At 71.4% G+C, this 45,733-nt stretch carries 38 protein-coding genes; 25 read left to right on the top strand and 13 right to left on the bottom strand.

The genetic code is table 11. The features are described from left to right. Positions 1-85 precede the first annotated feature (85 nt). Complete coding sequence (typA, locus tag AB0A90_RS22975; RefSeq protein ID WP_357251332.1) at positions 86-1,954, bottom strand: translational GTPase TypA; 1,869 nt, start codon at positions 1,952-1,954, stop codon at positions 86-88. A 133-nt stretch (positions 1,955-2,087) separates the two neighbouring features. Between typA and AB0A90_RS22980 the strand changes: the two genes are divergently transcribed. Continuing rightward, complete coding sequence (locus tag AB0A90_RS22980) at positions 2,088-3,506, top strand: DedA family protein (protein WP_357251335.1); 1,419 nt, start codon at positions 2,088-2,090, stop codon at positions 3,504-3,506. 33 nt (positions 3,507-3,539) lie between these two features. Further along, positions 3,540-4,421 carry a transglycosylase SLT domain-containing protein gene (locus AB0A90_RS22985; RefSeq protein WP_357251338.1) on the top strand — a complete coding sequence of 294 codons (882 nt, stop codon included), beginning with the start codon at positions 3,540-3,542 and terminating at the stop codon, positions 4,419-4,421. A 46-nt stretch (positions 4,422-4,467) separates the two neighbouring features. On the opposite strand, the gene AB0A90_RS22990 is transcribed toward AB0A90_RS22985, so the two are convergent. Beyond that, the gene (locus AB0A90_RS22990) at positions 4,468-6,594 is read right to left on the bottom strand and encodes an efflux RND transporter permease subunit (protein ID WP_357251341.1); all 2,127 of its coding nucleotides are present in this window, start codon (positions 6,592-6,594) and stop codon (positions 4,468-4,470) included. Between the two features lie 124 nt (positions 6,595-6,718). On the opposite strand from AB0A90_RS22990, the gene AB0A90_RS22995 reads away from it, so the two are divergent. The 5 genes from AB0A90_RS22995 to AB0A90_RS23015 all read left to right on the top strand — a co-directional run bounded on the left by AB0A90_RS22995 (position 6,719) and on the right by AB0A90_RS23015 (position 11,920). Next, the gene (locus AB0A90_RS22995; protein WP_357251446.1) at positions 6,719-7,234 is read left to right on the top strand and encodes a MarR family transcriptional regulator; all 516 of its coding nucleotides are present in this window, start codon (positions 6,719-6,721) and stop codon (positions 7,232-7,234) included. Positions 7,235-7,237: 3 nt separating this feature from the next. Then, positions 7,238-8,920, top strand: a complete 1,683-nt coding sequence (locus AB0A90_RS23000) for a CocE/NonD family hydrolase (protein ID WP_357251344.1) — start codon at positions 7,238-7,240, stop codon at positions 8,918-8,920. Positions 8,921-9,079: 159 nt separating this feature from the next. Beyond that, the gene (locus AB0A90_RS23005) at positions 9,080-9,952 is read left to right on the top strand and encodes a hypothetical protein (protein ID WP_357251346.1); all 873 of its coding nucleotides are present in this window, start codon (positions 9,080-9,082) and stop codon (positions 9,950-9,952) included. Between the two features lie 112 nt (positions 9,953-10,064). Further along, positions 10,065-10,640 (top strand): helix-turn-helix domain-containing protein, encoded by a 576-nt coding sequence (locus AB0A90_RS23010; protein ID WP_357251349.1) that lies wholly within the window; start codon positions 10,065-10,067, stop codon positions 10,638-10,640. Then, complete coding sequence (locus AB0A90_RS23015) at positions 10,637-11,920, top strand: MFS transporter (RefSeq protein ID WP_357251352.1); 1,284 nt, start codon at positions 10,637-10,639, stop codon at positions 11,918-11,920. Before AB0A90_RS23010 ends, AB0A90_RS23015 begins: the two co-directional genes overlap by 4 nt. Positions 11,921-11,968: 48 nt before the next feature. Here AB0A90_RS23015 and AB0A90_RS23020 read toward each other — a convergent pair whose 3' ends face one another. Continuing rightward, positions 11,969-12,172: a cold-shock protein gene (locus tag AB0A90_RS23020; RefSeq protein ID WP_007462771.1), complete on the bottom strand. Its 204-nt coding sequence runs from the start codon at positions 12,170-12,172 to the stop codon at positions 11,969-11,971. Between the two features lie 181 nt (positions 12,173-12,353). On the opposite strand from AB0A90_RS23020, the gene AB0A90_RS23025 reads away from it, so the two are divergent. Next, positions 12,354-13,049: a 50S ribosomal protein L11 methyltransferase gene (locus tag AB0A90_RS23025; RefSeq protein ID WP_357251449.1), complete on the top strand. Its 696-nt coding sequence runs from the start codon at positions 12,354-12,356 to the stop codon at positions 13,047-13,049. Positions 13,050-13,151: 102 nt separating this feature from the next. Continuing rightward, positions 13,152-13,760 carry a VTT domain-containing protein gene (locus AB0A90_RS23030; RefSeq protein WP_357251355.1) on the top strand — a complete coding sequence of 203 codons (609 nt, stop codon included), beginning with the start codon at positions 13,152-13,154 and terminating at the stop codon, positions 13,758-13,760. 190 nt (positions 13,761-13,950) lie between these two features. On the opposite strand, the gene AB0A90_RS23035 is transcribed toward AB0A90_RS23030, so the two are convergent. Together AB0A90_RS23035 and AB0A90_RS23040 are read right to left on the bottom strand one after the other, a co-directional pair. Beyond that, on the bottom strand, positions 13,951-14,604 hold the full coding sequence (locus tag AB0A90_RS23035; RefSeq protein WP_357251358.1) for an MBL fold metallo-hydrolase: 654 nt from the start codon (positions 14,602-14,604) through the stop codon (positions 13,951-13,953). Between the two features lie 7 nt (positions 14,605-14,611). Further along, positions 14,612-15,328 (bottom strand): maleylpyruvate isomerase family mycothiol-dependent enzyme, encoded by a 717-nt coding sequence (locus AB0A90_RS23040; protein ID WP_357251361.1) that lies wholly within the window; start codon positions 15,326-15,328, stop codon positions 14,612-14,614. Between the two features lie 179 nt (positions 15,329-15,507). On the opposite strand from AB0A90_RS23040, the gene rsgA reads away from it, so the two are divergent. The 5 genes from rsgA (at position 15,508) to AB0A90_RS23065 (ending at position 23,998) form a co-directional block, all read left to right on the top strand. Further along, positions 15,508-16,578 carry a ribosome small subunit-dependent GTPase A gene (gene rsgA, locus AB0A90_RS23045; protein ID WP_357251363.1) on the top strand — a complete coding sequence of 357 codons (1,071 nt, stop codon included), beginning with the start codon at positions 15,508-15,510 and terminating at the stop codon, positions 16,576-16,578. A gap of 165 nt (positions 16,579-16,743) precedes the next feature. Continuing rightward, complete coding sequence (uvrA, locus tag AB0A90_RS23050; RefSeq protein ID WP_357251366.1) at positions 16,744-19,689, top strand: excinuclease ABC subunit UvrA; 2,946 nt, start codon at positions 16,744-16,746, stop codon at positions 19,687-19,689. 224 nt (positions 19,690-19,913) lie between these two features. Further along, positions 19,914-20,399 carry a Rieske (2Fe-2S) protein gene (locus AB0A90_RS23055; protein ID WP_357251369.1) on the top strand — a complete coding sequence of 162 codons (486 nt, stop codon included), beginning with the start codon at positions 19,914-19,916 and terminating at the stop codon, positions 20,397-20,399. A gap of 156 nt (positions 20,400-20,555) precedes the next feature. After that, the gene (gene uvrC / locus AB0A90_RS23060) at positions 20,556-22,565 is read left to right on the top strand and encodes an excinuclease ABC subunit UvrC (RefSeq protein ID WP_357251372.1); all 2,010 of its coding nucleotides are present in this window, start codon (positions 20,556-20,558) and stop codon (positions 22,563-22,565) included. Between the two features lie 770 nt (positions 22,566-23,335). Further along, on the top strand, positions 23,336-23,998 hold the full coding sequence (locus AB0A90_RS23065) for a C39 family peptidase (RefSeq protein ID WP_357251374.1): 663 nt from the start codon (positions 23,336-23,338) through the stop codon (positions 23,996-23,998). A gap of 121 nt (positions 23,999-24,119) precedes the next feature. Here AB0A90_RS23065 and recQ read toward each other — a convergent pair whose 3' ends face one another. Continuing rightward, the gene (gene recQ, locus AB0A90_RS23070) at positions 24,120-25,961 is read right to left on the bottom strand and encodes a DNA helicase RecQ (protein ID WP_357251377.1); all 1,842 of its coding nucleotides are present in this window, start codon (positions 25,959-25,961) and stop codon (positions 24,120-24,122) included. Between the two features lie 79 nt (positions 25,962-26,040). Beyond that, complete coding sequence (locus tag AB0A90_RS23075; RefSeq protein ID WP_357251380.1) at positions 26,041-26,385, bottom strand: hypothetical protein; 345 nt, start codon at positions 26,383-26,385, stop codon at positions 26,041-26,043. A gap of 251 nt (positions 26,386-26,636) precedes the next feature. Between AB0A90_RS23075 and rapZ the strand changes: the two genes are divergently transcribed. The 8 genes from rapZ to AB0A90_RS23115 all read left to right on the top strand — a co-directional run bounded on the left by rapZ (position 26,637) and on the right by AB0A90_RS23115 (position 33,860). Further along, positions 26,637-27,539 carry an RNase adapter RapZ gene (gene rapZ / locus AB0A90_RS23080; RefSeq protein ID WP_357251451.1) on the top strand — a complete coding sequence of 301 codons (903 nt, stop codon included), beginning with the start codon at positions 26,637-26,639 and terminating at the stop codon, positions 27,537-27,539. Then, positions 27,536-28,672: a 2-phospho-L-lactate transferase CofD family protein gene (locus tag AB0A90_RS23085; protein WP_357251383.1), complete on the top strand. Its 1,137-nt coding sequence runs from the start codon at positions 27,536-27,538 to the stop codon at positions 28,670-28,672. The genes rapZ and AB0A90_RS23085 overlap by 4 nt, the downstream gene beginning before the upstream one ends. Before the next feature lie 54 nt (positions 28,673-28,726). After that, the gene (gene whiA / locus AB0A90_RS23090; RefSeq protein WP_238681773.1) at positions 28,727-29,707 is read left to right on the top strand and encodes a DNA-binding protein WhiA; all 981 of its coding nucleotides are present in this window, start codon (positions 28,727-28,729) and stop codon (positions 29,705-29,707) included. A gap of 265 nt (positions 29,708-29,972) precedes the next feature. After that, positions 29,973-30,977, top strand: coding sequence for a type I glyceraldehyde-3-phosphate dehydrogenase (gap, locus tag AB0A90_RS23095; protein WP_357251386.1), 1,005 nt, complete (start codon positions 29,973-29,975; stop codon positions 30,975-30,977). After that, positions 30,974-32,230, top strand: a complete 1,257-nt coding sequence (locus tag AB0A90_RS23100; RefSeq protein WP_357251389.1) for a phosphoglycerate kinase — start codon at positions 30,974-30,976, stop codon at positions 32,228-32,230. The genes gap and AB0A90_RS23100 overlap by 4 nt, the downstream gene beginning before the upstream one ends. Further along, positions 32,231-33,022 (top strand): triose-phosphate isomerase, encoded by a 792-nt coding sequence (gene tpiA, locus AB0A90_RS23105; protein WP_357251392.1) that lies wholly within the window; start codon positions 32,231-32,233, stop codon positions 33,020-33,022. A gap of 95 nt (positions 33,023-33,117) precedes the next feature. Next, the gene (gene secG / locus AB0A90_RS23110; RefSeq protein ID WP_355033235.1) at positions 33,118-33,378 is read left to right on the top strand and encodes a preprotein translocase subunit SecG; all 261 of its coding nucleotides are present in this window, start codon (positions 33,118-33,120) and stop codon (positions 33,376-33,378) included. A gap of 140 nt (positions 33,379-33,518) precedes the next feature. Beyond that, positions 33,519-33,860, top strand: a complete 342-nt coding sequence (locus AB0A90_RS23115) for an RNA polymerase-binding protein RbpA (RefSeq protein ID WP_357251395.1) — start codon at positions 33,519-33,521, stop codon at positions 33,858-33,860. Between the two features lie 10 nt (positions 33,861-33,870). Here the strand turns inward: AB0A90_RS23115 and pgl are convergent, their stop codons facing one another. The 6 genes from pgl to tkt form a co-directional block, all read right to left on the bottom strand. After that, positions 33,871-34,641 (bottom strand): 6-phosphogluconolactonase, encoded by a 771-nt coding sequence (pgl, locus tag AB0A90_RS23120; protein WP_357251398.1) that lies wholly within the window; start codon positions 34,639-34,641, stop codon positions 33,871-33,873. Between the two features lie 137 nt (positions 34,642-34,778). After that, positions 34,779-35,795, bottom strand: coding sequence for a glucose-6-phosphate dehydrogenase assembly protein OpcA (locus tag AB0A90_RS23125; RefSeq protein ID WP_357251400.1), 1,017 nt, complete (start codon positions 35,793-35,795; stop codon positions 34,779-34,781). After that, complete coding sequence (zwf, locus tag AB0A90_RS23130) at positions 35,792-37,345, bottom strand: glucose-6-phosphate dehydrogenase (RefSeq protein WP_357251403.1); 1,554 nt, start codon at positions 37,343-37,345, stop codon at positions 35,792-35,794. The genes AB0A90_RS23125 and zwf overlap by 4 nt, the downstream gene beginning before the upstream one ends. A gap of 2 nt (positions 37,346-37,347) precedes the next feature. Then, a complete protein-coding gene (locus tag AB0A90_RS23135; RefSeq protein ID WP_357251405.1) occupies positions 37,348-38,997 on the bottom strand; it encodes a glucose-6-phosphate isomerase in 1,650 nt (549 codons plus the stop codon). Between the two features lie 37 nt (positions 38,998-39,034). After that, positions 39,035-40,210: a transaldolase gene (gene tal / locus AB0A90_RS23140; RefSeq protein ID WP_357251408.1), complete on the bottom strand. Its 1,176-nt coding sequence runs from the start codon at positions 40,208-40,210 to the stop codon at positions 39,035-39,037. Between the two features lie 15 nt (positions 40,211-40,225). Beyond that, positions 40,226-42,364, bottom strand: a complete 2,139-nt coding sequence (gene tkt / locus AB0A90_RS23145) for a transketolase (RefSeq protein WP_357251411.1) — start codon at positions 42,362-42,364, stop codon at positions 40,226-40,228. 266 nt (positions 42,365-42,630) lie between these two features. Between tkt and AB0A90_RS23150 the strand changes: the two genes are divergently transcribed. From AB0A90_RS23150 to AB0A90_RS23160, 3 genes are all read left to right on the top strand, one after another. Further along, on the top strand, positions 42,631-43,584 hold the full coding sequence (locus AB0A90_RS23150) for a heme o synthase (RefSeq protein ID WP_357251414.1): 954 nt from the start codon (positions 42,631-42,633) through the stop codon (positions 43,582-43,584). 279 nt (positions 43,585-43,863) lie between these two features. Further along, the gene (locus AB0A90_RS23155) at positions 43,864-44,196 is read left to right on the top strand and encodes a hypothetical protein (protein ID WP_357251416.1); all 333 of its coding nucleotides are present in this window, start codon (positions 43,864-43,866) and stop codon (positions 44,194-44,196) included. A 13-nt stretch (positions 44,197-44,209) separates the two neighbouring features. Next, positions 44,210-45,130 (top strand): hypothetical protein, encoded by a 921-nt coding sequence (locus AB0A90_RS23160; protein WP_357251419.1) that lies wholly within the window; start codon positions 44,210-44,212, stop codon positions 45,128-45,130. The last annotated feature ends 603 nt before the right edge of the window (positions 45,131-45,733 follow it).

Here is a 45,733-nt window from a genome sequence, read left to right on the forward strand (position 1 = left end):
GGGTCCTGCTTCCGGGGGGGGTCTCTCCCGGCGGGCGCCGCCCCGCGCCGCGGCCCCCCGCGCCCGGTGTCGGGTGCTGGTGCGGTCAGCCCGCGTGCTTGCGGCGGGCGGCGGCGCGGCCCCGCTGCTGCTGGTCGAGCACGACCTTGCGGATGCGCACCGCGGTCGGGGTGACCTCGACGCACTCGTCCTCGCGGCAGAACTCCAGAGCCTGCTCCAGCGAGAGCTTGCGCGGCGGGATCAGCTTCTCCGTCTCGTCGGACGTCGACGCCCGCATGTTGGTGAGCTTCTTCTCCTTGGTGATGTTGACGTCCATGTCGTCGGAGCGGGAATTCTCCCCGACGATCATGCCCTCGTAGACCTCGGTGGTGGGGTCGACGAAGAGCTGGCCGCGCTCCTGAAGGTTGATCATCGCGAAGGCGGTGACCGCGCCGGAGCGGTCGGCGACCAGCGAACCGTTGTTGCGGGTACGCAGCTCGCCGAACCACGGCTCGTACGACTCGAAGACGTGGTGCAGGATGCCGGTGCCCCGGGTGTCGGTGAGGAACTCGGTGCGGAAGCCGATCAGGCCGCGCGCCGGGACCAGCCACTCCATCCGGATCCAGCCGGTGCCATGGTTGACCAGCTGCTCCATCCGGCCCTTGCGGGTGGCGAGGAGCTGGGTGATCGCGCCCAGGTATTCCTCCGGGGCGTCGATGGTCAGCCGCTCGACCGGCTCGCAGGTCTTGCCGTCGATCTCCTTGGTCACGACCTGCGGCTTGCCGACGGTCAGCTCGTAGCTCTCCCGGCGCATCTGCTCGACCAGGATGGCCAGCGCCAGCTCACCACGGCCCTGCACCTCCCAGGCGTCCGGCCGCTCGGTGGGCAGGACCCGCAGGGACACGTTGCCGATCAGCTCCTTGTCGAGCCGGTCCTTGACCATCCGGGCGGTGACCTTGGAGCCCTTGACCCGGCCGACCAGCGGTGAGGTGTTGGTGCCGATGGTCATCGAGATGGCCGGCTCGTCGACGGTGATCAGCGGCAGCGCGACCGGGTTCTCGACGTCGGCGAGCGTCTCGCCGATCATGATCTCCGGGATGCCGGCGACGGCGATGATGTCGCCCGGGCCGGCGGTCTCGGCCGGCTTACGCTCCAGGCCCTCGGTCATCAGCATCTCGGAGATGCGGACCCGCTGGGTGCTGCCGTCGGTGCGGCACCAGGCCACCGTCTGGCCCTTGCTGATGGTGCCCTGGCGGACCCGGCACAGCGCGAGCCGGCCGAGGAACGGGGAGGCGTCGAGGTTGGTGACGTGCGCCTGCAGGGGAGCGCCATCCTCGTACGCGGGTGCCGGGATGGTGTCCAGCAGGGTGCGGAACAGCGGCTCCAGGGAGGTGCTGTCGTCCGGCACCGAACCGTCGGCGGGCTGGGTCAGCGAGGCGATGCCGTCGCGGGCGCAGGCGTAGACGATCGGGAAGTCGATCTGCTCCTCGTCGGCGTCCAGGTCGAGGAAGAGCTCGTAGGTGTCGTCCACGACCTCCTTGATCCGGGCGTCCGGACGGTCCACCTTGTTGATCACCAGGATGATCGGCATGCGGGCCCGCAGCGCCTTGCGCAGCACGAAGCGGGTCTGCGGCAGTGGGCCCTCGCTGGCGTCGACGAGCAGCACCACACCGTCGACCATGGTCAGGCCGCGCTCGACCTCGCCACCGAAGTCGGCGTGGCCGGGAGTGTCGATGATGTTGATGGTGACCGGGTCGGAGCCGTCCGCCGGCAGGTAGTGCACGCCGGTGTTCTTGGCCAGGATCGTGATGCCCTTTTCCCGCTCCAGGTCCCCGGAGTCCATCACCCGCTCGGTGTTCTCGCCGCGTGCGCCGTACGCGCCGGCCTGCCGCAACATGGCGTCGACCAGGGTGGTCTTGCCGTGGTCGACGTGAGCGATGATGGCGACGTTGCGGAGGTCGGTGCGAAGCTGCATACCCTCTATCCTTCCGCCTGCGCTCGCGCAGGCCGCGTCGGGGTCACCCCCAGGTGCCCCTGATCTATGGTGAAACTGCTGTCCGGGTGGTTCCCCCGGCTGGCATGCTGACTCCCGTGTTCCGGGGGCCTGAGTGCACGACCTGCTGACCTGGGTGCAGAGTCTGCCCGCCCTCTGGATCTACCTGGTCGCCGCGCTGATCGTGGCGGGCGAGACCGCGGTGATCTTCGGCCTGCTCGTGCCGGGTGAGGCTACCCTGCTGCTCGTCGGCTTCCTCACCTACAACGGTACCTTGCGGCTCGGACCGGCGTTGCTCGCGATGATCGTCGCGGCGGTCGTCGGTGACGGACTGGCCTTCCGCGCCGGACGGCGCTACGGGCCCCGGCTGCGCGCCGGGCTGGGCCACCGGGTCGGTCCCGAGCGGTGGGCCAGGGCCGATGCCATGCTCGCCCGGCTCGGTGGGCGGGGTGTGTTCGCGGCCCGCTGGGTGGCCTTCGCCCGCACCCTGGTGCCCCGGTTGGCCGGTGCGGCCGGCATGCCGTACCGGCGGTTCGCCCCGTGGAACCTTGCCGGGGTGGCGACCTGGGTGGGCGGCTCGGTCCTGCTCGGTCACCTCGCGGGTGAGTCGTACGACACGGTCTCCCGGCTGCTCGGCCGGGCCACCGGTGTGGCGCTGCTGCTGCTGGCCGGCCTGCTGGGCGTCGTGCTGGTCGGCCGGTGGCTGGGTCGCAATCCCGACCCGGTCCGCGCGCTGCTGTCCCGGGCCGGCGCGCTACCCCCGGTGCGGTGGCTCACCGCGCGCTACGGGGTGCTGTTCTTCCTGGTGGCCATGCGGATCGGGCCGGCCTGGACGCTGCTGCTCAATCTGGCCGCCGGGCTCCTGCTGCTCTTCGCCGCCGGGCTCGCCATCGCCGGCCTGCTCGCCGTGGTGATCCGCAACAGTGGGTTGGCCGCGCTCGACGACGCCATCGCGGGGTGGTTCGCCGCCCGGCGTACCCCGGACGCCGCCGAGGCCACGATGGTCGTGGTGTCGGCGATGCGAGGTTCGGTTCTGATCACCCTGGTGGGGTTGGTGGCGGCGGTGCTGGCGTGGCGTAGCCGACCATGGCGGGCGGACCTGCTCAGCGTGGTCGGCACGGTCGGTGCGTTCGTGCCGCTTGTGGTGCTGGCGGTGGCCGCCGAGGTGACTGGTGCGCACGGCGCCACAGCCGACGGCGGCGACGTGGCCGCGCTCTCGACCCAGAACGCCGTCGCCGCGGCGAGCTTCTGCACCCTGGCCTGGCTGGTGTCGCGCAGTGCCCGCTGGCCGGCGGCGGTGGCCGCGTGGACGACCGCCGCCGCGGGGGTGCTCGGAATCGGCGGTGCACGGCTCTACCTCGGCCTGGACACGGCGAGCGGGACCGCCGCGGCGGTGCTGCTCGGGGTCCTCTGGACCGTGGTGTTCATGGTCGCCTGGGCCACCCGGGACCGGGCCGTCGGTGATCTCGAACAGCCGGACGACCAGGTGCGCACGCCGTCGCAGGGGCATCGCCGCCCGGTGGAACCTTGTTAGGGTGCGACCACTGTCACACGGGGAGGCATGGAAATGGTTCGATGGACAAAACGGCTGGGCGCTGCCGCGCTCGCCGGGCTGCTGTTGTCGAGCGTGCTGGTCGGGTGCGCCGGCGAGGGGGAGAGCCCGCAGGACCAGACCGCTCCGGTCGCGCTCGCCGACACGCCGTTGGAGACCCCCACCGACGAGGCCAGTGCGGAGCCGAGCCCCTCGGTGAGCACCGTGGAGTCACTGGGGGCCGCGCCGAGCCGTCGCGCGTCGCCATCGCCGACCGCGAAGCCGAAGAAGAAGCCGACCCGCACGGCCCCGAAGCCGCTTGCGGTGGCGAAACCGCCCACCGAGACCGTGGTCCCGCCGGCGCCGCCGAAGCCGGCGCCCAGCTCCTGCAAGCCGACCTACCGGGGCACGGAGGTGGCCCAGGCCGAGGTGAAGGCGGCGCTGACCGAGGCGGCCGGCCGTTCCTACTGGCCGGTCTCCGCGCCGGGCATCAAGATTCCACTCGACCTGCTCAAGGCCACCGCCTGGCAGGAGAGCGGCTGGCAGTCCAACATCTACGCCTGCGACGGCGGCGTGGGGTTGATGCAGGTGATGCCGGGCACCGCGACCTGGATGAACCAGCGGTTCGAGCAGAGCTACGAGATCGACGACTACGGGGACAACGCCGCCCTGGGGGCCACCTACCTGGCCTGGGTCACGAAGTACATCGGCGACATGTACTTCGAGTCCGACTTCCGCCTCGACCCGGGACTGTGCGGTGCCGAGCTGAATTCCTGCCTGCTCAACGCGGTCATCGCCGCGTACAACGCCGGGCACGGTGCGGTGGCGCAGGAGGGCGAACCCCTGGTCATCCCCAACCCGTCGTACGTGCGCAACGTGCGGGCGCTGATGACCGAGTGCGTCTGCCTGGGCTACTGATCTCGACGGGGCCGTGCCGGTGTCGCCACGGCCCCGCGGGTGTCGGTCAGTCGCGGGCGGCGACCGGCTCCGGCGACGCCGGGCTGTCCGCCGGGTGCTCCGGGGTGATCCGTCCGGGCCACCAGAAGCGGTCTCCGAGCAGGAACGCCAGCGCCGGCACGAGGACGGTGCGCACCAGCAGGGTGTCGAGCAGCACGCCGATGCAGACGATGATGCCGATCTGGGTCAGCGTGATCAGTGGCAGCACGCCGAGCACGGCGAAGACCGCGGCGAGCAGCACACCGGCGCTGGTGATCACCCCGCCGGTGACCCGCAGGGCGGAGAGCATCCCGTCGCGGGTGCCCGCGCCGCGCGCGTCCTCCCGGGCACGGGTGACCAGGAAGATGTTGTAGTCCACCCCGAGCGCCACCAGGAACACGAAGGCGAGCAGCAGCACACCGCTGTCCAGTGCGGGGAAGCCCAGCACGTGGTCGAAGAGCAGCCACGCCGCGCCGAGGCTGGCGAAGAACGACGCGATCACGGTGAGCACCAGCAGCAGCGGGGCCAGCAGGCCGCGGAGCAGCAGCACGAGCACGGCGCCGACGAGCAGCAGGATGATCGGCAGGATCAGTCGCAGGTCGCGGTCGTTGGCCTCGTCGGAGTCGTACGTGGCGGCCACCGAGCCACCGACGATCGCCCCGGACGGCGCGTCGCCGCCGGCCGCGGCCGGAGGCGCGGAACCGGGAACGGCGGCAACCGCAGCGCGCAGCGCCTCGACGGCGCGGTCGGAGGCGGTGGTGCCGGGTTCGGCGTCCAGGACGACGTCGACCTGGGCGACGGTGTCCCCGGCGTCGCCGGGGCGTGCCGAGGCGACCCCGGGCACGGCGGTGGCGGCCTCGGTGACCGCCCGCGCCGCCGCCGGGTTGGTGAGCACGGCCACCGGCTGGGTGCTGCCGGCGGGGAACGCACGGGCGAGGGTCTGCGCCCCGGTCACCGCCTCGGGCTCCGCCCGGAACTGCTCGGTCTCGGACAGGCCGGTGCGGATCCCGAGCCCGCCCAGCGCCAGGCCACCGAGCAGCAGGGTGGCCAGCACCGCGACCACCACCGGGCGGCGTTGCACGGCGGTGCCGAGCCGGCCCCAGAGCCGTCCCTCGCGGGCCGGGCCACCGACGCGGGGTACGAACGGCCAGAACAGGCCGCGACCGAGGAGCACCAGCACGGCGGGGAGCACGAACAGCGCCGAGAGCATGGCGAAGACCACACCGGTGGCGCAGGCCACGGCGAGTGCCCGGTTGGTCTCCTGCTCGCTGAGCAGCAGGGTGAGGACGCCGAGCACCACGGTGCCGCCGCTGGCGAGGATGGGCTCGGCGGTACGGCGCAACGCGGCGCGCATCGCCGCGTACCGGTCCTGCTCGCGCCCCAACTCCTCGCGGTAGCGGGCGATGAGCAGCAGCGCGTAGTCGGTGGCGGCGCCGAAGACCAGCACGCTGGCGATGCCGGTGACCTGGCCCGGCTGGAGGTTGATGCCGACGGCCGGGACGATGGCGTCGACCGCGCGCAGGGTGAGCTGCTCGGTCGCGGCGACCACGACCAGGGGCACCACCCACAGGAACGGACTGCGGTAGGTGATCAGCAACAGCAGCGCCACCACGGCGGCGGTCACCGCGAGCAGGGTGACGTCCGCACCGTCGAACACCGAGGACAGGTCGGCGGTGAAGGCCGGGGCACCGGTCACCTCGGCGGTCAGCCCGCCGGGCAGGTCGGCCAGCGCGGCGCGCAGCTTCTCGACCGTGTCGGTGACCTCGTCCTGACCGCCGGCGGTGTCGACCGGCACGGCGACCAGCGCGACCGCCCCGTCCGGGGAGAGCTGCGGGGGACTGACCCGCCCATCCACCGCGAAGCGGCCCAGGTCGCCGGCGCGGGCGGTGACGGTGGCGCGGTCGGCCTCGCTCAGCGCGCCGCCGTCACCTCGGCTCACCACCACGATGGCCGGTTGGACCTCGCTGGACGGCAGCTGCTCCTGCAGGCGCTCCACCTGGGTCGACTGCCACTGCGCGGACAGGCCGGTGGCGGAGACCGGTGCCGGGTTGTCCGGTCGGGGCGTTCCGAAGACGACCGCGCCGACGACGATCGCCGCGGCCACGGTGAGCCAGGCGGCCAGCCGACCGCGCGCGACCCTGGTGAACACAGACATCAGATGACCCCAAAAGTCCTTCGGCAGGCAAGTATCTTGATAGCCGAGATTATCCGGGGCTGTTCTATGCTGCAACCCGGGAGACCGACGACGGGAAGAGCGACGCGAGGTGGCGACTCACGGCATGTACCGGCGGCGCGACACGCGCCGCGAGCAGCTGGTCGCGGAGATCACCAACAACCTCCGGCGGTACGCGGTGGACGCCCAGCAGGTCGGCCACGCCTTCGCCAACCTGCACGGTCTCAACCCGACCGACCTCCAGGCCCTGATCGCGGTGATGGACGCCGAGCTGGTCGGTGACCCGATCACCCCCGGCCGCCTCGGCGAGCAGCTCAACCTCTCCTCCGGCTCGGTCACCGCCCTGATCGACCGGCTGGAGCGGGCCGGCCACATCCGTCGGGACCGGGACACCGTCGACCGGCGCAAGGTGCTGCTGCACTACGCCGACCAGGGAGCGGCCCTCGCCATGCGGTTCTTCCAGCCGCTGGGCGCGCGTACCGACACGGTGATGGCCCGCTTCGACGACGACGAGCTGGAGGTCGTGCACCGGTTCATGGCGGAGATGAGCGAGTCGCTGCGGGGGCACCGGGACGCGGTGCGCGCCGCCCGGCCCGGATCGCCCCGCCCGACGACGGGCTGAGCCGTGCCGGACCGGCTGGTCACCCGCCTCACCGCCGCCGCGCTGCGGTTGCCACCGATCCGTCCCGCCCCGGTGCGGGTCACCCGCGACATCCCGATCCGGACCCGCGGCGGTGTGGTGCTGCGGACCGATCACTACGCCCCGGCGGCGCGGGACGCCCCGACCGTCCTGATCCGCACCCCGTACGGGCGGGGCGGTCCGCTGCGGCTGCTCGGCCGGGTGCTCGCCGCGCGGGGACGGCACGCGGTGATCCAGGACTGTCGGGGCACCGGAGGGTCCGGCGGCACGTTCGCACCGCTGGTGCACGAGCGCGACGACGGAGTGGACACCCTGGACTGGCTGCGTCGCCAGCCCTGGTGGTCCGGCCAGCTCGGCATGTTCGGGATCAGCTACCAGGGTTTCGCGCAGTGGGCGCTGGCCGCCGACGCCGGCGACGAGTTGCGCGCGATGGTCGCGGTGGTGACCGCCTCGGCCACCCGGGACTCGACGTACGCGGGGGAGTCCTTCGCCCTGGACACCGTGTTGACCTGGGCGGAGCTGCTGCACGCGCAGACCGTGCCGTGGTTGGCCCGGCAGTGGGAGCTCAAGCGGGGCCAGCCCCGGCTCGCCGCCGCGCTGGCGCACCTGCCGCTCGCGGATGCCGACCGGGTGGCCACCGGCGTGACCATCCCGTTCTTCCAGGAGTGGCTGCGCCACCACACCCCGGAGGCGGCGTACTGGCGCGAGCGCGTCTTCGCCGACCGGGTGGCCCGGGTGCGGGCGCCGGTGGTCATGGTGACCGGCTGGCACGACATCTTCCTGCCCGCCCAACTCGACGACCACGCCACGCTGCGCGCCGCCGGCACGCGGCCGCGCCTCGTGATCGGCCCCTGGACGCACGGCAGCCCCGGACTGTTCGTGGCTGCCCTGCGGGAGGGGTTGGCCTGGCTCGACGAGCACCTGACGGCGGCGCCCCCGGCAGGCCGGGGGTCACGCCGCGCCGCGTCCGCCCCGGTCCGGCTGTACGTGGGTGGTCCCGGCGCTGGTTGGCGGGACCTGCCGGACTGGCCACCGCCGACGGTGGAGACCGCCTGGCACCTGCATCCGGGCGGCGAACTGGCGGTACGCCCACCTGTCGCGTCGGCGCCGGACGAGTTCCGGTACGACCCGGCCGACCCCACCCCGTCGCTGGGTGGGCCGCTGCTGGTCGCCAAGCGAGCCGGTCCGGTGGACAACCGGCAGGTCGAGGCCCGCCCCGACGTGCTGACCTACACCAGCGCCCCGCTGACCGGACCGCTCGAGGTGATCGGCCCGGTACGCGCCGAGATCCACATCCGCGCCGAGCTGTCGCACCTGGACGTCTTCGTGCGTCTGTGCGATGTGGACAAGCGCGGTCGATCGTGGAACGTCTGCGACGGTCTGGTGCGGGTGACACCCGAGCGCTTTCCCGCCGACTCGTCCGGGGTGCTGCGGGTCCCGGTGGAGCTCTGGCCGACCGCGTACCGGTTCGCCGCCGGGCACCGGCTGCGGGCGCAGGTCGCCGGTGGCGCCCATCCGCGGTGGGCGCGTAACCCCGGCACCGGGGAACCCCTCGGTACGGCGGTGACGCTGCGTGCCGGTTGGCAGCAGGTGCTGCATGACCCCACGCACCCGTCGGCGCTGCTGCTGCCGATCGTCCACTCAGCCCCGACGGCACCCCCAATCTAAAAAGAACCCGTCTGAGCTGGGCATTCATCGATATTGCGGGCTATGGTTGCGGTAACGCCCGGTGCCGTGCAGCAAGCCGACCGGGATCGCCCGAAGCCCAACATCGCGTACGCGGTGTGACGTCGTCCCGGTCCCCGCCCCATCTGAGAGGGGGACCCCATGACTCGGGCCCCGGCAAACCTATTGGCCCTCCGAAGCCTGCTACTCACTCACCTCGACAACGCCCCCGGCCCTGACGACCTGGACCCGGCGGAGGTCGGCATCGTCGGCGATCCGGCCCACCGCGGTGGCTATCACTGCGGCTCGGACCGGGTGGTCGCCGGCGACTACTCGGTCGTCGAGTCACCCCGGGACCGGACCGGACTGACCCTGGACGCGGCGGCGCTGGACGTCGGCCAGTTCGAGGTCCGCTCCGGCGGTCGGACGCACACCATGGCCAGCTTCTCGCTCTGGTGCGTGGCCCAGTGCGCCGCGAACGCGGCCGACACCCGGGACATCCGCGAGATCATCTACAGCCCCGACGGCAGCACCGTGAAGCGGTGGGACCGCCTCGGTAAGCGCAGCACCGGCGACAGCTCGCACCGCTGGCACACCCACTTCAGCTTCTTCCGTGACGCCATCAAGGCCGGCCGCGACCAACGGCCGTTGTTCCGCCGCTACCTCAGTTCCATCGGACTCCTGGAGGACGACGACATGACCCCCGAAGAACACAACTGGCTGGCCACCGTCCACAAGAACCTCACCGTGCTGGACGGTCGCTACCCGATCGGACAGATCTACACCCGGATGGCGGAGGGTCGGGACGACACCGGTGCCCCGGTGACCGGCAACTGGAACCTGCAGGCGATGACGAAGCAGCTCACCGCCCTGCAGACCACGCTCAACGCACTGATGGGGAAGGACTTCACCGACGAGGCGGCGATCATCGAGGGTGTCCTGACCGGGCTGACGCCGGAGGATATCGCCGCGGCAATTCCGCCCACCATCGCCAAACAGGTCGCCGACGAGCTGTCCCGCCGGCTGGTCGCCTGAGCGAGGGGCGGCCCGTCCCCGCCGGGTCGCCCCTCCCTGCCCGTCGCATCCCGCAACAGTTCTTGGGCAACATCCATTGCGCAAGAGCTGTTGCGGATGTCATCCTGGGGGCATGGAGACCCCCGACGTACGCCACGTCACCGACTCGCGGGTGCTGGCCGCCATGGTCCACCCGCTGCGCCGCCGGCTGATGGACGTGCTCAAGGTGCACGGGCCGTCGACCGTCGGCCTGCTCGCCGAGCGCACCGGCCAGGCGCCGGCGAACGTCAGCCACCACCTCAAGGTCCTCGCCGCCGGGGACCTGGTCACCGAGGCTCCCGAGCTGGCCCGCGACCGGCGCGAGCGGTGGTGGCGGCTGGTCACCCGAGGGGTGCGCTGGTCCAACCGCGACTTCGACGCCGACCCGGCCGCCCGAGCGGTCGCCGACGCCGCCACCTCGCTCAACCTGGACCGGCACGTCGCCCTGGCCCGAGCCTGGCACGCCGCCGACGACTCGGCGCACGCCGCCTGGCAGGACGGCCCGTTCTCCACCGACAGGTGGTTGCACCTCACCCCCGACGAACTGCTCGAGCTGAGCCAGGAAGTGGCCGACCTGCTGGCCCGGTGGGCCGACCGGCCGCCGCCCGAGGACGGCCGCGAACGGCAGCCCGTGTTCGTGTTCGCCCACGGCGTTCCGGCGCGACCGTGACCGCCACCACCCGCAGCGACCCGACAGCCGTCCGCCAGGCCGGCGGGCTGCTGCGGCACCGTGACTTCCGGCTGCTCTGGACCGGACAGACGGTCAGCAGCATCGGCAGCAACGTCACCACCGTCGCGCTTCCGCTGGTCGCGGTCGCCGTCCTGGACGCCGGCACCTTCCAGGTGGCGGTGCTCACCGCCGCCGCCTGGCTGCCCTGGCTGCTGATCGGCCTGCCGGCCGGCGCGTGGGTGGACCGGCTGCCCCGCCGGTCGGTGATGGTGGTGTGCGACCTCTTCTGCGCACTGGCCTTCCTCAGCGTCCCACTGGCTGCCCTGCTGGGCCGGCTCACCGTGGGGCACCTACTGGTGGTCGCCCTCAGCGCCGGCGCCGCGCGGGTCTTCTTCGAGACCGCCGACCAGGTGTACCTGCCGGTGCTGCTGCGACCCGAGCAACTGCCGGAGGGCAACGCGAAGCTCCAGGCGACCCAGACCGTCAGCTACGTCGTCGGGCCCGGCCTCGCCGGCCTGATCGCCCAGCTCACCGGTGCCGTTGCCGCGCTGGTGCTGGACGCGTTCACGTTTCTGGCCTCCGCGATCTTCCTGCTGCGGATTCGCACCGTCGAACCACGGGCACGCCGCCGGGCGGACCGATCCCGCTCACTGCGCCGGGACATCGCCGAGGGGCTCCGCTTCGTCACTCGCGACCCGTACCTGCGGGTGCTGACGGTCTTCGGCGCGGCCAGCAACATCGGGTTGACCGGCTACCAGGCCGTTCTGGTGGTCTTCCTGGTCCGGGAGCTTCGACTCGAACCGGGCCTGGTGGGCGCGCTGGTCGGGGTGATGAGCGCCGGAGGGATCATCGGGGCGCTGCTCGCCACCACGCTGGGCCGCCGCTGCGGCACCGCGCGGGCACTGCTGGTCGCCGCGTTGCTCACCGGCCCGCCGGCCCTGCTCATCCCGCTCGCCGCACCGGGCGTCGGGCTGATCTGGCCGGCCCTCGGCGGAGTGCTGATCGGCCTCGGGGTGGCCGTCGGCAACGTGGTCAAGGGTGCCTTCCGGCAGACCTACACGCCGCACCACCTGCTCGGGCGGGTGACGGTGAGCATGCATCTGCTCAACTACGGCACGATCCCGCTGGCGGCCGTGCTCGCTGGAGCCCTCGGCGCGCGCTACGGCGTTGGGACAGCCATATTCGTGATGACCGCCTGGTTGGCGGTCACCCCGTTGATTCTGTTGATCGGGCCGATCCGGAGGCGGCGGGACCTGCCCGCCGCCCCGGCGGCGTCTTGAGTGCGCTGCGACGGCGGCCGGAGACCGGCCGCCGTCACCGGCACGGAGCTACATCGGGCGGACGTTGTCCGCCTGCGGACCCTTCTGCCCCTGGGTCACCTCGAACTCGACCTTCTGGCCCTCGTTGAGCTCCCGGTAGCCGCTCGAGGCGATGGCGGAGTAGTGGACGAACACGTCCGGCCCTCCACCGTCCTGCTCGATGAAACCGAAGCCCTTTTCCGAGTTGAACCACTTAACCGTGCCGGTTGCCATGCATCTCTCCCTGTTCAAAGCGGCTGACCCTCGGCCTCTGGCCGATGATCGCCCGTACCTGTCCGACAGTAACGGGCGAAACCCCAATCCGCTGGCCGAAGTGCCGTAGGTCTTCCTGTGAAGTCGGGTGAACTCTACGTGCGGGCATGTGAAACCTGCCCCGAACACCCGCCGCTGGGGCATGCTTGCGCCGATGAGGGGTGCCGCAGCCGACGTGCTGACCGAGCTGGAGCGCGAGATAGACGCGCCCGGCGCGGGCCTGGACCGGCTCCGGTTGGTGCCCACCCCGTTCGTCCCCGAGGTGCGACTGCACCTGGCCGAGGACGCGATCGTCTACTGGGCTCGGATGGAGGCGGCCGCCGGGCACGCCCTGCCGGCCCCGTACTGGGCGTCCGCCTGGGCCGGCGGCCAGGCCCTGGCCCGCCACCTCCTGGACCACCCGGAACTGGCCGCCGGTCGTCGGGTGCTCGACCTCGCCGCCGGGTCGGGACTGGTGGCCATCGCCGCCGCGCTGGCCGGTGCCGCGGAGGTGGTCGCCAACGACATCGACCCGTACGCCGTCGCCGCCGTCACCCTCAACGCGCGGGCCAACCGGGTCGCCGTCGACGTCACCGGCGACGACCTGCTCGACGGCACCGACGTGGAGGCCGATCTGGTGGTCGCCGGCGACGTGTTCTACGACCGCGCGATGGCCGACCGGATGTTGCCCTTCCTGCAGAGGGCCGCCGCCCGGGGCGCCGACGTGCTGGTCGGTGACCCCGGCCGGGGGCACCTACCGGCGGACCGCCTGACGGTCCTGGCCGACTATCCGGTGCCCACCACCGAACCCTCGGTCGACTCGTCGTTACGTCGGGTGCAGGTGCTCCGGCCCGTCTGAGCGCGGACGACGCCTCAGGGACGACCCCGAGACCGATACCAGGGGGGTGTGGGGGCTGGAACCGGATGTCCGACCCGGTGCGGCGGCCATAGCGTACGAGGCATGACGCAATGGCTGGCACAGGTCGGAGAACTACCGGTTCTGCTGCTGATGGGTGTGCTCGGCCTCGTCATGCTCTTCGACGCCGTACCCCTGCTGGGTGTCCTGGTCCCCGGCGACGTGGCGATCCTGGCCGCCGTCGGGGTGGGCCGCCCGACCACCGGGCTGGCGACCTTCACCGCGGTGCTGGTCGGCTGCCTGGCCGGCTGGTCACTGAGCTTCCTGATCGGCCGTCGCTACTCCGAGCGGCTGCGACACAGCCGGATCGGCGGCTGGATCGGTGAGCCGCGCTGGGCAGCCGCGGAGGGGATCCTGCGTCGCGGTGGCGGTCGGATGATGGTCGTCGCGCCGTTCCTGCCCGTGTTCAACGCGCTGCTTCCGCTGGCCGCCGGCGGGCTACGGATGTCGTACCGGCGATTTCTCGGTTGCGCGGCGCTCGGCGCCGCCGCCTGGGCCGGTCTCTACCTCGCGCTGGGCACCGCGTCCCGATCGCTGGCCGGGCTGCTGCCGGGGGACCCCAGCCCGCTGTTGGTGACCATGGGGGTCGGGGTGGTGCTGGCCTCCGTCGTGCTGCTGGGGGCGCGGCGGCGGTTGTTCGCTGTCACTGGCTGAGGGGTGGTTGCGGTTTGGGGGCGGGGCCTGCCGTGCCCGGCTCCGGGCGGTCAGGCTTGATCCCTGCGCCGGGCACGGCAGGCCCCGCCCCCGTCGTGGGCGCTGCGCGTCCGTGCGTGCCTCGCCCGCCGGGGGGTTGAGAGATCTTGGTGGTTTTTGGTCGACGTTGATGTTGCTTATGTGGAGGCGGTTACCAGCCTCTTGCTTTCCACTGGGGGAGGGCTGGGCGCTCGGCTCCCAGGGTGCTGTCCTTGCCGTGGCCGGGGTAGAACCAGGTGTCGTCCGGCAGTTGATCGAACAGCTTGTGCTCGACGTCGTCGATCAGCGCGGCGAAGCGCTCCGGGTCCTTGTCCGTGTTGCCCACGCCACCTGGGAAAAGACTGTCGCCAGTCCAAAGGTGCGGGGTGCCGGCCGGGTCGCGGTAGAGCAGGGCGATCGAGCCCGGGGTGTGCCCCTTGATGTGGATGACCTCCAACGCGCAGTCGCCGACCGGCACGGTGTCGCCGTCGCCGAGACGCTCCGCCTCGATCGGAAGCCCGTCCGCGTCGTCGGCGTGCACCAGCGCCCGCGCGCCGGTCTTGGCGACCACCTCCTCCAGGGCCACCCAGTGGTCCATGTGCTGGTGCGTCGTCACCACGGCGGTGAGCCCACCGTCGCCGATCAGCTCCAGCAACCGGGGCGCCTCGTTGGCGGCGTCGATCAGCACCTGGTCACCGGTGCCCGTGCAGCGCAGCAGGTACGCGTTGTTGTCCATCGGACCCACCGACAGCTTGCTGATGGTCAGCCCGTCCAGCTCGCGTACCGCCGGCGCGCCGCCGTGGGTGACGTCTCCGCTATATGTCATGACGCTTCTATATCCATTCCGGTGGAGTAGGCAGGGGGCCGTCGGGAGTGACGGAGAGCGGGCCGCCGTCGGCGCGGCCGATCAGCCAGGCGGCGAGGTCGGGCACGGCACCGGCGACGACCGGGGCGCCGACGCGGTCCCCGATCACCACCTCGTGCCCGCTGCCGTCCGGGCGTAGCACCAACGACGGCGGCGTCGGACCCGTCGAGTGGTGGCTGGCGGCCTCCCGCAGCAGCCGGAGGGCGAACGTCTCCGACCAGTCCGCGGGTCGGTAGTCGGCGGCCAGGTCGAGGTGGTGCACCTCGATCTCGCGCAGCCGACCCCACACGAGCAGCGCGGCCGGCCAGGGTCCCCTACGCGCCTGCACCGTCGCCGCCCAGGCCTGCGCGGGCATCGCCGCGACCGCCTCGGCGAACAGGTCGGCGGTACGCCGCAGATCGTCCAGGTGCTCGCCGGATGGCCGACCCGAGCCGGACTCGATGTCGGTGGCGCGGGCCGCCAGCGAGGCGTACATCGGCAGTGCCTCGCCGGTGCGGGCCGACGTGAGCAGGTTGACGAAACCGTCGGCGTTGCGCGCCAGATGGGTCAGCACGTGGCCGCGCGTCCAGCCCGGCAGCAGCGACGCCGCGGCCAGGTCCGCGGCGTCGAACGACGCTGCGGTACGCAGGAGCCGGCTGGTGGCCGCGTCCACCTCACCCATCAGCAGGAGCGGATCCGTGGTCACCCGTCGACCCTAGCGGTCCGCCGCCCGCGCCGTCGCCGGGGAAATCGCTTTCGGCGTGCCGGCCGGCGACCTACCGTCAGCGGCAGACGCGGCACCGGGACATCGGACGGAGGTGGTGATCATGCCGGACGTGGCACGCGTGTTCCGCCATCACCTGCTCCGACACCGATGAGGATGCCATGACGATCGATCTGACCGCGCTCGGCTGGGATGCCGAGCGGGCGACGTACGCCGCGCGACGCGGCGAGCACCACCCGGGCCGCGTGGCCCGGGTCGACCGGGGGGTCTGCACGGTGCTCACGGCGGCCGGCCCGGTCCGGGCCAGCCTGGGCGGCGGGGTGCTGGCCGCCGCCGCCCGGGATCCGTCGGCGCTGCCCTGCGCCGGAGACTGGGTGCTGCTCACCCACTGGCCGGACCGGCGCGTCACCGCGGAGGTGGTACTGCCGCGGCGGGGCGCGCTGATCCGCCGTACCGCCGGCAAGGACGCCAGCGGCCAGGTGCTGGCCGCCAACCTGGACGCGGCCGCCGTGGTGGAGCCGGTGCACCCCGAGCCGGACGTGGGCCGTATCGAGCGACTGCTCGCCCTGGCCCACGAGTCCGGTGCCCGGCCGCTTGTCGTGCTGACGAAGGCCGACCTCGCGGCCGATCCGGCCGCGTTGGCCCGCCAGCTTGCCGCGGTCGCCCCCGGGGTGCCGGTGCTGCCGGTCAGCGCCGAACGTGGCGTCGGGCTGGACCCGCTGCGCGCCGAGGTGACGCCAGGCCGCACGCTCGGTCTGCTCGGGCCCTCCGGCGCCGGCAAGTCGAGCCTGGTCAACGCCCTGGTCGGGGCGGTGATGATGCCCACACAGGCGATCCGGCGCGTCGACGGCAAGGGTCGACACACCACCACCTGGCGGGCCCTCGTACCGATCCCCGGTGGCGGTGCCGTGATCGACACGCCCGGGGTGCGCGCGGTGGGCCTGCTGGACGGCGCGGTCGGGCTCGACCGTGCGTTCGCGGACATCGCCGGTCTGGCGCAGGGCTGCCGGTACGCCGACTGCGGCCACGACGGCGAGCCCGCCTGCGCGGTCCGCGAGGCGCTGCAGACCGGCGAGCTCCCCACCCGCCGATGGGAGAGCTGGCGGCGGCTGCAGGGTGAGGTGGCCCAGGAGGGTCGACGGCGCGAGGCGCGGGTGGCGGCGGAGCGGCGCGGCGGGTGGCGCTCGGCCCGGCGACGGGCTGCCCGGCCTCCGTCGCCCGGCGGGTACTGATCGGCGGCCGACCGGGCTGAGCTGGGGGAATGTGCGGGCGGGGGAAACTGTCATACCTCGGGGCTAGAGTTGCCGAGGCGTGTTTCCTGCGCCCGCACGACCGCTCAGATCAACCCAGAGCGGGACAGATCCTTCGCTTCGTCTTCTCCCGGGAGTACACGCACCGTGGCCGACCGACTGATCATCCGTGGCGCGCGCGAGCACAACCTGCGTGACGTCAGTCTCGACCTGCCCCGGGACGCACTCATCGTGTTCACCGGGCTGTCCGGGTCGGGCAAGTCGAGCCTGGCCTTCGACACGATCTTCGCCGAGGGGCAGCGCCGCTACGTCGAGTCGCTCTCGTCGTACGCCCGGCAGTTCCTCGGCCAGATGGACAAGCCAGACGTCGACTTCATCGAGGGCCTGAGCCCCGCCGTCTCCATCGACCAGAAGTCCACCTCGCGCAATCCGCGGTCGACCGTCGGCACCATCACCGAGGTCTACGACTACCTGCGTCTGCTCTACGCGCGCATCGGCGAGCCGCACTGCCCGGTCTGTGGCGAGCGGATCTCCCGGCAGAGCCCTCAGCAGATCGTCGACCGGGTCCTCGCGATGGCCGAGGGCACCAAGTTCATGGTGCTCGCCCCGGTGATCCGTGGGCGCAAGGGCGAGTACGTCGACCTCTTCGCCGAGCTCCAGGCCAAGGGCTACGCCCGGGCCCGGGTCGACGGCGTGGTGCACCCGCTGACCGAGCCGCCGAAGCTCAAGAAGCAGGAGAAGCACACCATCGAGGTGGTGATCGACCGCCTCACCGTCAAGGCGAGCGCCAAGCAGCGGCTGACCGACTCGGTCGAGGCCGCCCTCGGCCTGTCCAGCGGTCTGGTGCTGCTCGACTTCGTCGACCTGGCCGAGGACGACCCGGACCGGGAGCGCCGTTACTCCGAGCACCTGGCCTGCCCCAACGACCACCCGCTCGCCATCGAGGATCTCGAGCCCCGGGTCTTCTCCTTCAACGCCCCCTACGGCGCCTGCCCGGAGTGCACCGGTCTGGGCACCAAGAAGGAGGTCGACCCGGAGCTGCTGGTCCCCGATCCGGAGCGCAGCCTGCGCGAGGGCGCCATCCAGCCCTGGTCCACCGGGCACAACCTGGAATACTTCCTGCGCCTGCTGGAGGCGCTCGGCGAGGCCCAGCACTTCGACGTCGACACCCCGTGGCGGGCGTTGCCGGCGCGGGCGCAGAAGACGATCCTGCACGGCTCCGACGACCAGGTGCACGTGCGTTACCGCAACAAGTACGGCCGTGAGCGCTCCTACTACACCGGCTTCGAGGGTGTGGTGCAGTGGATCGAGCGGCGGCACTCCGACACCGAGTCCGAGTGGTCCCGCGACAAGTACGAGGGCTACATGCGCGACGTGCCGTGCGCGGCGTGCGGCGGCGCCCGGCTCAAGCCCGAGGTGCTCGCGGTCACCCTCGCCGGCAAGAGCATCGCCGAGGTCTGCAACCTGTCCGTGGGGGAGTGCGCCGACCTGCTCGCCGGCATCGAGCTGACCGACCGGCAGAAGATGATCGCCGAGCGGGTCCTCAAGGAGATCAACGCCCGGCTGCGGTTCCTGCTCGACGTCGGCCTGGACTACCTCTCCCTGGACCGCCCGGCCGGCACGCTCTCCGGCGGCGAGGCGCAGCGCATCCGGCTGGCCACCCAGATCGGCTCCGGCCTGGTGGGCGTGCTCTACGTGCTCGACGAGCCGTCGATCGGGCTGCACCAGCGCGACAACCACCGGTTGATCGAGACCCTGATCCGGCTGCGCGGCCTGGGCAACACGCTGATCGTGGTGGAGCACGACGAGGACACGATCCGCACCGCCGACTGGATCGTCGACATCGGGCCCGGCGCGGGTGAGCACGGCGGCAAGATCGTGCACAGCGGCTCGGTCCCCGCACTGCTGAAGAACAAGGAGTCGATCACCGGGGCGTACCTGTCCGGGCGTCGGTCGATCCCGACACCATCGACCCGCCGGCCGCAGGATCCGGGCCGGGAACTGGTGGTGCACGGCGCGCGGGAGCACAACCTGCGCAACCTGACCGTCCCGTTCCCGCTGGGCCAGCTCATCGCGGTCACCGGGGTCAGTGGCTCCGGCAAGTCGACGCTCGTCAACGACATCCTGTACGCGGTGCTGGCCAACCAGATCAACGGCGCCCGGTTGGTGCCCGGCCGGCACACCCGGGTCTCCGGTCTGGAGAACGTGGACAAGGTCGTCGGCGTGGACCAGTCGCCGATCGGCCGTACGCCGCGCTCCAACCCGGCCACCTACACCGGGGTCTGGGACCACGTCCGCAAGCTCTTCGCCGAGACCACCGAGGCGAAGGTCCGCGGGTACGGCCCGGGTCGGTTCTCCTTCAACGTCAAGGGCGGGCGTTGCGAGGCCTGCTCCGGCGATGGCACGATCAAGATCGAGATGAACTTCCTGCCGGACGTGTACGTCCCCTGCGAGGTCTGCAAGGGTGCCCGGTACAACCGGGAGACCCTGGAGGTGCACTACAAGGGCAAGACCGTCTCGGACGTGCTGGAGATGCCGATCGAGGAGGCCGCCGAGTTCTTCTCCGCCATCCCGCCCATCCACCGGCACCTCAAGACCCTTGTCGACGTGGGCCTGGGCTACGTACGCCTCGGTCAACCCGCGCCAACCCTGTCCGGCGGCGAGGCGCAGCGGGTCAAGCTCGCCTCCGAGCTGCAGAAGCGCTCCACCGGGCGGACGGTCTACGTGCTCGACGAGCCGACCACCGGTCTGCACTTCGAAGACATCCGCAAGCTGCTGATGGTGCTGGAAGGGCTCGTCGACAAGGGCAACACGGTGATCACCATCGAGCACAACCTCGACGTGATCAAGACGGCCGACTGGCTGATCGACATGGGTCCGGAGGGGGGCCACCGGGGCGGCACCGTGCTCGCCACCGGCACCCCCGAGGAGGTCGCCGAGGTCGCCGAGAGCCACACCGGCGAGTTCCTGCGCCAGGTGCTCAAGCTCGACGGCGCGGCGGCGGGCGCGGCGGCCGCCACCACCCGGGCGGCCAAGGCCAACGGTGTCACCAAGGCGCGGGCGAGCCGCAAGGTGCCCGCCGCCGCACGGTGACCTCCACCTGCCAGAGTCCGGCGCGCGCGACGCCGGTCGGGTCGCCTGCGGCGGTCCCGACCGGCGTCGCGCTGCCCGTGCCGTCGAGACCTGATCGGTCGAGGGGCACCCCGTCCCATTTCAGGTTCGGACGGATGCCGTGGTGAACCATCCGGCACAGTTGCTCGTGTGGACAAAGTGTGGCCGGCTCTTGACCGGCGCGGCGGGCTAGAGAGAGGCGAGGCATGAGTGACGATCAGGCGCTGACCGGTCCGGGTACGCAGACACGGCGCACCCTGCTCACCGGCGTCGGGGCGGTCGGCGCGGCCGTCGTCCTGGCGGCCTGCGGCAGTGACGACGGCGACAGTGGCAGCGATGCCCCCACCAGCGGTGGCCCGGCGGTGCCCAGCAGCGGTGACGCCGGCGGCGGCGACCGGCAGGGTGCCCAGTCCCTGGCGACCACGGCCGACATCCCGGTCGGTGGCGGCAAGGTCCTCGCCGCCCAGGGTGTGGTCATCACCCAGCCGGTGGCCGGCCAGTTCAAGGGTTTCAGCCCGATCTGCACCCACCAGAACTGCCCGGTGACGAACGTCGACGGCGGCACGATCAACTGCACCTGCCACAACAGCAAGTTCTCGATCGAGGACGGCTCGGTGAAGGCCGGCCCCGCCACCAAGCCGCTGCCTCCCAGGGACATCAAGGTCACCGGAGACCAGATCTCGCTGGCCTGACGGTTCGGGGGAGCGACCAGCGCGCCTCCGCCACCAATCGATTCGCGTTTCGGGAAGTCGGGGTATCCGCGTCCAGCCGACACCCCGACTTCCCGGAAACCGAGTGGATCTAGCGCCGGCAACGGGCTGTCGGTGGTGCGGACTAGGCTTGTTGACGTGGCTGACCCCTCGACCTACCGTCCCGCACCCGGCACCATCCCGGAGTCACCGGGGGTCTACCGCTTCCGCGACGGGACCGGCCGGGTGATCTACGTCGGCAAGGCGAAGAACCTGCGCAGCCGGCTCAACTCCTACTTCGGCGACGTCTGGAATCTGCACGAGCGCACCCGGCAGATGGTCACCACCGCCGAGTCGGTGGACTGGATCATCGTCGGCACCGAGGTCGAGGCGCTCCAGCACGAGTTCACCTGGATCAAGCAGTACGACCCTCGGTTCAACGTCCGCTACCGCGACGACAAGTCGTACCCCTACCTGGCCGTCACCCTCAACGAGGAATACCCCCGGTTGCAGGTGATGCGCGGCGCCAAGCGCAAGGGGGTGCGCTACTTCGGTCCGTATTCGCACGCCTGGGCCATCCGCGAGACCCTCGACCTGCTGCTCCGGGTGTTCCCCGCCCGGACGTGCTCGGCCGGCGTGTTCAAACGCGCCGGTCAGGTCGGCCGTCCCTGCCTCCTCGGCTACATCGGCAAGTGCTCGGCGCCGTGCGTCGGCACCGTCTCCGCCGACGAACACCGCGCGATCGTCGACGGGTTCTGCGACTTCATGGCCGGGCGCACCGACACCATGGTCCGCAAGATCGAGCGCGAGATGACCGAGGCGAGCGAGCAACTGGAGTTCGAGCGTGCCGCCCGGCTGCGGGACGACGTGGCCGCGCTCCGCCGGGCCATGGAGAAGCAGACAGTCGTGCTGGGCGACGGCACCGACGCCGACGTGGTCGCGTTCGCCGACGATCCGCTTGAGGCGGCCGTGCAGGTCTTCCACGTCCGCGACGGCCGGGTCCGCGGCCAGCGAGGGTGGGTGGTGGAGAAGACCGAGGACCTGACCACCGGCGACCTGGTGCACCACTTCTGCACCCAGGTGTACGGGGGCGAGCAGGGCGAGGCCGACGTGCCCCGGGAGTTGCTGGTGCCCGAGCTGCCCGCCGACGCCGACGCGCTGGCGGAGTGGCTCTCCGAGCACCGGGGCAGCCGGGTGTCGCTGCGGGTGCCGCAGCGCGGCGACAAGCGCTCACTCATGGAGACGGTGGAGCGCAACGCGAAGGACGCGCTGGCCCGGCACAAGCTGAAGCGTTCCGGTGACCTGACCACCCGGGGCAAGGCGTTGGACGAGATCAGCGAGGCGCTGGGCATGCGCACCTCGCCGCTGCGCATCGAGTGTTTCGACATCTCCCAGATCCAGGGCACCGACGTGGTCGCCAGCATGGTGGTCTTCGAGGACGGGTTGCCCCGCAAGAGCGAGTACCGCCGGTTCATCGTCCGGGGCGCCACCGACGACCTGTCCGCCATGTCCGAGGTCCTCCGCCGCCGCTTCGCCCGATACCTCGACGCGAGGGCCGAGACGGGCGAGGTGGGGGTGGAGTCGGCCGACGACCCGGCCGCCCCGGAGGATGCGGTGGAGCCCCAGGTCGGCGTCCTGATCGATCCGACCACCGGCCGGCCGCGGAAATTCGCGTACCCGCCACAGTTGGTGGTCGTCGACGGCGGCGCCCCACAGGTCGCGGCCGCCGCGCAGGCCCTCGCCGACCTGGGCATCGACGACGTGGCGCTCTGCGGTCTGGCCAAGCGGCTGGAGGAGGTCTGGCTCCCGGACGACGAGCTGCCGGTCATCCTGCCGCGCACCTCGGAAGGGCTCTACCTGCTGCAACGGGTCCGTGACGAGGCCCACCGGTTCGCCATCACCTTCCATCGGCAGCGCCGATCCAAGCGGATGACCGAGTCGGCACTGGACCACGTGCCCGGCCTCGGGGAGGTGCGGCGCAAGGCGCTGCTGCGCCACTTCGGGTCACTCAAGCGGCTCTCCGCCGCAACGGTCGAGGAGATCACCGAGGTGCCCGGGGTGGGTCGACGCACCGCCGAGGCGATCCTGGCCGCCCTCGACAAGGACACGGCGACCGTCGACAAGGACACGGCGACCGTCGAGAGCGCGGAAGCGGCCCCCGGCACCTGACATCGCCCTCGCCTCGTCCGCGGGCGGTCAGCCCCGCCACTCATGATCGTGCTCGATCCTGGTTGTAGTGGTGTCCTCGGCGCGCGGCCAGTCGCGGCACCGATGATCGTGCTCGATCCTGGATGTAGTGGTCTCGTCCGCGCGGTGAGGGGCCTGTTTCCGGGATCGAGCACGATCATGGGGTGGGTGTCATCGCCGGGCGTATCGGCGGCGGTGTCGGGTGTTGCCACCGCGGTAACGATCCGCGCAGCATCAGGGGACTGCTGCCTCGCTGCGACCTGAGGCAGCACTCTCCGGATCGTGCGCGGGTCGTGGCTTGCGTGGGGTGGGGTGCCGGGGGCCTGATGTCCGGTTCCGGGGATGCCGGGGTGAGGTGGTTGTCTGGTTTCGCCCCCCGTGTCCTGGGGTCGGGGTCACCCTCGCGGCGGAATCGGTGGCCGGGCGGGGTCGTTATACCTGGCAGGCCACCGCAGCAGTCGGGCCCACCGCAGCAGTCAGGGTCGCGAGGCGCGGCTCCGGCCGGGAACATCCGGCAGGCCGCCCCGGTTACATCCCCCGCACGGCCGAGCACCACCACCGGCCGACCCCCGGGCAGGCGGAATGCGCCACCCCCGGTGGGAGGCGGAATGACCTGCCACCGCGAACGGTTACACCCTGTCCCGACGCCGACCCCTGCGGGTCGCCGGGCACGGATCCCCCTCGCACTTCCCGCACGATCACCCACCCCCGGGTGTGGTGTGGGCACCCCCGATGCAGAGGAGCACGCCATCATGCGTACCGATCTGATCCGTAAGACCGCCCTGACCGCCGCCGGCCTCGCCTTCACCGGCGGCGCCATCGCCGGACCCGTCACCACCGCGTTCGCCGCGCCGAGCACCGACAAGCCCACCACCCAGACCCAGAACGACCGTAAGGGTCACGGTGAGCGCGAACTGGGCGTGCGCTACGAGGCACAGCCGAACTTCTACTACTGCGGCCCCGCCGCCACCCGCAACGCCCTGTCCGTACAGGGTAAGAACATCAACGTCGACGACATGGCCAAGGAAATGGGCACCACCGAGGCCGGCACCAACAGCATCAACGACATCACCCCGGTCCTGAACAAGGAAACCGGCAAGACCGACGCCTACCACAGCGTGGAGATCAGCAGCCCCGACGCCGACGCCGCACAGACCGACCGGCTACGCGCCGACGTCGTCACGACCGTCGACGACGGCCGGGCCGTGGTCGCGAACATCGCCGGCACCAGCACCGACACCGACGGCGGTGTGCACTCCTACGAGGGCGGGCACTACATCAGCGTCGTCGGCTACCGCGACAACGGCACCACCGTCAAGATCGCCGACTCCGCCGACCCGAACACCGCCTCCTACTGGATCACCGTCGAGCACCTCGCCGACTGGATCGCCACCCGCGGCTACGCCACCAGCTGACCCACCCACCAGCAAGGCCGCACCACGGCAACGCCGCACCACCGCAAGGCCGCACCACGGCAAGGCCGCACCAGCCAAGGGCCGGACCCCCACGGGGTTCGGCCCTTCGGCATCGCTGACGTCAGTCGACGGCGAGGACGCCGAGGATCTGTTCGCCGTACTTGGCGAGCTTGTTCTCGCCGACCCCGCTGACGCGGGACAAGTCGGCCAGCGTGCCCGGCGCGTCGCTGGCGATCTGTCGAAGCGTGGCGTCGTGGAAGATCACGTACGCCGGGACGCCCTGCTCCTTGGCGCTGGCCGCCCGCCAGCTCCGGAGTCGCTCGAACAGCGACGCGGCGGCCGGGGTCAGCTCGGCCACCACGGTGGCCGCGCCGCGTGGTTTCGACGAGCGGCTGGAGGCCGGCTTCTCCGGCTCGCGGCGCATCGTGACCGTGCGGCGGCGACCCAGGACGTCGGCGCTCGCCTCGGTCAGGGCGAGCGTGCCGTAGTCGCCCTCCACAGCGAGCAGCCCTTCGGCGAGCAGTTGTCGGACCACGCCCCGCCACTCCGCCTCGCTCAGCTCGGAGCCGATGCCGAAGACGGTGAGCGAGTCGTGACCGTACTGGCTGATCTTGTCGGTCTGTTTGCCGAGCAGGATGTCGATGCAGTGCCCGGCGCCGAAGCGCTGGTTTCGCTCGCGGTCGAGACGGAAGATCGCGGAGAGCAACTTCTGGGCGGCGACCGTGCCGTCCCAGGTCTCCGGTGGGGTGAGGCAGGTGTCGCAGTTGCCGCAGGCTGCCGTGGACGTCTCGCCGAAGTATTCGAGTAGTTGGACCCGCCGGCAGCGCACCGTCTCGCAGAGGGCGAGCATCGCGTCCAGGTGCGCGGCGAGGTTGCGGCGGTGGGCGAGGTCGCCGTCGGAGGTTTCGATCATCTTGCGTTGCTGGACGACGTCCTGCAGCCCGTACGCCAGCCAGGCCGTGGAGGGCAGGCCGTCCCGCCCGGCGCGGCCGGTCTCCTGGTAGTAGCCCTCGACGGACTTGGGCAGGTCGAGGTGGGCGACGAATCGGACGTCGGGCTTGTCGATGCCCATGCCGAAGGCGATGGTGGCGACCATGACGAGGCCGTCCTCGCGCAGGAAGCGTTGCTGGTTGCGAGCGCGGGTGGCCGCGTCCAACCCAGCGTGGTACGGCAGCGCGGCGATGCCGTTGGTGACGAGGAACTCGGCGGTCTTGTCGACCGAGGCGCGGGACAGGCAGTAGACGATGCCGGCGTCGCCGGGGTGCTCGTCGCGCAGCAGCGTCAGCAGTTGCTTGCGCGGCTCCCGCTTGGGCACGATCCGGTACTGGATGTTGGGCCGGTCGAAGCTCGCCACGAAGTGCCGCGCGTCGTCGAGCTTGAGCCGGGTGGCGATCTCGGTGCGGGTGGCGCTTGTCGCGGTGGCGGTCAGCGCGATCCGCGGCACCTCTGGCCAGCGCTCGTGCAGCATCGACAGCGCGAGGTAGTCGGGGCGGAAGTCGTGGCCCCACTGGGACACGCAGTGCGCCTCGTCGATCGCGAACAGGGAGATGCGCCCCCGGTCGAGCAGGGCGAGGGTGGAGCGGACGCCGAGCGCCTCCGGAGCGAGGTAGAGCAGGTCCAGCTCGCCGGCGACGAAGGCGGCCTCGACCCGGCGTCGGGCGTCCAGGGTCTGGGTCGAGTTGAGGAAGCCGGCGCGGACGCCGACGGCGGTGAGGGCGTCCACCTGGTCCTGCATGAGCGCGATCAGTGGGGACACGACGACCGCGACGCCGTCGCGGACCAGGGCCGGGATCTGGTAGCACAGCGACTTGCCACCACCGGTGGGCATCAACACCAGGGCGTCGCCGCCGGCGACCACATGGTCGATCACCTGCTGCTGGAAACCGCGGAAGGCGTCGTAGCCGAACACCCGGCGCAGCACCGGCAGCGCGCCTTCGGTACGCAGGTCGGTGGGGGAAGCCATCCGCGGAGTCTACGAGCCCACCCCGACAGCACCCGCCCGGCGCTCCCGAGTGGGTGGGCGCGTCGGGCGGGCGGTGCGGTCAGCTGGGTTGGCTGGACCGGTTCGCCAGACCGCGCGGCGGGGCCTTCATCCCGACCACGATGTCGACGATCTCGATGTAGCGGGCCTTGCCGCCCATCCGGAACGCGGTGGCCGCCGCGTTGATCTCCTCGAGGGTGTCGCCCTCGACGATCGTGACCTGGTCGTACTTGCCGTTCACCCCGGTCGTCACGACGTGCGTGAGCTGCTTGGCGAAGCGGCCCAGGTCCCGCGCGTGCTCGGCGGAGACCTCGTGGATGCCCTCCCGGCCGAGCGCGAAGTACTCCGGGCTGATCCGCATGAACAGGAAGCCGATGTATTTGTTCTTGTCCGCAAGGTCGTGCATCGCACCCTCCCAGATGTCGGTCTGACCTGCGACGATCACGAAGAGCTTATTGATGCCTACTGATCGTTATCAAGGCCGACGACTGTCGGGAGCACGACCGTCGGCCGTCGGTCGCCGGACGACCCGGGACAGGTGCCGGCCCCCGCCCGGATGGCGGGATAGAGTCGCTGATTGACCAATCGCGGCCGAGGGGGCCGCGGCGCCACAGCTTGGGGGTACGGGTGAGCGAGGCGCGCGCAGCCGGTGACCGGATCGACGATCCGGTTGCCGTGGACGGGCAGCTGGCGGCCGAGTCGGAGACCACACTCGTGGTGGTGACCGGCGTCTCCGGGGGTGGCCGTAGCACTGTCGCCCGGGCGCTGGAGAACGTCGGCTACTACGTGGTCGACAACCTGCCGCAGGCGCTGATGCTGGACATGGCCGAGTTGGCGTTCAAGGCGGGCGGGGCGGCTCGGCGTACCGCGATGGTGCTGGACGTCCGGTCGCGGGCCTTCTCCACGGACCTGGCCGGGGCGATCCGGGAGCTGAAGGAACGCGGCTTCTCGCCCCGGGTGGTCTTCGTCGACGCCGACGACGAGGTGTTGATCCGCCGGTTCGAGAGCGTCCGGCGCTCGCACCCGTTGCAGGGCGACGGGCGGCTGGCGGACGGCATCGCCGTGGAGCGTGGCCTGCTGGAGGAGGCGCGTGACCAGGCCGACGTGATCATCGACACCAGCCACCTCAACGTCAACCAGCTCCGGCGGCGCATCGAGGAGCTGTTCGGCGGCGAGGACGCCCGCCGGCTGCGGGTCACCGTGCTGTCGTTCGGCTTCAAGTACGGCCTGCCGCCGGACGCCGATTTCGTGCTCGACGCCCGTTTCCTGCCGAACCCGTACTGGGTGCCGGAGCTGCGCGAGCACACCGGTCGGGAGGAGGCGGTCAGCGCGTACGTGCTGGGTCAGGAGGGTGCGGAAGCCTTCGTCGCCTCGTACGCCGACCTGGTCAACGCCACCACCGCCGGCTTCGAGCGGGAGGGCAAGCGGTACCTGACGGTTGCCGTGGGCTGCACCGGTGGCAAGCACCGCAGCGTGGCCATCGCCGAGGAGTTGGCCAGCCGCCTGCGCCACTCCGGGCTGGCGGCCAACGCCCAGCACCGCGACCTGGGGCGCGAGTGACGGCCCGCCGGGTGGTGGCGTTCGGCGGTGGGCACGGGCTCTCCGCGTCCTTGCGGGCGCTGCGCCACTGCGCACCCGAACTCGATCTCGACATCACCGCCGTGGTCACCGTCGGGGACGACGGCGGCTCCAGCGGCCGCCTGCGCGCCGAGCGGGGTGGACTGCCCCCGGGTGACCTGCGTCAGGCGCTGGTGGCGCTGGCCGGCGACCACCCGGCCACCCGACGCAGCGCCGGGTTGTTCCAGCACCGCTTCGCCGCCGTGCCGGCCGGCGTACCCCAACTTGGCGAAGCCGACCCGGACCCGGCGGCGACCGACGGCCGCGGCCCGCGCGACCAGAGCGCCGACGGTCCCGCGCCGCGCGACCGGAGCGCCGACGGTCCCGCGCCGCGCGTCCAGAGCACGGGCGGCCAGGGTACGGGCGGCCGGGGCGCGGCGCCCGGCGACGGGCTGGCCGGGCACGCGGTGGGCAACCTGGTGCTCTGCGGTCTCATGGAGCTGCTCGGTGACCCGGTGGCCGCGCTGGAGCACGCCGGCGCGATGCTCGGCGCGGTCGGCCGGGTGTTGCCGATGTCCCGACAGCCGGTCGGCATCGAGGCGCGGGTACGCGGTGTCGACCCGGCCGCCCCCGACGAGGTGCGGACCGTGCGCGGCCAGCACCAGGTGGCGGTCACCACCGGGCGGGTCGAGTCGCTGCGCCTCACGCCCGCCGCCCCGGCAGCCTGTGCCGAGGCCATCGAGGCGATCATGGCGGCGGACTGGTTGATCTTCGGGCCGGGCAGCTGGTACACGAGCGTGCTCCCGCACCTGCTGGTGCCGCAGTTGGCCGACGCGATCGTGTCCACCTCGGCCCGGCGGCTGGTCACGTTGAACCTCGCCGCGGAGAAGGAGACCCTCGGGCTCTCGGTCGCCGACCACCTCGCGGCCCTGCACTGGTACCTGGCCGAGCTCAAGGTGGATCTCGTGCTCGCCGATGCCCTGGCGGTGGGTGACCCCGAACCGGTCGAACGTGCGGCAGAATCGCTGGGTGCCCGCCTGGTCCTCGCCCCCGTCGCCGTCACCGACGGCACTCCCCGCCATGATCCGGCTGCCCTGGGCGCCGCGCTGGTGCCTGTCCTGGGCGCCGATCGTTAGACACGTACGTAATCTCCGGCGACACGCCGGAACCGGTCCGTGAGGGGACGCACAATGGCGATGACGGCCGCGGTCAAGGACGAGCTGAGTCGGGTCGACGTGCCCAAGCCCTGCTGTCGGCGGGCGGAGATGGCCGCACTGCTGCGCTTCGCCGGCGGGCTGCACATCGTCTCCGGCCGCGTGGTGGTGGAGGCGGAACTGGACACGGGGGCGGTGGCCCGGCGGTTACGCCGGGAGGTCGCCGAGGTCTACGGATATCCCAGCGAGATCCACGTGCTGGCGTCCGGTGGACTGCGCAAGGGCAGCCACTTCATCGTGCGGGTGGTCAAGGACGGCGAGGCCCTCGCCCGGCAGACCGGCCTGCTCGACGTGCGGGGCCGCCCGGTGCGCGGGCTGCCCCCGCACGTGGTGGCGGCGAACGTCTGCTGCGCGGTCTCCGCGTGGCGGGGCGCGTTCATGGCCCACGGTTCGCTCACCGAACCCGGCCGCTCCAGCGCTCTGGAGATCACCTGCCCGGGGCCGGAGTCGGCGTTGGCGCTTGTCGGCGCGGCCCGCCGCATCGGCATCACCGCCAAGAACCGCGAGGTGCGCGGCGTGGACCGGGTGGTGGTCAAGGACGGCGACGCGATCGCCGCGCTGCTCACCCGCATCGGCGCGCACTCCAGCGTGCTGGCCTGGGAGGAGCGTCGGGTACGCCGGGAGGTGCGCGCCACCGCCAACCGGCTCGCCAACTTCGACGACGCCAACCTGCGCCGCTCGGCGCGCGCCGCGGTCGCTGCCGCCGCCCGGGTCACCCGCGCGCTGGAGATCCTCGCCGAGGAGGCGCCCAACCACCTGACCGACGCCGGGCGGCTGCGCCTGGAGCACCGGCAGGCGTCCCTGGAGGAGTTGGGCGCGCTGGCTGACCCGCCGCTGACCAAGGACGCCATCGCCGGGCGGATCCGCCGGCTGCTCGCCCTGGCCGACAAGCGCGCCCGGGACCTCGGCATCCCGGATACGGAAGCGGCAGTCACGCCCGACATGCTCGTGGTCTGATAGGACGGTGGGGTCGCACGGTGTGCCCGGGAGCACGACCCGGCGCGGCGTGGTCTCGCACGCTCGGATAGGGTCGCTGCGTACGGCAAGGGGGCCGACACCGGCACTCCTCGCTGTGCCCACCGCCTCGGGCGGTCAGGTCCGCAGACCGCGCGGCGGGGTGGCCGAGATGAACCGTCAGCGGCCGGCTCCAACGGTCGGCGCACACCATTCCCGCCGGCCCGTTGTCTGAAGCCGGTGGACCAGAACGCGAGGAGATGGGACCTTGACCATCCGGGTTGGCATCAACGGCTTTGGCCGAATCGGCCGTAACTTCTTCCGGGCAGTGCTGGCGTCTGACGCCGACATCGAGGTCGTGGCGGTCAACGACCTGACCGACAACGGCACGCTCGCCCACCTGCTCAAGTACGACAGCATCCTCGGCCGCCTGCCCTACGAGGTCAAGGCCACCGCCGACGAGATCACCGTCGGTGGCAAGACCATCAAGGCGTACGCCGAGAAGGACCCGTCGAAGCTGCCGTGGGGCGACCTGAACGTCGACGTCGTCATCGAGTCGACCGGCTTCTTCACCGACGCCACCAAGGCCAAGGCGCACGTCGACGGCGGGGCCAAGAAGGTCATCATCTCCGCCCCGGCGAAGAACGAGGACGTCACCGTCGTCATGGGTGTCAACCACGACACCTACGACCCGGCGAAGCACACCATCATCTCCAACGCTTCGTGCACCACCAACTGCCTCGCCCCGATGGCGAAGGTCCTGCACGACACGTTCGGCATCCAGCACGGTCTGATGACGACGATCCACGCGTACACCCAGGACCAGAACCTCCAGGACGCGCCGCACTCGGACCTGCGTCGGGCCCGGGCCGCCGCGCTGAACATCGTCCCGACCTCGACCGGCGCCGCCAAGGCCATCGGCCTGGTGCTGCCGGACCTCAAGGGCAAGCTCGACGGGTACGCGCTGCGGGTGCCGATCCCGACCGGCTCGGTCACCGACCTCACCGTCAACGTGGGTCGGGAGACCACCGTGGACGAGGTCAACGCCGCGCTGAAGGCCGCCGCGGACGGCCCGCTCAAGGGCATCCTGGTCTACAACGAGGACCCGATCGTCTCCTCCGACATCGTCACCGACCCGGCGTCGTGCATCTTCGACGCGCCGCTGACCAAGGTCGTTGGCAACCAGGTCAAGGTCGTCGGCTGGTACGACAACGAGTGGGGCTACTCCAACCGGCTCGTCGACCTGGTCAAGTTGGTCGGTAGCTCGCTGTGAGCATCCGGACCCTCGACGACCTGCTCGCCGAGGGGGTGGCAGGTCGGCGCGTGCTGGTGCGCGCCGACCTGAACGTCCCGCTCGACAAGCAGTCCGGTGCCATCGACGATCATAACTCCGCCTCCGCGCCGCAAGGCGGCACTCCGGACGGAGTGAGGATCGCTGACGACGGTCGCATCCGCGCGGTGCTGCCGACCCTCGGCGCGCTGGTCGAGGCCGGCGCGAAGGTGGTCGTCTGCTCGCACCTGGGCCGCCCGAAGGGCGCTCCGGACCCGCAGTTCAGCCTCCGCCCGGTCGCCGGGCGCCTCGGTGAGCTGCTCGGCGCGCCGGTGCACTTCGCGACCGACACCGTCGGTGAGTCCGCCCGTTCCACGGTCGCGGACCTGGCCGACGGCCAGGTCGCCCTTCTGGAGAACCTGCGCTTCAACGCGGGCGAGACCAGCAAGGACGAGGCCGAGCGGGGTGCCTTCGCCGACCAGCTCGCCGCGTTCGGCGACGCGTACGTGGACGACGCGTTCGGCGCCGTGCACCGCAAGCACGCGAGTGTCTTCGACGTGCCGGCCCGGTTGCCGCACGTCGCGGGCCGGCTGGTGCTGCGTGAGGTCGAGGTGCTCTCCAGGCTCACCGCCGACCCGGAGCGGCCGTACGTGGTGGTGCTCGGTGGGTCGAAGGTGTCCGACAAGCTCGCCGTGATCGAGGCGCTGCTGCCCACGGTCGACCGGCTGCTCATCGGTGGCGGGATGTGCTTCACCTTCCTCAAGGCCCAGGGCCTGGAGGTGGGCACCTCGCTGCTGGAGAAGGACATGGTCGAGACCTGCCGCAACCTGCTGGAGCGGTCCAACGGCAAGATCATGCTGCCGGTCGACGTGGTGGTGGCGGACGCGTTCGCCCCGGATGCCGCGCACGACACGGTCCGGGTCGACGGCATCCCGAGCCACCGGCTCGGTCTGGATGTCGGCCCGGAGACGGTAGCCGGCTTCAGCGCCGCGCTGTCCCCGGCGAAGACGATCTTCTGGAACGGTCCGATGGGCGTGTTCGAGATGCCTGCCTTCGCGGCGGGCACCCGGGGCATCGCCGAGGCGATCACCAAGGCCGACGCGTTCAGCGTCGTCGGTGGCGGTGACTCGGCGGCGGCGGTCCGTGCCCTGGGGCTGGACGAGTCGTCCTTCGGGCACATCTCCACGGGCGGCGGCGCCTCCCTGGAATACCTCGAGGGCAAGACCCTCCCCGGCATCGCGGCCCTGGAGAACTGAATGTCGAGCACCACCCGTCGGCCGTTGATGGCCGGCAACTGGAAGATGAACCTCAACCACCTCGAGGCCAACCTGCTCGTGCAGAAGTTGGCGGCGAGCCTCACCGAGAAGCAGCTCACCGAGGTCGAGACGGTCGTGCTGCCGCCCTTCACCGACCTGCGGACGGTGCAGACCGCGGTGGACGGCGACAAACTGCTGATCGGCTACGGCGGGCAGGACCTCTCCGCACACGCGTCCGGCGCGTACACCGGGGAGATCTCCGGTCCGATGCTGGCCAAGCTCGGCTGCACCTACGTGGTGGTCGGGCACTCGGAGCGGCGGGCCTACCACAACGAGGACGACGCACTCGTCAACGCCAAGGTGAAGGCGGCGCTGACGCACGGCCTGACGCCGATCCTCTGCGTGGGGGAGGGGCTGGACGTCCGCGAGCAGGGCACCCACGTGGCACACTGCGCCGACCAGCTCGACGGGGGCCTCGCCGGGCTCACCGCCGAGCAGGTGCGGCAGGTCGTGATCGCGTACGAGCCGGTCTGGGCGATCGGCACGGGCAAGACCGCGACGCCGGAGGACGCCCAGGAGGTCTGCGGGGCGGTCCGTCAGCGACTGGCGGAGCGCTTCGACCAGGAGACCGCCGACCAGGTGCGGGTCCTCTACGGCGGCTCGGTCAAGGCGTCGAACGTCGCCTCGATCATGGCCCAGCCGGACGTGGACGGGGGCCTGGTGGGGGGCGCCAGCCTGGACGCGGAGGAATTCGCTCAGATCTGCCGCTTCCCGGAGCACATCGCTCGCTGATCGCTCGGTATCCTGGACACCGCCCGTCCGCCGGTCGGTGCCGCCGTGCCCGATCAGACCGGGCGAGGATCGCTACGAGAGGACTGACCCCAGCCATGCCGATCTGGTTCGCATACACGTTGATCGTGTTGCTGATCATCACGAGCATTCTGCTCACCATGCTTATCCTGCTGCACCGCGGCAAGGGCGGCGGTCTGTCGAGCATGTTCGGCGGTGGCGTCAGCTCCAGCCTCGCCGGCTCCTCCGTGGCAGAGAAAAACCTGGACCGTTACACCGTTCTGGTGAGCGTCGTCTGGTTCGCCGCCATCGTCGGGCTCGGGCTCTGGCTCCGCCTCCAGATGAACAGCGGCACCTGAGCACGCTCGTTCAGTCGTACAATCTGCGCGCGGTCCGTCACTCGACGGGCCGCGCGCAGGCTTTTCTCCGCTGCACCGCGTCGCCCGCCGTCCACCCCTGTTTGATGGCGGGTCCCCTCCGACGACAGGAGCGAGCAGCCGTGCCCAGTGGCAACGTCATCCGCGGCGCCCGAGTCGGTTCCGCGCCCATGCGCCCCGACGAGCGACACGCACCCGCCCCCCGACAGGACGTCACCTACTGGTGCCGCAACGACCACCGGATCGACATCCGGATCGCCGCGGACGCCGAGGCGCCTCCCCGGTGGGACTGCCCCCGGTGCGGCCTGCCCGCCGGCCGGGACGCCCAGAACCCGCCCGGCCGGACCCGCGCCGAACCGTACAAGAGCCACCTGGCGTACGTGAAGGAGCGGCGCACCGCCGAGGAGGGGGAGGCCCTGCTGAACGAGGCACTGGCGGCGTTACGTCGCCGCCGGGGCGAGTAGGCGGCTCCGACTAGCGCAGGCTGCGCAGTCGTGCCGGTACGTCGGCTGCCGCTGCCCGGTCCAACAACCAGCGGGTGCGGCCCACCCCGTGCACCCCGGCGGCCGGCAACTGCACCGGCCCGGCACCGGCCAACGCCATGCCCACCGCGCGAGCCTTGTCGGCGCCGGCGGCCACCAGCCAGACCTCCTCGGCGGTGTTGATCGCCGACAGGGTGAGCGTTGTCCGCGTCGGCGGCGGCTTGGGGCTGCCCCGCACCGCGCTGACCGGCCGGGTCTCGTAGCCCACCGGGTGCTCGGGGAAGACCGAGGCGACATGCCCGTCCTCGCCGACGCCCAGCATCAGCACGTCGAAGTGCGGCAGCGTGGCGTGCCCGGGCCGGGCGGCGTGCGCCAACTCCTCCGCGTACCCGGCAGCAGCCGCCTCGGGGTCGTTGCCGGCCGGGCCGTCCGAGGCTGGCATCGGGTGCACCCGGGCCGGGTTCAGCGGCACCACGCCCAGCAGGGCGGCTCGGGCCTGGGTCTCGTTGCGGTCCGGATCACCGGAGGGCAGGAACCGCTCGTCGCCCCACCACACGTCGACCCGGGACCAGTCCACCGCGTCGCGGGCGGGCAGCGTCGCCACCGCCCGGTACACGGCCGCGGCGACCCGGCCGCCGGTGAGCACCACCGAGGCCTCGCCCCGGTCGGCCTGGGCGTCGAGCAGCTTCACCAGCAACCGGGCCGCCACGGCCTGCGCCAGCAGGTCGGCGTCGGCGTGGACGGCGACACTCGCCTCACTCATGGAATGCGCCTTCGTTTCCCGACCGCGCGGCGGTCGCTGTCGCGTCGTGCCCGGACCGGTTCGCCCGAGATGGTGTGCTCCGGGGCAGGGACCGGTCTACACCGGCCCCTGCCCCGACGTCGTGCCCCGGCAGGGCCTCAGCTCTCGCCGCTGGTGCCGGAGTGCGCGGTGACCCCGGCCTCGGCGCGCCGCGCGGTGGCCGGATCCTTCCACACGTGCACCCGCTGCGCGGGGCGCTGCTCCAAGCCACGCAGCCCGACCGTCGCGCCCAGCGCCTCCGCGTACACCTGGTCGGCGTCCAGACGCCGCAGCTCCTCCGCCAACTCGTCACCGAGCGGACGGCGGACCAGCGGCAGGGCCCGGTCGTCCTGGCCGGTACGCCGGAACACCGCCATGCTGTCCTCGCGGGTCAACGACAGCTGATCGCCGTTGGCGCAGCTCAACCGCACCTCCCGCATCCGGGGAAACTCGTCGGAGTCCACCCGGTGCGGCGTGATGCCGAGCCGGCTGGACAGCCAACCGACCATCAGCGCGGCCGTCGGGTCGGTGGGCGGCGCGACCACCGTCGCCTCGACGACCCGCTCGCTCGCGGTGTCGAACGCCCCGGCGACCAGGGTCCGCCACGGGGTGATCCGGGTCCACGCCAGGTCCGTGTCGCCCGGGGCGTAGTCCCGGGCACGCTGCCGCAGCGCCTCCACCGGGTCGGCGGCCTGCGCCGAGTCGGTGATCCTGCGGTCGGCGACCACCCCGAGGAAGTCGGTGGCGATCTCCGCCGGCGGCTCGCCGTGCCACCAGGTGACCACCGGCACGTCCGGGACCAGCAGCGGCATGACCACCGACTCGGCGTGCAGGGCCAACCGGCCGTACATCCGGGTGACCACGGCCTCGCACGGGCCGAGCCGGCCACCGACCACGATCTCCGCGTCCAACCGGTTGCGGTCCCGCTCGATCTCGGAGCGAACCACCACCACGAGCCGGCACGGGTGGGCGGCGGCGGCGATCGTCGCCGCCGCCTCCGCCTCGCGGACCCGCTTCTCGTCCACCACCACGATGAGAGTGAGCGCCATGCCACTGGCCACGCCACCGGCGCTGCGCCGCTCGGCGGCGAGCGCCTTGACCACCTCGTTGCCGGTGGTGTCCCAGAGCCCGATCATGCTCTTCTCCAAGCGCGGCCCTCGCGGGCCAGCATCTCGTCGGAGGCGCGCGGCCCCCACTCGCCGGCCCGGTACGGCTCCGGCTTGGTGCCCACCCAGGCGTGCTCCAGTGGGTCGATCACCTGCCAGCTCTGCTCGACCTCGGCCGCGTCCGGGAACAGGGTGCGGTCGCCGATCAGCACGTCCAGCACCAGCCGCTCGTACGCCTCGGGGCTGGACTCGGTGAACGCCTCGCCGTACTGGAAGTCCATCGCGATGTCGCGGACCTCCATCGTGGTGCCCGGGACCTTCGAACCGAACTTGAGCACCACACCCTCGTCCGGCTGCACCCGGATGACCAACTGGTTGTTGCCCAGCGACTCCATGTCGGCGTCGTTGAACGGCAGGTGCGGCGCCTTCTTGAACATGATGGCGACCTCGGTGACCCGCCGGGGCAGCCGCTTGCCGGCCCGGATGTAGAACGGCACCTCCGCCCACCGGCGGTTCTGGATGCCCAGCCGCACCGCCACGTACGTCTCCGTGGTGGAGTCGGTGGGGACGTCCCGCTCCTCCAGGTAACCGACCGCGCGCTCGCCTCCCACCCACCCGGGCAGGTACTGGCCGCGCACGGTGTCCCGAGCCACATCCTTGGGCAGGGTGATCGCCTTGAGCACCTTCAGCTTCTCGGCCCGGATCTCGTCGGCGTCGAAACTGGTCGGCTCCTCCATCGCCACCAGGGCGAGAAGTTGCAGGAGGTGGTTCTGGAGCACGTCCCGGGCGGTGCCGACCGTGTCGTAGAAACCGGCGCGGGTGCCGATGCCCACATCCTCGGCCATGGTGATCTGCACCGAGTCGACGTACTTGGAGTTCCACAGCGGCTCGAACAGGTTGTTGGCGAACCGCAGAGCGAGGATATTCTGAACGGTTTCCTTGCCCAGGTAGTGGTCGATCCGGAAGACGTCCTCCCGGGTGAACACGTCGTCGACGAGGTCGTTGAGGGCCTTCGCCGAGGGCAGGTCGTTGCCGAACGGCTTCTCCACGACGACCCGACGCCAACCGCCGGACTTCTCGTTGTCGGCCATCCCGGTGCGGGCCAGTTGCTTGAGCACGACGGGGAACGCGGCCGGGGGGATGGAGAAGTAGAACGCCGCGTTGCCGGTGATGCCGTGGGTCTGGCGCAGGTCGTCGAGCGTCGAGGCGAGCTGGTCGAAGGCGTCGTCGTCGTCGAACGACCCGCCGACGAACTTGATGTTGCCGGCCAGCCGTGCCCACACCTCGTCCCGCCAGGGGGTACGAGCGTGCTTGCGGGCGGCCTCGCACGCGAGGGTTTCGAAGTCGCCGTCACCCCAGTCGCGGCGCGCGAAGCCGAGCACCACGAAACCGGGCGGCAGCAGCCCCCGGTTGGCCAGGTCGTAGACGGCAGGGAGCAGCTTCTTGCGAGCCAGGTCGCCGGTCACCCCGAAGATCACCAGAGCGCACGGCTCCGGGATCCGGGGCAACCGGCGGTCCTGCGGGTCGCGTAGCGGGTTCACCGAACCGCCTCCTCGCTCCGCTTCAGTCACGTCGTCCATCCTCACGCCGGCAGATCACCGGCGGCGTCGAGCAGTTGGGCGACACCGGCGGCACGGTCGGTCAGATGCAGCCGCAGCACCGGGCGTTCCCGACCGGCGAGCGCCTGCCGGTCCCCGGCGGCCTGCGCCGCCTGCAACTCACCGAAGGTGTACGGCTTGCCCGGCACCGCCAGGTCCTCGGCGACCGCGCCGGTCACCTGGAGGTAGCTGCCCACCTGCGGGCCGCCCTTGTGGTACTGGCCCGTGGAGTGCAGGAACCGCGGACCCCAGCCGAACGTGACCGGCCGACCGCCCGCCTGCGCCAGCAGCGGCCGCAGCCGGGCCGTGTCGGCGTCGGCGAACCGGTCGAGGTACGCCATCACCGCGAGGTAACCGTCGTCGCCCAGCCCGTCGAGCAGCCAGCGCAGCACCCCGGCCAGGTCCCCGGGAGCACCCTGCGGGGCGTACACCTCGATCGCGCCCTCGGTGAACGACGGCGACTCCGCCGGCAGGCCCGAGGCCAGGATCTTGTTGGTGTTCTCCTTGGACTCGGTGACGTTCGGCTGGTTGAACGGGTCGATGCCGAGCACCACGCCGGCCACCGCGGTCGCGTACTCCCAGGCCAGGAACTGCGCGCCCAGCGGGCCGTTGACGGCCACGTCCGGGGTGGCGCCGCCACCCGGCACGTCACCGGGGGCCAGCGAGCCGCCGTAGCTGACCGTCAGCACGTCCGCACCGGTGGCGCCGGGGCTCTGCGGCGACTCCACGACCACCGGGAGGATGCCCACCCCGGCCTTGCCCGTCGACTCGGCGATCAGCTGCTCGGCCCAGTCACCGAGACCGTCGATGCCGGTGCCGTCGGAGACCAGGGCGACCTTGTCCCGGGCCAGCGTGGCCGCGGCGCCCAGGGCGGCGCCCAGCGCCAACGCCGGATTGTCCCGGTCCGCGCCGAGCGACGCGGCCAGCGCGTCGGCCTGGTCGAGGAGTTCCGCGACCTCGACCCCAGCCAGCGCCGAGGGCACCAGGCCGAACGCGGTGAGCGCCGAGTACCGGCCGCCCACGTTCGGGTCGGCGAGCACCGTGAACGCGCCCATCTCGGTCGCGGTGGTCTCCAGCGGCGAACCCGGGTCGGTGACGATGACGAAGTGCCGGCCGGCCTCCGCCTCGGTCATCCCGGCGTCGAGGAACGCCTGCCAGTAGACGCGACGGTGGCTGTCGGTCTCCACCGTCGACCCGGACTTGCTGGCCACCACCACGACGGTGCGTTCCAGCCGGTCACCGAGCGCCGCCCGGACCTGGCCCGGGTCGGTGGTGTCCAGCACGGTCAGCGGCCGGCCCAGCGTCCGGGTGATCACCTCGGGGGCCAACGACGAGCCGCCCATGCCGGCGAGCACCACGTGGTCCAGGTCGGCCAGCTCGGCTTTCAGCTCGGCGAGCTGTACCAGCAACTCGCGGCTGCGCTGGTGGGTGTCGACCCAGCCGAGCCGGACCTTCGCCTCGGCCTCGGCGTCCGGACCCCACAGGCTCGCGTCCTTGCCGGCCAGCTTGCCCGGGACGCCGGCCTTGACCAGCGCGTCCCGGGTCGAGGCGGGCGCGGACTTGTCGACCGCGTCCGCGCCGTACACGGCGAGGCCGGCAGCGGCCTCCACCGGTCCTGCGAGTAGGTCGCTCATGCCGTCACCTCCGCGCTGAACTTGCTGATTCGCGCGCTCATGCGCCACCGGCCTTCTCGGCGCTCTTGGCGTTGCCCTTGGCGGCCTTGTTCGGCGCACCCGTGCCCTTGGCCGCCGCCTCCAGCGACTTGCGGACGCCGTCGAGCAGCTCCTGCCAGCTGGCCTCGAACTTCTCCACGCCCTCGCGCTCCAGGGTGGCGATCACGTCGTCCATGTCCACCCCGACCGACTCCAGGTCCGCGAAGACCTTGCGGGCCGCGTCGTAGGAGCTGGTGATCGTGTCGCCGCGGGTCTCGCCATGGTCGGCGTACGCGTGGATGACCGATTCCGGCATGGTGTTGACCGTACCGGGGGCGATCAGCTCCTCGACGTAGATGACGTCGCGGTAGTCCGGATTCTTCGTCGAGGTGGACGCCCACAGCGGCCGCTGCGGGTGCGCGCCGGCGGCGGCGAGCGCCTTCCACCGGTCGGAGGAGAACACCTCGGTGTAGCGCTCGTACGCCAGCTGGGCGTTGGCGACGGCGGCCTTGCCCTTGAGGGACTTCGCCTGGTCGGAGCCGACCTTCTCGAGCCTCTTGTCGATCTCGGAGTCGACCCGCGAGACGAAGAACGACGCCACCGAGCCGATCTTCGACAGGTCGTGGCCGTTGGCCTTGGCCTGCTCCAGGCCGGTGAGGAACGCCTCCATGACCGCTGAGTAGCGGTCCAGGCCGAAGATCAGTGTCACGTTGACGCTGATGCCCTCGGCGAGGGTGTCGGTGATCGCCGACAGGCCCTCCTCGGTGGCCGGGATCTTGATGTAGAGGTTGGGGCGGTCGACCAGCCACCACAGGGCCTTGGCCTCGGCCACCGTCTTGTCCGCGTCGTGCGCGCTGCGCGGGTCCACCTCGATGGAGACCCGGCCGTCGACGCCCTCGCTGCCGTCGTACGACGGGCGCATCACGTCGCAGGCCCACCGCACGTCGTACGTGGTGAGCATGCGTACGGCCTCTTCCACGTCCACGTCACGGGTGGCGAGGTCGCGAAGCTGCCAGTTGTACTCGTCGGCGTCGCTCAGGGCCTTTGCGAAGATCGTCGGGTTGGTGGTGACACCGGCCACGTGCTTCTCACGGCGCAGCTCGTCCAGCCCGCCGGAGCTCAGTCGCACCCGGGAAAGATCGTCGAGCCAGACCGCCACACCCGCGGCGGTGAGCTCATTCAACTTGTCCGTCATGCCGTCCACGCTCCCTCAGTTGCCGGTCGTGAAACCGGTGATGTCGCCCACCCGGGCCAGCGAGGCGTGTGCCGCCGCCACGATCCGGTCGCCGGTGAACCCGAACTGCTCGAAGAGCACGGTGTGCGGGGCGCTCGCCCCGTAGTGCTCCAGGCTCACGCTCTCGCCCAGATCACCGACGATGCCGCGCCAGGACATCGCGATGCCCGCCTCCACGCTCACCCGTGCCTTTACCCCACGGGGGAGCACCGACTCCCGGTACGCCTCATCCTGCTCGTAGAACCACTCCTGGCAGGGCATCGAGACGACCCGGGTCGGGGTGCCGTCGGCCTCCAGCCGCTCCCGGGCGGTCAGGCAGAGCTGCACCTCGGAACCGGTGCCGATGATGATCACCTGCGGCTTGCCGTTGGACGCCTCGGCCAGCACGTAACCGCCCTTGGCCACCCCCTCCGCGCTGCCCAGGACGTCGCGGTCCAGGGTCGGCAGCGGCTGGCGGCTCAGCGCCAGCGCGGTGGGCCGGTCGGTGTGCTCCAGCGCCTGCCGCCAGGCCCAGGCCGTCTCGTTGGCGTCCGCCGGACGGACCACGTCCAGCCCCGGGATGGCGCGCAGCGCGGTCAGGTGCTCCACCGGCTGGTGGGTCGGGCCGTCCTCGCCCAGGCCGATCGAGTCGTGCGTCCACACGTAGGTGACCGGCAGCTTCATCAGCGCGGCCAGCCGCACCGACGGGCGCATGTAGTCGCTGAACACCAGGAACGTGCCGCCGTACGGGCGGGTGCCGCCGTGCAGGGCGATGCCGTTGAGGACCGCGCCCATGGCGTGCTCACGGATGCCGAAGTGCAGCGTGCGCCCGTACTCGTGACCGGGGAAGTCCTTGGTGGCGTGCGCGGCCGGGATGAACGACGGCTCGCCCTTCATCGTGGTGTTGTTGCTCTCGGCCAGGTCGGCCGAGCCACCCCACAGCTCCGGGAGCACCGGCGCGAGGGCCTCCAGCACCTTGCCCGAGGCGGCGCGGGTGGCGACGCCCTTGGCGTCCGCCGGGAAGACCGGCAGCGCGTCGGTCCAGCCGTCGGGGAGTACGCGACCAGCCATCCGCTCGTAGAGCGCGGTGCGCTCCGGGTTGGCCTTCTTCCAGGCGTCGAACGCGCCGGTCCACTCCTGCTCGGCGTCGGAGCCGCGGCCCATCACCGTGCGGGCGTGGGCGAGCACCTCCTCGTCCACCTGGAAGGTCTGCTCCGGGTCGAAGTCGAGGATCCGCTTGGTGGCCTTCACCTCGTCGGCGCCGAGCGCCGAGCCGTGGATCTTGCCAGTGTTCTGCTTGTTGGGCGCGGGCCAGCCGATGATGGTGCGCAGCGCGATGAAGGACGGGCGGCCGGACTCGGCACGGGCGGCCACCAGCGCGGCGTACAGCGCCTCGGCGTCCTCGTGGTAGTCACCCTGGTCGGCGTCGCCGCTGCGCCAGTCGACGGTCTGGACGTGCCAGCCGTACGCCTCGTAACGCGCGGCCACGTCCTCGCTCTTGGCGATCCGGGTGTCGTCCTCGATGGAGATCTCGTTGTCGTCGTAGATCACCGTGAGGTTGCCCAGCTGCTGGTGCCCGGCGAGGGCGCTGGCCTCGTGGCTGATGCCCTCCTCGATGTCGCCGTCGGAGACGATGCACCAGATGTTGTGGTCGAAGACCGACGCGCCGGGCTCGGACTCGGGGTCGAACAGGCCGCGCTCGCGGCGGGCCGCCATGGCCATGCCGACCGCGTTGCCCAGGCCCTGCCCGAGCGGGCCGGTGGTGGTCTCCACGCCCGGGGTGTGCCCGTGCTCGGGGTGACCCGGCGTGAGCGAGCCCCACTGCCGCAGCGACTTGAGGTCGTCCAGGCTCAGCGGGTAACCGGACAGGAACAGCTGGATGTAGAGCGTCAGGCTGGAGTGCCCGGCGGAGAGGACGAACCGGTCCCGGCCGGGCCAGTTCGGGTCGGCCGGGTTGTGCCGCATGACGCGGTTGAAGAGGAGGTACGCCGCGGGCGCGAGGCTCATCGCGGTGCCCGGGTGGCCGTTGCCGGATTTCTCTACGGCGTCCATAGCTAGCACGCGGACGGTGTCGACGGCCCGGCGATCGAGGTCGGACCAGTTCAGTGCGGAGTGCTCGGGTCGTTTGGCAGCCACGATGGTTGTGCTCCTCGGCAGATGGGCGGAACCCTCACCGATGACCTTATCGAGCGTCCCTAAACGCGCGCCCGGGGATCTCGCATGGTGTGCGCGAGGTGACGTTCCGGGATGCTTGGTTCAACCCGGTGGTGTGACGGCCCGCACCGTTGTCGGGTCGGCCGGGCAGCCAAAACGACAACGCGTAGTGTGTGGGTCGGTGTGCGGGCCCGTGCGGTCCCGACCGATCCGATCTCCCCGTGCCCGATGCCGGAAGGTGGCAATCCGTGAGCATGATCACCGAGCGCCCCGCGAGCAATCCGGCCGGGCAGCACCCGGCGCGGGCTGCCGAGGGTCCGGTGGCCCGGCGGGACGTACGCGCGATGGTGTCGGCGTACGTGGCGCTCACCAAGCCGCGGATCGTCGAACTCCTGCTGGTCACCACCGTCCCGGCGATGATGCTCGCCGACGGCGGGCTCCCGTCGCTGTGGCTGATGGCCGTCGTGCTGATCGGTGGCTCGCTCGCCGCGGGCGCGGCAAGCGTGCTCAACTGCTACATCGACCGGGACATCGACCAGTTGATGCGGCGTACCAAGCGGCGGCCGCTGCCGGCGCACACCGTGTCACCGCGTAACGCGCTGGTCTTCGGTCTGGTCCTGGCGGCGGTGTCGATCGCCCTGATGGCGGCGTTCACCAATCTGCTCGCCGCTGGGCTGACGCTCGCCGCGATCGTCTACTACGACGTCATCTACACGTTGTGGCTCAAGCGCTCCACCCCGACGAACACCTTCTGGGGCGGTGCCTGTGGGGCGGCCCCGGTGCTGATCGGGTGGGCGGCGGTGACCGGCTCGCTGGCGCCGGCCGCGTGGGGGCTCTTCGCGGTGGTCTTCTTCTGGCAGATGCCGCACTTCTACCCGCTCGCCATGAAGTACAAGGACGACTACGCCCGCGCCGGGATCCCGATGCTGCCGGTGGTGGCCTCGGTCCGCCGGGTGAACGCCGAGATCCTGATCTTCGCCTGGCTCACCGTGCTCACCTCCCTGGCCGTCTGGCCGCTGGGGCTCAGCGCGATCTACGGGGTGCCGACCCTGGTGGTGGGGGCGATCTTCGTGCTCGAGGCGCACCGACTCTGCCGGCGCGCGACTCGCGGCGAGGCGGTCAAGCCGATGAGGCTGTTCCACTGGTCCACGACGTACCTGACGATCGTGTTCCTCGCCGTCGCGCTCGACGCGCTGATCTGACCCGTCCTCGCCGGCAGCGCCTGGCGACGCGCTCCTGACTAATCATGGCCATGGATGAGTTGTCCGGGTTTAACGTCACATCAGAGTAACTTTCAGCATGAGTCGGATCGACTCAACTGTGTCGGCCGGGCGACGATTTGGCCGCTATCTTTGTGGGCATAAGTCCGGATATAACCGGGCAGGTGACGCGTGGTCGTCGTTAAACCTCTAGGTAATTGGCATCACAAAAGGTTCATGGTTCTCGCCCGAGCGGGTGCGAGTCTGCTTAGGCTTCGCGTCATGGCAGATGGTTCCGATACGACGCTGACGGCCGAGCAGACCGCCGAGCAGGCACCCCAGGGCCTGGTCGCGAGCCTTCAGGCATTCGCCGCCGGCCACGGCGGCGCGAAGGCGGTCATCGAGTACGTCGGCAAGCGTGGCGCGCGAATCGTGCTGGTGGGTTCCGACGGCGAGTGGGGCGACCAGTTCGCCGACGACACCGTCACCGCACGGGAGGCGTGCGCCAAGGCGGGAGTCACCGTCGAGAACGCCTGGGAGCGTGAACTGATGGACCAGATGCGCCCCAGCAACGACCTCTGGCGGTCGATGGCCCGCCGCACCATGGCCCGCTGAACAGCCAGCTCAATTGACCACCCATCACCAGTCGACCCGGGGGGAACCCCGGGTCGCTCTCGTCACCTGTGCCGACCTCGTCGACCTCGACCCGGACGACCGGCTGGTCCTCGCCCCACTCCAGGCCCGTGGCATCTCCGTCGCGACCGAGGTCTGGGACGACCCCGACGTCGACTGGTCCTCCTTCGACCTGGTCGTGCTCCGATCCCCCTGGGACTACGCGCTGCGCCGCGACGAGTTCGTCGCCTGGGCGGCAACCGTCCCGGCGCTTGTCAACCCGGCCGACATGGTTCGCTGGAACACCGACAAGCGGTACCTCGCCGAGCTGAGCGCCGCCGGGGTGCCGACCGTACCGACGTCGTGGGTCGAGCCGGGGGAGCGCTGGCAGCCACCCGCCGAGGCCGGCGAGTACGTGCTCAAGCCCGCGGTCAGCGCCGGCAGTCAGGACACCGGCCGGTACGACCTGGCCGACCCGGAACACCGGGACCTGGCCACCGCACACGTCCGCCGGCTCTCCGACGCCGGCCGGGTGACCATGGTCCAGCCGTACCTGCGGGCGATCGACACCGAGGGGGAGACGGCGCTGCTCTTCCTGGCCGGCCCGGACGGGCTCGCCTTCAGCCACGCGATCCGCAAGGGCCCGATGCTCACCGGTCCCGACCTCGGACCGGACGGGCTCTACAAGGCCGAGGAGATCAGCGCCCGTACCGCCCGACCCGCACAACTGGCGGTGGCCGAGCGGACGCTCGCCGCGGTGCCCGGCGGCACACGGCAACTGCTCTACGCCCGGGTCGACCTGATCCCCGGCCCGGACGGCGAGCCGGTCCTGGTCGAGCTGGAGCTGACCGAGCCGTCGCTGTTCATCGGGTACGCCGACGGGGCACCGGACCGCCTCGCCACCGCGATCGCCACCCACCTGGCCCGCAAGGCCTGACCCGCCGCCGAGCGCCCGGCGGCGATGGCACAGCGCCCGCAGGCCCCTGTTTGTCGACTCGGCTTCGCCGTGATCGACTCAGCTCTTGTGTGATCGACTCAGCTCTTGTGTGATCGACTCGGCTTTCCGGAAGTCGGCCCGTCGGACCGGCCCGGACGGCGCGGATTCAAGGAAACCGAGTCGATCAGAGCAGGCAGGCAGGCACCTGCCCCGAAGTTGTGCGGATCGTGCGGCCGTGAGACCCACGTGCCCGGATCGCGGACGGCGGGTTGCTGCGTTCCGGCCGGCACGGAGCGTCTGCGCCGTCAAGGTCACGCAACATCTCGGATGTAGTGGCATCACGCACGCCCGACCCCACTAGAACCAGGATCGAGCACGATCTTGGCGGCATGGGCGCCCCGAACTCTTTGCCGGCCTCTCGGGGCGCTGCGCGTCGTCAAGATTCGCGCAATATCGGGGATGTTGCTGGCTCCGGCGCGTCGGAGGCAGCAACATCGGGGAAGTTGCGTAGATCTTGCCGCGGCGCCCGCGACGAACGCCGACTGCTGTTCACGTTGCACGGCCGCGCCGGTCGACGGCGGTACGCGCTCATCCGCACGGCCG

Origin of the sequence: Micromonospora sp. NPDC049204, from assembly GCF_040647935.1 — a bacterium.
In the GTDB taxonomy this organism is placed as follows: domain Bacteria; phylum Actinomycetota; class Actinomycetes; order Mycobacteriales; family Micromonosporaceae; genus Micromonospora.

Bases quoted from the DNA above. Each gene is read 5' to 3' on its own strand.
- typA (WP_357251332.1), bottom strand. From the start codon at position 1,954: ATGCAGCTTCGCACCGACCTCCGCAACGTCGCCATCATCGCTCACGTC.
- AB0A90_RS22985 (WP_357251338.1), top strand. From the start codon at position 3,540: ATGGTTCGATGGACAAAACGGCTGGGCGCTGCCGCGCTCGCCGGGCTG.
- AB0A90_RS22990 (WP_357251341.1), bottom strand. From the start codon at position 6,594: ATGTCTGTGTTCACCAGGGTCGCGCGCGGTCGGCTGGCCGCCTGGCTC.
- AB0A90_RS22995 (WP_357251446.1), top strand. From the start codon at position 6,719: ATGTACCGGCGGCGCGACACGCGCCGCGAGCAGCTGGTCGCGGAGATC.
- AB0A90_RS23005 (WP_357251346.1), top strand. From the start codon at position 9,080: ATGACTCGGGCCCCGGCAAACCTATTGGCCCTCCGAAGCCTGCTACTC.
- AB0A90_RS23010 (WP_357251349.1), top strand. From the start codon at position 10,065: ATGGAGACCCCCGACGTACGCCACGTCACCGACTCGCGGGTGCTGGCC.
- AB0A90_RS23020 (WP_007462771.1), bottom strand. From the start codon at position 12,172: ATGGCAACCGGCACGGTTAAGTGGTTCAACTCGGAAAAGGGCTTCGGT.
- AB0A90_RS23025 (WP_357251449.1), top strand. From the start codon at position 12,354: ATGCTTGCGCCGATGAGGGGTGCCGCAGCCGACGTGCTGACCGAGCTG.
- AB0A90_RS23030 (WP_357251355.1), top strand. From the start codon at position 13,152: ATGACGCAATGGCTGGCACAGGTCGGAGAACTACCGGTTCTGCTGCTG.
- AB0A90_RS23035 (WP_357251358.1), bottom strand. From the start codon at position 14,604: ATGACATATAGCGGAGACGTCACCCACGGCGGCGCGCCGGCGGTACGC.
- rsgA (WP_357251363.1), top strand. From the start codon at position 15,508: ATGACGATCGATCTGACCGCGCTCGGCTGGGATGCCGAGCGGGCGACG.
- AB0A90_RS23055 (WP_357251369.1), top strand. From the start codon at position 19,914: ATGAGTGACGATCAGGCGCTGACCGGTCCGGGTACGCAGACACGGCGC.
- AB0A90_RS23065 (WP_357251374.1), top strand. From the start codon at position 23,336: ATGCGTACCGATCTGATCCGTAAGACCGCCCTGACCGCCGCCGGCCTC.
- recQ (WP_357251377.1), bottom strand. From the start codon at position 25,961: ATGGCTTCCCCCACCGACCTGCGTACCGAAGGCGCGCTGCCGGTGCTG.
- AB0A90_RS23075 (WP_357251380.1), bottom strand. From the start codon at position 26,385: ATGCACGACCTTGCGGACAAGAACAAATACATCGGCTTCCTGTTCATG.
- whiA (WP_238681773.1), top strand. From the start codon at position 28,727: ATGGCGATGACGGCCGCGGTCAAGGACGAGCTGAGTCGGGTCGACGTG.
- tpiA (WP_357251392.1), top strand. From the start codon at position 32,231: ATGTCGAGCACCACCCGTCGGCCGTTGATGGCCGGCAACTGGAAGATG.
- secG (WP_355033235.1), top strand. From the start codon at position 33,118: ATGCCGATCTGGTTCGCATACACGTTGATCGTGTTGCTGATCATCACG.
- pgl (WP_357251398.1), bottom strand. From the start codon at position 34,641: ATGAGTGAGGCGAGTGTCGCCGTCCACGCCGACGCCGACCTGCTGGCG.
- AB0A90_RS23125 (WP_357251400.1), bottom strand. From the start codon at position 35,795: ATGATCGGGCTCTGGGACACCACCGGCAACGAGGTGGTCAAGGCGCTC.
- zwf (WP_357251403.1), bottom strand. From the start codon at position 37,345: ATGGACGACGTGACTGAAGCGGAGCGAGGAGGCGGTTCGGTGAACCCG.
- AB0A90_RS23135 (WP_357251405.1), bottom strand. From the start codon at position 38,997: ATGAGCGACCTACTCGCAGGACCGGTGGAGGCCGCTGCCGGCCTCGCC.
- tal (WP_357251408.1), bottom strand. From the start codon at position 40,210: ATGACGGACAAGTTGAATGAGCTCACCGCCGCGGGTGTGGCGGTCTGG.
- AB0A90_RS23155 (WP_357251416.1), top strand. From the start codon at position 43,864: ATGGCAGATGGTTCCGATACGACGCTGACGGCCGAGCAGACCGCCGAG.